Origin of the sequence: Roseovarius sp. CAU 1744 (assembly GCF_039839345.1) — a bacterium.
Classification (GTDB): domain Bacteria; phylum Pseudomonadota; class Alphaproteobacteria; order Rhodobacterales; family Rhodobacteraceae; genus Roseovarius.
In genome coordinates, this window is the sequence record NZ_JBDOQV010000006.1 from 110,823 (window position 1) to 167,363 (window position 56,541).

A 56,541-nucleotide genomic window follows, 5' to 3' on the forward strand; every position below is an offset into this window, starting at 1 on the left:
CCGGATCTGCGTTTGATCTCGACAAGCCGCACCGACCTCGGGGTCTTGGTAACCCAAGGGAAATTCCGCGAGGATCTGTTCTTTCGGCTCGGCATTGCCCAGATCGATATCCCGCCGCTGAATGGCCGGGTCGCCGATATTGCCAGCCTGGCAAAGCATTTCCTGGATGCGTTCAACACCCGATACGGCGCGCAGAAAACCTTTGAGCGGGCAGCCATAAACCGCCTGTCCCGATGGCCGTGGCATGGCAATGTCCGGGAATTGCGCGCGATCGTCGAAAGGTTGGTGGTGACCGAGACCAGCACGCGCCTCAACGCCAGCCATGTCGACTCCGCCCTCAACAGCTCTGTCACCCTGAACGCAGGGCCAGGTCAAATGCCCAAGGGAGCATCGGCAGAGAACATCCGCCAACAGGTCCAGAGCTATGAGGCCGCCTTGCTGAAAGAGGCGGTGGCGAAAGCGGGCAGCATCCAGAAAGCATCGGTAGCAACCGGAATCAGCGTATCCACGATCAAGCGCAAACTGGCGTGGTTGCGGCGACAGGCAAACGCGGCGTGACACCAACCGGGAAAAGCCGGTCTCGATTCAATGAATGCCCTTCTCGGCCGTCGGCCGGTCAGCTGTGCTGGTCCTGCTTTGCCAGGCTGACCCTGCTGCTGGTGAAACCACCGACCGCCGCCGCGACGATATCCTCGAATCTCGCCACAACGGCATCCGTCGCGCCCTTGCCGTACATCCCCAGTATGGCCGACGAGGATATGGCCAGATACTGGATTGCCCCGATCATCTGAAACACCCATGCGCGCACCTCGTCGACAGGCGCGGCCTGCCCGCGGGGCGTGCGCCGCGCCAGTTCCACAAGCTTGTCGAGATAGGGTTTCATCGGCCAGGTCCGCGCGTCTTCGTGGCTGTCCAGAAGCGCCCGGACCACCAGCCGCGCATCATCCGGCTGTGACAGGACGGAAGTCCGGAAGCGTGTGAAATAAGCCAGAAGATGGTCGGCCGGGGCGGGCCTCTCGGCAGCGTCAATCTCGGCGCATTGGCGCATTGCCAGGTCCGTCAGCACCTCGGCATAAAGCCTTTCCTTGGTACCGAAGAAGTGCAGCAAGGCCTGCTTGGTAACCCCCGCCTCTTGCGCAACTGCCGCCAGGCTTGTGCCGTGATACCCCGCTGCCGAGAATTTTTTCGCGGCGATGGCGATATAGGCCGCGCGCGGTTCGTCTTTGCTTGTCATTCGGGCACTCGCTTTTTTGACGTTGCGTAGCATAGTCTTGACGACTTACCAATCGGTAAGTTACTTACCAATCGGTAAGCATATCGGGAGGACAGCATGGACCGGCAAACCGAAATCACGCTCATCAAGGAAATCATCGGATTGGCACAGCAGAAATCCGCGTTTCTCGATGACACGATCGCGCATTCGCCGATCTCGCGCTATTCAAGCCCGGAAAGGTTTGAACGCGAACGCGCAATGCTGTTCCGGCGCAAGCCCGTCATCGCGGCCCAGAGTTCCGAACTGGAGGGTCCGCGATCCTTCGTGACGCGGGATTACCTGGGGTTGCCGCTGCTGCTGACACGGGACGATGAGGGCAAGGTCAGTGCATTCCTGAATGTCTGCCGTCACCGGGGCGCCAGACTGGAGCGCGAGAAAGCGGGCTGCAAACGCGTCTTTACCTGCCCCTACCACGCCTGGAGCTGGACCAATCACGGCGAACTGCGGGCCGTTCCGCAAGAGGCGCAGGGGTTCCCCGACCTGCCCCGCGCCGAGCGTGGATTACGCCGCCTGCCCTGTACCGAGGCGCATGGCTTTGTCTGGATCATCGCCAATCCGGATGCCGCCGAGATACCCGATATTGACGCGTGGCTGGGTGGTCTCGCCGGTGATTTCGACTGGATCGGCCTGGCAGATCACCGTATCGCGGCCATCGAAGAGGTCCATGTCGCCGCGAACTGGAAAGTGCTGGTCGAAGGCGGTCTTGAGGCCTATCACTTCCGTGTCGCGCACAAGAATACCATTGGCCCCTACTTCCCTGACAACCTGTCCACCTACACGATGTTCGGGCCGCATCTGCGCGCGATCCTGCCGCGAAACGCCATGCCGGATCTTCGCGACACGCCCGAGGAGAACTGGCAGATTCGACGGGATGCAAACATTCTCTATGCGCTGACACCGACGACGCAGATGCTGGTTCAGCAGGATCACGTCATGTGGTTCCACTTCGAGCCCCTGTCCGAGGCAGCGACCCATGTCCGCATGGCGACGCTGGTGCCACGCTCCGCGCCCCAAACCGAAGAGATGCAGGCGCATTGGGAAAAGAACCAGAAAATCACCGTGACCGCGCTGATGGAGGATTTCGAACTGGGTGAGGAGATACAGGCGGGCTTTGCCTCGCGCGGCAATCCCAGCCACCTCTTCGGCCGTTTCGAAGGCGCGCTGAACCGGTTCAACATTGCGGTCGAGGAGATAATCGCCAACTAACCGGTACAAGATCCGGCCACGGCCGCCGGGTCAGTACTCTGCCCGCATCACGCCGCTGATGAGATTCTCGGCATAAAGGCGCCGCATGAAATCGGCGCCATCCCCCACAGGTCGCAAGCCTTCGATCAGGGCAGCCAGCCTGGCTTCCTTCTTTCTGTGCAGATCTTCGGCCTCGGCAACGCTCACGGCTTCGAAATTCAGCGTTGTGCCAGCCCTGGCACGGGCCAGGCGTGACAGGTCCGCCGACGCGATGGTGGCGATTTTCGGATAACCGCCGGTGGTTTGCCGGTCTGCCAGCAGAATGATCGGCAAGCCGTGGCCCGGCACCTGGATCGAACCGGTGACGACACCGTCGGACGGGATGTTGAAACCTGACCGGTGTTCGATCGTCGCCCCCTCCAGCCGCATCCCCATCCGGTCATTCTGCGGGCTGACCGTGTAGGTGGCTGAAAGGAATGTCTCGATCCCGGTTGCGGAAAAGTAGTCGGCCTGCGGCCCCAGCACCACACGCACCGGCCCGTCATCGCCATCCATTGCGCCTTGGGCCAGTTCAAGATCGGCGCCCGCCGGCGCGGCATCCCGCGCCAGGGGCAGCATATCCCCGTCGCGCAGCGCCCGGCCCTCGAACCCGCCAAGTGCCGCCGGCGCGTAGGTCGCGCAGCTTCCGAAATGATGCCGTGCCTCGAATCCGCCAGCCACCGCAAGATAGGCCGTGGCGGTATCGCGCAGCGCGCCGATCCCGAAGGTCGCGCCCCGCGGCAGGGTAACGCTGCGGCCTGCCGGGACAGTGCTCAGATCTGCGCCGCTGACGTCCAGCGCATCATCCGTCCCGGTCAGGGCCACCCGGACGCTTTCCGCCTCGACGCGAAAGGACGGGCCGAAGCCGCGAAGCTCGAGCGCGCCTGTGCCGGGCGTGTTGCCCACCAGCGCGTTCGCCAACCTCAGCGAAAACCCGTCCATCGCACCGGATACCGGCACGCCAAGCGCCTGCGCCCCGTAGCGCCCCAGATCCTGCAGCGAGGTATGGATCCCGGCACGTATCACCGTCAGCGCCGCGGTCATGGTGAGCGCCCCGTCTCGGGGGTGAGCCGATAGCGCTCTCGCTGGTCATAGAGCCGCTGGAATTCGTTCTTCGAGATCGGCTCGAACACGACCTCGTCACCCGGTTGCAGAAGGGTTGGAAATTCGTCATCCGGCCGAAAGAGCGGCAGCGGCGTGCAGCCGACGACATACCAGCCCGTGGGATTTTCCACCGGATAGACCACCGTTCTGGCGGTGGCCGTCAGAACAGACCCGGCGCGGACCTTGCCGACCGGGTTCTGCCGCCGGGGGATCGACAGCGCCTCGGGCAGATCCCCCAGGTAAGGTTGGCCCGGGACAAAGCCGAGCATATAGACGCTCTGTACCGTCCCGGTGAGCGCGTCCAGGATTTCCGCCGTCGAAAGACCTGTCTGACGCGCGACCTCCTGGAGGTCGGGCGCAAAACCGTCCTGGTCGAAACATACGGGCAGGCGCCAGCGGTCCGGTTCGCGAAGGCCGCCGCCGTCCAGATCGCCGGACAGCCGCCCGATGCCATCCACAAGTTCTGCCTGCGAGGTCCGGCCCGGATCGTAATGCACGGTCAGGGAGCGAAAGGTGGGCACAGTTTCGATCACGCCGCGAAGGGGTTTTTCGGCCAGCAGCCGATGCAGCTGAAGCGCGCGGGCATTCGTGGCGCGGGGGCTGTCGCCCTCGAATTGCACCGTCAACCCCGTGTCGCCAGCGGGCAGGTAGCTTATGTTCACTTGCGTCATTTGCTCATTGCCTGGGATGCTGGGGTCAGTCGGCCCTGCCCTTTCAGCGCAACGTCTTGTGCATGGGAACAATCCCGATTCCGGCGCCTTCCAGCTGGTCGCGCAGGCTGCGCGCGATATCCACCGCCGCCGGGCTGTCCCCATGAACACAGATCGTATCGATCGGCATCTCGATGCGCTTGCCCGACAGGCTTTCGATTGCGCTCTGCTCGATGAACTTCAGGATGCGCGGACCCGCCACCGCCGGATCGTCGATCATCGCGCCCTCAACCCCGCGCGGCACCAGCATGGCGTTGTCGTCATAGGCACGATCGGCGAAAATCTCGCGCGCCATGCGCAGGCCAAGCCGCTCGCCGGCCTTTTCCAGTTCGCTTTTCGGCAGCACGACAAACAGCAGATCGGGGGCAACCGCCTTGACCGCCCGCGCGGCGGCCATGGCGAGGTCTTGATCGACACAGGCCATGTTTCCCAGGGCGCCGTGGATCTTGTAATGGGTCACCTCGGTGCCGGTCGCCGCCGCCATGCCCTGGATGGCGCCAACCTGATAGATCAGCATCTTTTCGATTTCCGAGGGATCGCCCACCCTGATTTGCCGCCGGCCGAACCCCCAGAGATCGTTGAAACCGGGATGGGCGCCGATGCCAACACCGCCGTCGCGGGCCAGTTCAAGCGTGCGGTGCATCACCAGAGGGTCGCCGCCATGAAACCCGCAGGCCACGTTGGCCGAGGTGATGATCCGCAGCATGTCCGCGTCATTGCCGATCGTGTAGGCGCCAAAGCTTTCGCCCAGGTCCGAGTTGAGATCGATAACCGCCATGTCAATTCCTTTCAGATACGGCCCCGTGTCACCTAGCCCCGAAACTCGACCAGGGACGGCAGGTAGGTGACGATGCCGGGAAAGAGCGTGATGAGGAAAACCAGAGCAACCATTATCAGGAAGAACGGAAATGTCGCCCGGGCGATGCGGCCGATTTTCTCGCCGGTCATTCCCTGGATCACGAACAGGTTGAACCCGACGGGTGGCGTGATCTGCGCCATTTCCACCACCAGCACCAGAAAGACGCCAAACCAGATCTTGTCGAAGCCCGCGGCAATGATCAGCGGCAAGGTGATCGGCAGGGTCATGACGATGGTCGACATCCCCTCAAGCACACAGCCAAGACCGACATAGAAAACCAGCAGCAGCATGATGAGCATGAAGGGAGACAGCTCAAGCGCTGAGATCTCGGCAGCAACGACGCGCGGCACCCCCAAGAAACCCATTGCAGAAGAAAGAAACGATGCGGCCGCGACGATCAATCCGATCATCGAGATCGTGCGGATCGAGCCATAGGCGATCTGAACGATGTTCTCGCGCGTCAACGAGCCTTGCAGGCCGCTGACGATAAGCGCCCCCAGCACGCCGACCGCGGCGGCCTCGGACGGGCTGGCGATGCCGCCATACATCGAGCCGATGACGGCGACGATCAGGAACAGGACCGGGCCCAGATCCTTGAGCGCGATGATCCTCTGGCGCCAGGTCGCCGCCAGTTCTTCGGCCGGTACCTTGCCGGGATCAATGCTGGCCCGCAGCCCGAGATAACCCATGTAGCAGCCCGCCAGCAGCAGGCCGGGTACGATACCCGCGATAAAGAGTTTCAGGATCGAGGCCTCGGCCAGAACGCCGTAGATGATCATGATGATCGAGGGCGGGATCAGAAACCCGAGCGTCCCCGCCCCGGCCAGCGACCCCATTGCCAGGTCCTTGTCATAGCCGCGCTTGAAGAGTTCGGTCATGGTGATCCGGCCCACGGTGGCGGTGGTCGCCGCGGAGGAGCCGGAAACGGCGGCAAACAGGGTGCAGCCCATGACATTCACATGCAGAAGCCGGCCGGGCAGCCGCGTTGTCCAGGGCGTGAGGCCGGAAAACAGCAGTGATGACAGTTTCGAGCGAAACAGGATTTCGGCCATCAGGATGAACAATGGCAGGGCGATCAACTCGGGCGTGGTCGAAGCATTCCAGGTGATTTGTGAAAACAGCTTGTCAACGGGCAACCCCTTGAAGATCGACAGGCTGACCACGCCGACAAGATAGAGCGCAAGGCCGACCCACACACCGGTCCCCAGTGACAGGACCAGCAACAGGACGATGGTAAGAGAAATGAGTACGATCACGGCGGCCTCCCCTAGCGCTATTCCGAGCCAAAGCTTTCGATGGCGGTTTCGTCATCGGGCGGCTCGCCCAGGAACAGGCGCAGCAGCCGTGCGATCATTTGCAGCGCCAGCAGCACGAGACCGAAGGCAATGGCACCTTGGGGGATGGCCAGCGGCGTGGCGTCCACCGTGGGTGAAACGCTGCCATTGGCGTAGGACCGCCAGGCGAAAGCGACCATGGCATTGGCGGCAAACAGCGTCAGCCCAACGCCGATAAGGGTTGCCAGGATCTCCATGCCCCATTGCCCCTTTGGCCCCAGCAGACCACGGAACAGCGCCACCCGGACGTGACCTCCGGTGCGCAGGGTGTAGGGCGCGCCGCAAAAGATGGCGACGGCGAAAAAGTAGGCGCTGAATTCCCAGGCAAAGCTCAGCGAATGGTCAAGGAAGGTCCGCGACACGATTTCGGCGATGATCAGCACCGCTATGCCGAAGATGAGGATCACGGACAGGATGGCCATCACGCGGCTTAACCGGTCAAGCATGTCAAGCAATCGGAGCATGGTCGTAACCTCCCTCGATGGTCCCCGCGCAGTTAGCGCGGGGTCGGTCGGTTTCGGAAAGCACGGACAGGATCAGTTGCCTGACTTCGCCGCGTCGAACGCATCCAGCGTCGCCTTGGCGGCCGGAATCTGTTCCAGGAATGCGGCGCGCTGCGCCTCGGTGGCGGCCTTCATCTCGGCCAGCATTTCCTGACTTACCTCGACGATATTCATTCCGTTATCGGCAAGCACCTTCATCTTCGCGGCGTCCTCGGCCCGGCTGACTTCCCAGAATTCAGGTTCGAGACGTGCAGCCGCCTCTTCGATGGCGGCGCGGTCTTCCTCGCTCAGCCCGTTCCAGGCATCAAGGTTGACGGTGATCGCGTCAGACGACCAGACATGTCCGGTCGGGTAGAAATAGTTCAGGAATTCCCAGAACTTACCATCCACGCCGGAGCTGGCCGAGGTTGTCACGCCGTCGATGGTTCCCGCAGCCAGCGATGGTACGACCTCACCCCAGGGCAGCTGAACCGCGGTCATGCCAATCGCATCAAAGAGTTCGGTCGTTGATTTGCTGTAGGTGCGGATCTTGATGCCGGACAGGTCGTCAAGCGTGCTCGCCTCGTTCTTGGTAAAGATGCCTGGCGCCGGCCACGGCACGATATAAAGCACCTTCTGATTGTGGCGCGCGGCAACCTCCTCGACGACGGGACGGAAATGCTCATGCAGATCGCGCAGCTCGTCATATCCCGACACCAGGTAGGGAATAGATTCGATGCCAAGGATCGGCTCTTCGCCGACTTGCTGGCTTAGGTAGACATCGCCGATCGGCGCCAGGCCGTCGCGGATCACGCCCAGCATTTCCGGCCCCTTGAAGCCCAACGAACCACCCGGGTGGACCGTGATATTCACGCGCCCCTCAGTTACCTTTGCGACTTCCTCGGCAAAGGTCATGGCATTCTTGGTGTGAAAATTGCCATCCGGCCAGGGCAGCGGCATGTCCCAATCTTCGGCCAGCGCAGGCAACACCGTGCCGACAGCAATCGCGAGGGCCCCGAGGGCCGATTTGCAGCAGTTCATCATGTCTTTTCCTCCGTGTTAGGTTGGCAGGCACCGGTGTCTGTCGTCCTCCGACGCGTACTTTTTTTGTTCAGTCACACCACGGGCCCATGTCAGCCCGCGATCTTGCGATAGGCATCACCCAGCCGGCGAATACCTTCGCGGATGGTTTCAGGATCGACGTAGCTATACGAAAAACGCAAGAAGTTTCCGGGGTCTTCGACCGGAAAGCAAAGGCGCCCGCTGCCGATTTCAACACCATGGCTTACCGCCTCAGCAGCCAGTGCATCGCCCGATACCCCCTTGGGAAGCTCGGCCCACAGAAAATACCCGCCCTGCGGCCGGCGCACCTTGGCATCCGGCAGAAACTCGGCCAAGGCGTCAATCATCGCATCGCGGTGGGTGCGCATGGTTTTCGTGACGATCTCGATATGCTCGTGCAGTTTGTTGGAGCGGATCGCCTCGATCACAAGCCGTTGGGTAAACGGGCACGAGCCGCCGTCGGATTTCTGCAGCGCCATGCGGCGGACGATTTCCGGCGCGCCAATCGCCCAGCCGATCCGCAGGCCCGGCGCCAGGATCTTGGAGACCGTGCCGATGGCGACGACCATGCCGTTCTGATCCATGGATTTGATCGGCGCAATCGCCTCGCCCTCGAAACGGATGCGGCGATAGGGATCGTCTTCGAGGATCACGAACCCAAACTGCTCGGAGAGCCGCAGCAAGTGTTTTCTGCGTTCAAGCGACATGGTTATACCGGTGGGATTGTGAAAATCCGGCACGTCAAAAAGCAGCTTCGGCAGCGTTTCGGCATTGGCGCGCATGGTTTCCAGCCGTTGTTCCAACAGATCCGTTCGCAGGCCGTCATCGTCCTGCGGGATCGCGACGATATCCAGGTTATGCGACCGTAGGCATTGCAATGTTGTCATGTAGGTCGGCGCCGTAACGATAATCTTGTCCCCGGCTTCGGTGAAAACCCGGCAGGCCAGATCAGTCGCGTGTTTGGCGCCGTTCGTGATCAGGACGTTTTCCGCGTTACATTCCACACTGTCCTCGCTGACATAGGCGGCAATCGTCTCGCGCAGCTCCGGCAACCCCATCAGGGGCCCGTACTGCATGACCTCGGCAAGGTATCCCTGCGCAGAAGAGGCCGCTTCGCGGGACAGGTCCGGCAGGATCGGCGGATAGGCCGATCCGACGCTCAGCATGATCACGCCCGAGGCGTGGTCATAGACCGATTTTCCCAGAACCTCCGCGCGACGCGAAAACCTGTACCTGTTCATTCCCATGTGCTGACCCCTCTCAACTCTGCGCCAGGTGGCATTGTCGGCATGTGTTGCACATTATATATAATGTATAATCAACGCAAGGAATTCGGCTGAACCTATCCAACTTGCGAAAACCAAAGGGATTTTGGGCAGCAACCGTACTGCGCGGCGCATTCTACCGGACGAATCGGCCGGACCGGACCGCCTTACTACTCGGCCGGTGGTTGCGTACGTTGCAGGTATGAAATCAGCGCCTCAAGGCCGTTGGCCAGATGACGCCTCTGGGCGGCGGCGCTCGCCTCGGCATCGCCACTCTCGATCGCAGAAATCAGTTTCCGATGTTCGGAAACAGAGGTCGCGATACGCCCGGCCTCGCCCCATAGCGCATACATGGGAAAGGATGATTTCACCCGGTCAATCGTCCAGACCAGCGCCGCGTTGTCGCTTGCCTGAAAGATGGCTCTGTGAAACGCCCGGTCCAGCGGATTGATCTCGGCCGGGTCGTCCTCGGCCGACATGATCTCAAGCTGACGGTTCAGTTTCGTCAGTTTCTTTACCAGATCAGGTGTGGCGTTTTTGGTGGCCAGGCGCACGGCCTCTTCTTCGAGCATATGGCGGACGGAAAAGATTTCGCGCAATCGCCGTTCGTCGATCTCGGAGACCTTGATCGAGTGGTGTTTATGCCGTTCGACGATACCGTTCCCGGTCAGCACCAGCACCGCCTCGCGGATGGGCGTGACGCTCAGTCCCAGATCCTCGGAAATCTGACGCTGGCTGACCACCTGACCGGGCCGGTAAAGCCCTGCCTCGATGGCGTTTCGAATGGCGATCTCGGCCACTTCCCGCTTGGTCAACTGCTCCGGCACGGAATTGGAACGCTGCGTGTTCATGCTAACCATTCGTGACTTGTGTTTCTTGTTGTCGGCTCAGGGCAAGCATAATTGAGCGATCCGAGAATTGGAAACCTGTTGACTGGCCAGCAGGAAATTTGACCCGCGCAGCAGCGCTCAGTCTTGTCGGACCAAGCCCAACCTGGTTTTCCCGTCAACGGAAATACGTGTTGTCTGACGGTGACGTGACTCTCCCGCGCCAGTGTGGTTCCTCAGCGGCGCGGGAGAGGTGCCTGTCAAGCGAAGGCTACGCCGTCTTCCACCATTGGCAGGGCAGTGACCAACTCTCCGGACAACGCGGCAATGGCGTTGGCCAGCGCGGGCGGCGCAGGTGGTGTTCCCGGCTCGCCGACGCCGGTCGGCGCCTCTGCAGAGGGCACGATATGCACGTCGATTTGTGCGATATCACCAATGCGCAGCGGCTCGTAATCCGGGAAATTGTACTGATCGACCGCACCATCGGTCAGCGTGATCTGATCGCGCATCGCATGGCCAAGCCCGTATCCGATCCCGCCTTCCATCTGCGCACGGACGACATCCGGGTTCACCGCAATCCCGCAATCCACCGCGCAGGTCACTTTCTCGATCTTGATCCCGTCGTCGGGATTGCCCGAGATTTCGACGACCTCTGCCACGTAGGAGCCAAAGGATTTGTGCACGGCAATGCCTTGCACACGCCCGTCCGCGACAGTGCCCCATCCCGCCTTTTCAGCGGCAAGCCGAAGCACACCTGCCTTGCGGCGTTGATCGGGGTCGGTGCTGTCAGCCAGATAGGCCAGGCGGAACTCGACCGGATCAGCACCGGCTGCCTTTGCGGCAAGATCCATCATGACCTCCATCGCATAGGCCGTGTGGGTATGCCCCACCGAACGCCACCACAGGACCGAGGTTGCCTTTTCCGTATCGGTCAGGCCGATCGCCATGCCGGGGATCTGGTACGGGCTTTCAGCGACCCCTTCGACCGAGGTGAGGTCGACGCCATCATGCACCATGAAGGCCTCAAAAAGGGTGCCTTTGATGATCGGTTGCCCGGCCACCTGATGCTGCCACCCGACTATGTCGCCCGCCGCGTTCAGCCCGACGCGCACCTTGTGGCCGAAGGCCGGGCGGTAATACCCGCTGCGGATGTCATCCTCGCGCGTCCAGACCAGCTTGACCGGGCGCGATCGGTCGGTGAGCACAAAGGCCAGCGCCGCCTCGACCTGGTAATCCGCGTCTGGCGTCGCACGGCGCCCGAAGGATCCGCCTGCCAGCATCGTCTTGATGTGGATTTTCTCGGCCGGCAGGCCAAAAATCTCCTGATAGGCCATATGCGGGCCGGTCGGCATCTGGGCACCGTCATGCAGGATGATCTCGCCCTCGGCGGTCTGTTCGATGGTGCAGTTGAGCGGCTCCATCGGGGCATGGGCCAGAAGCGGGAAGTAGAAGGTCTTTTCGATCACCTTTTCAGCCCCGTCGATCGCCGCGGAAACCGCCGCGACATCCGCCTTGTTGACGTTATACGTCGCCTCGGCATCCAGCGCGGCCATGATCTCGGCCTTGATTTGGTCCGAACTGCGGGTTTCCGCGCCGGACATGTCCCATTCCACTTCCAGCGCATCACGCGCCTGGATGGCGGCCCAGGTGTTCTCGGCATAGACCGCAACGCCCGCGCTGTTGGGCAGGACCGCGGCATTGATATAACCTTTCACCTCTTTCGACGCGCTGTCATCAAAGCCGATGGCCGTGGCGCCACGCGATTCCGGGCGCTTGATCATGGCGACCATTTGGTTGGGCAGATGGACATCCATTGCGTACATCGCCTGTCCGTTGCCCTTGATCGCGGAATCCTTGCGGCGGATCGAATCGTTGCCGATAAGGTGGAACTCCGACGGTTCTTTCAGGCGCGGCTCGGCCGGCGCCTCAAGCTGCGACGCGGCGGCGACGAATTCGGCAATCGGCGCGGATCTGTCACCCGCCTTGACGATGCCTTCCTCGATGGTGATGCCGGTCCGATCCACGCCCCAGCTTTGGGCGGCGGCGGCAATCAGCATTTCGCGCGCGGCGGCGCCTGCCTGACGGTATTGCAGCCACGAGTTTGCCATCGCGGTGGACCCGCCGGTGCCCTGGAAGGCGCCGAACAGCAGGTTGTTATAAATCTGGGGATTGGATGGCGCGAATTCATACTCGATCTGGTCCATGCGCAGACCGATTTCCTCGGCAATCAGCGTTGGCAGGCCCGTGGCCGGCCCCTGCCCCTTTTCGAAATGCTTGACGATCGCGGTCACGGTGCCGTCGGCATCGATCTTGACGAAGGGGTTGAATTGGGCGGTTTCACCGGATGCCGCCGCCAACGCGCCGTCAGTGCGGATACCGACAACCAGGGCAGCGCCAACCGCAGCGACACCTTTCAGAAAGCTTCGGCGTGAAGAAGTCAGTGTCATTGGTCAGCCCTCCAGGATTTCTGCAGCGCGGTGGATACCCGCGCGGATACGTTGATAGGTTGCGCAGCGGCAGGCATTGCCGGACATGTAGTCATCTATCTCTTCGCTGCTGGGTTTTGGGTTCTCCGCCAGCAGCCCAACCGCCGACATGATCTGACCGGACTGGCAATACCCGCACTGGACGACATCCAGTTCAATCCAGGCTTGCTGAACCGCGGCGCCGATTGCGGTTTCGCTCATTGCTTCGATCGTCGTGATTTCAACGCCTTCCACGTCTTCTACATAGGTCTGACAAGAGCGGGCGGGCGCGCCATCAAGATGCACGGTGCAGGCGCCGCAAGAGGCCACGCCACATCCGAATTTCGTCCCTGTCAGTTTCAATTCATCGCGGATCACCCACAGAAGGGGTGTGTCCGGTTCAGCATCGACAGTTCTTGGCTCGCCGTTAAGGTTAAGGGTAAACGCCATGTGGCATTCCTCCGGTTTGGCTAGGGGTGATTTGCTGAGTGTAAACTAGCGAGTTTACCTTATGCCTTGATCGGGCAGATGTAAACTCTAAAGTTTACCCATATATTTGACGACTACAGAAACGCGTGGTTATTAACTGTTCTCATGATCGACCAACACTCTTCAAACGACTGCAAGCATTCCCAGATCATCGACGCCGCCGTGGCGGAGTTTCAGGAGAATGGTTTTGCCAATGCCAGCATGGACCGCATCTCGGCCCGTGCCTCGGTATCGAAGAGGACGCTCTACAAGCACTTCGAAAGCAAGGAGAATTTGTTCCGTTCTATCGTGTTGGAACTTGCGGGCCGCTTCGAAGGCATGCAGGACATGAGGTATGTGAGCGACAGGGATATTCGCGAGCAATTGCTGGAACTGGCCTGGGCCGAAGGTCGTATCCTGCTGCGGCCGGACGTCATTGCGATGTCCCGGATGATCATCAGCGAAACCTTGCGCAACCCGAAACTGGCGGAAGAGGCGCAAGGCAAGCTGGACAAGACGGCGACCTTCGCACGCATGTTGAAAGACGCTGATTCCGACGGGCAGCTGGACGTGGTTGACGCGGAAGCGGCGGGACAGGAATTTATTGGATTGATCAAAGCCAAAGCGTTCTGGCCCATGCTGTTCAACGGGTCCGTCGTGAGTGAGCCCGAGATGGCCAGAATTGTTGAAAGCGCCGTCGACATGATGATGAGCCGATACGGCAAGACCTGACGGCGCAATGCAGACAAGGGCTGGTATCCGCCTCTGAACGGGGTATGGGCTGACGGATACCATGCGCGTTTGACGCCTGCGGCACGGGCGCACCAAGCGAACCGGCCCCTGCGCACCGCGACGACTGCGCCGTTGATCCACTCATTCTCGCTTGCGTACGCAGCGCGATCCTGATGCGGCGCTTTGCGGCGCTCGTCATGATTTCTTGCTCGTTGGGGCTAGCCAGGAAACGGCGATTCAATCATATTGGGAATATAAGGTATAATTTACTACTTTAACGGCAGTCGATCTTTGAAGAATTCTCAGACCCCGGAGAATCCCGCCCGTATTCGGGCACAGCAGGTCCACGCGCTGGCGCGGCTGATGCCGCCACTCATGATCGTGAACCTGGTGAATGCCGGCACGCTGGTTGTGGTGCTGTACGGTACTGATCAGTTGACACCCACGATCGCCGCCTGGTCGGTTGTACTCGGGTTCCTCTCTGTCAGGATCTTGGTGAAAGCCCATGCCGGGCGGCTGGAAAATGCACCTGAAGCGGTCAGCAAACGCGCGGTAAACCGGGTCGTCCGAAGCGCCGCGCTGTTCGGCGCCGTCTGGGCCTTTCCCAGCATGTTCGTACTGCCTTCGGTCAGCGGCTGGTCCCAGGTATTCGCCGCGGCGCTGATGACCGGAATGATCTGTGGTGGCGCAATCGCGCTGTACCCGATCCCCCTGGCCGCGGTGGTCTATTCCGGTCTGGTGACGGCAGGCGCCCTGCTGGGGATGTGGTTCGCGGGCAATGCTGCCACGATCGGCCTGACCATCATCGCCGCCAGTTTCTTTTATATCTTCTACGAGGTGATCCAGCGGCACGCGCAGCTTTTTGTGTCTGAGTTTGTTGCGCGGCTGGATCTGGAAGAAAGTCATAAATCCGTGGCGCGGCTGCTGCTGGAAACAAGGTCGGAGGCGACCGAGGAAAAGAAACGGTCGGAAAGACGGTTGGCAGACGCCCAGAAAATGGAGGCGATTGGCCAGCTGACGGGCGGAATAGCCCATGATTTCAACAACCTGCTCGCGGTAATCCAGGGCAACGCCGAACTTTTGGAGCAGCTGGAGCTAGGCAAGGAATCGCATCCGATAACCTCTGCCATCAGGCATGCGACAGGCCGCGGCGCCGAATTGACGCAGCGGCTGCTGGCGTTTTCCAGAAAGCAGTCGCTGAGGCCCAAAGCGATCAACATGCGTGACCTCATTTCCGACATGTCCGATCCGCTGCAGCGCATGCTTGGCGAAACCATCGTCGTTGCGACCCGTTCGCATAATAGTTCATGGAACGCCCTGGCCGATCCGGGCCAGGTCGAAGCGGCGCTGTTGAACCTGGGGATCAATGCGCGCGACGCAATGCCTGACGGTGGAAAGTTGACGATTGAATGCGCCGACGTAACACTGGACGAAGACAACTCTGTCGATGGTGCCGATATCACCGCCGGCGACTACGTTGTCCTTTCCGTGACGGATCAGGGCGTGGGCATGTCCGAGGAAATTCGGGAGCACGCGTTCGAGCCGTTCTTCACGACCAAAGGCGTCGGAAAAGGCAGCGGGCTTGGCCTGTCAATGGTCTACGGATTCGCGCAACAATCCGGTGGCCAGGCGACAATTTACACCGAGGAGGGTCAGGGCACGACGGTCAAGCTTTACCTTCCGCGTGCTTTTTCCGAGATCAACCGCGAGGCCGTTCCAAAAGAAGAAGCGGTTCCGCGAGGCAACGGCGAAACCATTCTGGTGATCGAAGATGACCCTGATGTCCGGAAACTGGCTGAAATCATGCTTGGGAACCTGGGATACAGGGTGATTGGCGTGGAAGACGCGAAGGCAGCGCAAAGGCATGTCAGCGCCAAGGGTGAAATCGCCCTCGTGTTGTCGGATGTGGTCCTGCCCGGCGGCCAGAGCGGGCCGGAATTTGCCGACGAACTCAAGACCGCCCGCCCTGAGGTGAAGGTCATCTTCATGTCCGGCTATCCGACGGAGGCCGCAAAGCGCAACGGGTTTCTCGGCTCGGATAGCGTGCTGCTCAACAAGCCGTTCCGGGTGGCGCAGCTCGCGCGAGCGGTGAAAGAAGCCCTGGCGTGACCTGATGGCCGAACCGGCCCTGTCCTTCTCTTCGGTCCCGAAGCAGGGCCAGCGTCACCCCGGCACCTGCGACGCGTTTGTCATTGGATGGTCAAACCACGATCCTAAATCGGGCGGCATGAGATGCCAGCAGGCATGCCACCAAGAAGGATCTCCCGATGACCACCGAAACCAAAGACATGTCGCCAACACCGGATCGCGCCGAACATAATGCCTTCTTCCCCTCGCCCTATTCGCTCTCGCAATATATCGCGCCGAATACCCGAACGCTTATTCCGGCGGCAAATGGAAGGTGCTGATGATCGGCGCCGATGAGCGTTACTACCGTATGAAGAACGGCAAACTCTTCTCGAACGGCAACCACCCGCTTGAGACCCTCTTGCCGCTGATGCACCTGACCGCCGCGGGCTTCAAGGTCAATGTGGCGCAATGCGGTTACTGCGAGGTCGGCCAGATCATGCAGGCCTCGTCGCTCTTGAACGAGACGCCAAACCCGACCGATGACGATATCGACGCCGCGATGAGCGGAAATATCTGCAGTTGCGAGACCTACCCGCGCATCTTTCGGTCGAACGGCAATCAGAACACCGACGGATCGCGCAGCGTCCGGCACATGCTGGAGCAGGAAGCCACCACCGTCTGGGACATTCCCGCCGCCGAGCGGAAGGCGCGAAACCACGAAATTCATCACCCGGCCAGCGGCCGGAGTCTGGGTTTCGGCGACGTTGCGCGCGGCGCGGCCGAACGCCCGGCGCCGCCCGCCGAAGCTCTCCGGTTCAAGACACCCGATCAATACCGCTATACCGGCAAGGAGAATGTTACTCTTGCCGACAATCACGGCATCAACACGGGCCGCGCGGTCTTAGGTATCGATGCCGAGGTCGAGGGGATGGTCTACGCGGTCGTGGCGCGTCCGCCGGTCTATGGCGGCAAGGTCAAACGCTACCTCCCAAGCCGCGCGAAGTCACACGGCAAGTTGACGTTACGTACACTTCAAAGTTGATCGATAGATTGTATCCAATTGCGCTACTGGACCTAATTTATTCACCATCTGTTTGCATTTAAGCAACAAAAAGTCAAAATACCTCACCCCTTCCGGTTGTCGTCTGTCAGAAACCTCGATAGCCGGGTCGCAGACCCGGGAAACGGGCGAACCTCAAGACCATCGAAGGGTAAAAGATGAAGAAAATAGCGATTGGCGTATGCCTTGCATGCGCCCTGAGTGGCTGCGGTACGCCGCAAAAACTGGCACCGGTCAAAGATGAGCCGGTGCGCGCCGGCGTAGTCTCGACCGTCGATAAGAAACGTCTGGCGCAAGGCACGACGGATATCACGGTCCGCGCATTCAAACCGGCCGCGTCCGCAGACAAGAAGGCGCTCCCGCAAGAGGTTGTCGGCGTCCCCTGCACCGTCGCCTCTGACGAAGTCCGCGCCAAGGTTATCACACCGCAGATCGTGACTGTCCCGAATTTCAAACAACGCGCAGCCTTTCCGAACCGTGGCCTGCCCAGCGCCCTGATCGTGACCTGCGAAACCGGCACGCTGCGTGGCGTGGCCTCGGCCACATCGAAGGCAAAACAGGTAACGACGGCAACCGGTGGCGGCCTTGCCATTGCGCTGATCACCGCTGCGACCACAGCCGCCGTCGCCAACTCCACACCATGGGTCTATCCCCCGGCCGTGTCGGTGACGATGGACAATAAATGATGGCTGCGCGTAATCTCTGTGTCGCTGCACTTCTGGGTAGCACGCTGGCACTGACCGCCTGCGGCCCACAAAACGCCGAAATCACGCAATCCGATCTGCACGTTCAGGCCGCAGGCCCCGCCAAGGACCGGGTGGTTGGCGCGCTGCCCCTGGTCGTCAGAACCTACGTGAAAGACAGCGACGGCAAGGACAAGGAAGTCTCCGGCGCCACCTGCCGATTCCAGTCGCGTGAAGTCAGCGCCAAGGTCACGTCGCCACGGCGCCTGGTCTTGCCGACCTATGCCCAGGGTGCGCGGTTCAAGGATCGCGGGGCGCCTGCGCCAGTCATCGTGTCCTGTCGCGGTGACGGCAGGAAAGGTGCGACCAGGATCACGCCTGTGCCTATCGGGTCCGGCGCCAACACCACCGACAAATCCACCGCTTATTCCGGCGGCACGTCGCTGAACGTCAACACCACCAGCCTGACCCGGCGCATGGCGTCGGCCAACCCCTGGATGTACGGCGTTGAAGTTAAAGTCGTGCTGAAGTAAATGAACCGTGATCCCCCGGCGCCTTGGGGGATCACGAAACCGCCCGCGGATCACCAGCCTGCGTGCCCGGCCCAACTTTCCCGATATCCGACCGCACTGCGGCGGCGCTCCCTGCACGCCCACCCTTCCCAGGCGTCACCTTTCGTTCTACGAATCGGGTTTTTTCAGTGCCCGCGAAACAATCCGAAAAATACGGGCGGTTTTTGAGTTCAAAAAATTCAAAAACCCGAAGTTATTCATTGAAACAAAAACAAATGTATACTGCCCTTTACACCGCCCGGAAATCGCGACAACCTTTCGGGCATCCGCGGGAGAAGGACCACCTAAAACGTGGCCCCCCGGCAACTCAGGGAGACTTCGATGAAAACACTTCGAACATTAACGGCTGCGACAGCCATCTTTTTGGGCGCGGTCGGCATGGCGCCGGCGCAGACGCTCAATTTCGCCTATGACGCCGACCCGGTGTCGCTTGACCCGCATGAGCAGCTTTCGGGCGGCACGCTGCAGCTCAGCCACATGGTCTTTGACCCGCTGGTACGCTGGAACAAGGATCTGGGCTTTGACGGCCGCCTGGCCGAAAGCTGGGAGCGGATCGACGAAACCACCATGCGTTTCAAGCTGCGCGATGGCGTGACCTTCCATTCCGGCAACCCGATGACCTCGGCCGACGTTGTCTGGACCATCAACCGCCTCAAGGATTCACCTGATTTCAAGGGCATCTTCTCGGGCTGGACCTCGGCCACCGCCGTGGATGACCTGACCGTCGAGATCAAGACCGATGGCCCCAGCCCGCTGGTGCTGCACACCGCCACGTATGTCTTTCCGATGGACAGCAAGTTCTACGAGGAAGGTGGCGCCGAGATTGTCAAGCACGGCGACAGCTTCGCGTCGAAGACCGTGTCGGGCACCGGCCCCTTCACTATCACCGAGCGTGAACAGGGCGTGAAGGTCGTCTTTACCCGCAACCCCGATTACTGGGACAAGGCCAGCCCCGGCAACGTGCAGACCGCGATCCTGACACCGATCAAGGAAGCACCGACCCGCGTGGCCGCCCTGCTGGCCGGTGATGTCGATTTCATCGCCCCCGTACCGCCCACGGACCTGGAGCGTATCGAGGCCGACGAGAACACCCAGCTGGTCACCATGAGCGGGACGCGGATCATCACGCTGCAGCTGAACCAGAAACGGCACGAGGCGCTGGCCAATGAAAAGGTCCGCCTGGCGATGGTTCATGCGATCAACAACGAAGGCATCGTCCAGAAGATCATGAAGGGTTTCGGCACCGCGGCCGAGCAGATGTCGCCCAAGGGCTATATCGGCCACAACCCAGGCCTGACTCCGCGCTTCGATCTTGAGAAGGCGCAGGCGCTGATGGAAGAGGCCGGCTATCCCGATGGTTTCGAAGCCACGATGATGTGCCCCAACAACCGCTACGTCAACGACTTCAAGATCTGCGAAGCTTCGGCGGCGATGCTGGCCAAGATCGGCATCAAGATCGACCTGACCACCATGCCCAAGGCGCAATACTGGCCCAAGTTCGATGAACGCGCCGCGGACATTATGATGATCGGCTGGCACGCGGATACCGAGGACAGCGCCAACTTCTACGAGTTCCTGGCGATGACCCCGAACACGGATACCGGCCGCGGCCAGTACAACTCGGGCAACTACTCGAACGCCAAGGTGGACGAGCTGACCGAGGCCTCGCTGGTGGAAACCAAGGGCGACACCCGCGCCGAGCAGCTGCAGATGGTCGAGAAGATCCTGCATGACGAGGCCGCCTATGTGCCGCTGCACTGGCAGGATCTGGCCTGGGCCGCGCGCAAGGGCGTGAACATCGAGCCCGTGCTCAACGTGATGAACTTCCCCTATCTGGGCGATCTGGTCATCGAATAAACTTTCCTGGACGGGCCGGCAATTTCCGGCCCGTCTCTTTCAGACGCCAGGTTCACATGCATATCCTAGCTTTCCTCATCCGGCGCGCCATCCAGGCTGTGATCGTGATGTTCGTGATTTCGCTCATCGGCTTTTCCATTCAGGACAATCTGGGCGACCCGCTGCGCGAACTTGTGGGCCAATCCGTTTCCGAGGCGGAACGCCAGAATCTGCGGGATGAGCTGGGCCTCAACGATCCGTTCCTGGTGCAATATGGCCGGTTCCTGGGCAACGCATTGCAGGGCGACCTTGGCACATCGTATTTCTTCAAGCGCCCCGCGCTGGACGTGATCCTGGATAAATTCCCCGCCACGTTCGAGCTGGTCCTGGGCGCCACCTTCATCTTCCTCGCGCTATCCATTCCTGGCGGCATCTACTGCGCCATCAACCGCGAGAAATTCATCGCGAAATTCATCATGACCGGTTCGATCATCGGCATTTCGGTCCCGGTTTTCCTGACCGCCATCTTCCTTGTCTGGGCTTTCGGGGTCGAACTGAAATGGCTCCCGGCGTTTGGTCGCGGCGATACTGTCACCCTGCCCTGGGGATGGGATACCGGCCTGCTGACATTCGACGGTATCCTGCACCTGATCCTGCCCTCGATCGCGCTTTCCTCGATCATGCTGCCGCTGTTCATCCGCCTCATACGGGCCGAGATGATGGAGGCGATGGGCACCGATTACGTGCGCTTTGCCAAGGCCAAGGGGCTTTCGACCGCGCGCGTTCGCTATGTGCACGCGTTCCGCAACACGCTGCTGCCGGTGGTTACCGTGGGCGGGCTGATGATCGGGACGCTGATCGCCTACACGATCCTGACCGAGACCGTGTTCCAGTGGCCCGGCATGGGGTTCCTGTTCCTTGAGGCGGTGAACCGCGTCGATACGCCCCTCATTATCGCCTATATCATCGTCGTGGGTCTGATCTTCGTCGTGGTCAACACGCTGGTCGATTTCATCTACACGCTCATCAACCCGATGGTGAAACTACCGGGGGCGAAATCATGATAACCTGGCGCGGTTTCCTCAGACGTTTCCTGGCCGACCCGGTTGCCATTGGCGCGGGCATCGTCCTGCTGGTGCTGGTGCTGATGGCGGTGCTGGCCCCGCTCATCGCCCCGCAGAACCCCTATGACCTGCTGCAGCTGGACATCATGGACAGCGAGATGCCCCCCAGCTGGCGCCCCGGCGGCGATGACCGCTTTCTGCTGGGCACCGATGCGCAGGGGCGCGGGGTGCTTTCCACCATCATGTACGGCACCGGCATCTCGCTTATCATCGGCATCGGCGCGGTGATCGTGCAGGGCATCCTCGGTGTGACGCTTGGCCTGATCGCCGGTTACAAGGGCGGCTGGATCGACAGTTTCCTCATGCGCCTGGCCGATATCCAGATGTCGCTTTCGACGCTGATGATTGCGATCATCGTGCTCGCCCTCTTCCAGGCCGCGTTCGATGCCAATGTCTACGCCGATTACGCAATCTTCATGCTGATCCTCATTATCGGCATCGCCGAATGGCCCAAATTCGCCCGTACCGTGCGGTCCTCGGTACTGGGTGAGAAGAACAAGGAATATGTCGATGCGGCCCGTGTCATCGGCCTGCCTCCGCGCAAGGTGATGTGGGGCCATATCCTGCCGAATACGCTGACACCCGTGCTGGTCATCTCGACCATCCAGGTGGCCGAGGCGATCATGACCGAAGCGGCCCTTTCCTTCCTGGGTCTCGGGATGCCGGTCGACCGCCCCTCGCTTGGCTCGCTCATCCGCTCGGGGTTTGAGTTCGTGTTCTCGGGCCAGTACTGGATCACCTTTTACCCGGCGCTGGTCCTCATTGCACTGATCCTGGCGCTGAACCTGCTGGGTGACTGGCTGCGCGACGTGCTCAATCCCAAGCTCCGGCGGGGAGAAGACTGATGGCAATGCTCGAAGTCAAGGACCTGCATGTCGCCTTTCCGCGCGGCAAGCATGACGAGGTCGAAGCCCTGCGCGGTGTCAACCTGACCCTGGAAAAGGGCGAACGGCTGGGTGTCGTCGGTGAATCCGGCGCCGGCAAGTCCATGCTGGCTTTCGCCATCCTGAACCTCATCGCCGAACCGGGCCGGGTCAGCCACGGCACCGTGAAATTCAACGGCGAAAACCTGCTGGACCTGCCCGAACGCAAGATCCGCGACATCCGTGGCAACCGTATCTCGATGATCTTCCAGGATCCGATGGTCACGCTGAACCCGGTGCTTTCGATCGGCACGCAGATGATGGAAACGCTGCGCGCCCATCGCAAGATTTCCGACAAGGAAGCGCGCGCCCTGTGCATCGCCAAGCTGAAGGAGGTGGCCATTCCGTCGGCCGAATCCCGGCTTGATGCCTACCCGCATGAACTTTCGGGTGGGCTGCGGCAACGCGTAGTCATTGCCATCGCGCTGCTGACCGACCCCGAGATCATCATCGCGGATGAGCCCACAACCGCGCTCGACGTGACAATCCAGGCCGAGATCATGGCGCTGATCCTCAAGCTCTGCCGCGAGAATGACGTGGCGCTCATACTCATCACCCATGATCTGGGCGTCGTGGCAGAGGTGACCGAGAAGCTGATGATCATGTATGCGGGCAAATGCGTCGAAACCGGCCCCACCCGGCAGATCATCGACAGCCCGCGGCACCCTTATGCCAGCGGCTTGCTCAAGGCCCTGCCCCAGCACGCGGGACGCGGCACCAGGCTTTATCAGATCCCCGGCTCGATGCCGCCGATCACCAACCTGCCCAAGGGCTGCACCTATCATCCGCGTTGCGATTTCGCGACGGGGCGCTGCCACGGTGGTGAACCCGATCTGGTCAACGGCGTCGCCTGCTACAATCCGTTGTCCGACAAAGCCGAGGCCAAGACATGAGCACCCCAATTGAAGAAAAAGGGCCGATTGTCGAAACCAAGGGGGTCGAGGTCCGCTTTCCCCTGCCGACGCATTTCCTCAGCCGCGAAAAACCCGTCCTGCACGCGCTGAACACGGTCAGCGTGTCGATCATGCCGGGCGAAAGTTTCTGCGTCGTGGGTGAATCCGGCTGCGGCAAGACCACCCTTGGCCGCGCCATCCTGGGCTTGAACAGCCCGACCGCGGGCGAGATTTTCTTTCGGGGCCAGCGTATCGACCAGATGGACGAGGCCGAGCGCAAGCCCGTGCGCCGCGACATGCAGATGGTGTTCCAGAACCCCTATGCCTCGCTCAACCCGCGCCGCAACGTGTTCGACACCCTGGCCGAGCCGGTGCGCCACCTGATGCCCGAAATGTCATCGGCCGAGGTACGCACCCGCGTCGAAGAGGTTCTGTCCGCCACCGGATGCGACCCGAGCTGGCAGCGCCGCCTGCCGCATGAATTCTCCGGCGGCCAGCGCCAGCGTATCGCCATTGCCCGTGCGCTGGTGACCAACCCAGCCTTCGTCGTGGCGGACGAACCGATTTCGGCGCTGGACGTGTCGATCCAGGCGCAGATCCTCAACCTTCTGACCGAGTTGCAGAAGGATCGCGGCCTGACCTACCTGTTCATCACGCATGATCTCAGCGTGGTCGAGCATTTCGGCACCCGTGTCGCGGTGATGTATCTGGGCCAGGTGATGGAGCTCGCCCCGGCCGAAACCATTTTCGACACGCCGAAACATCCCTACACGCAGCTCCTGCTCGATGCGATCCCCAAGCTTGAAGGCGGCTCTTTCGACAAACCGCGCCAACCCGGAGAGTTGCCGGACCCCGTCAACCTGCCCAAGGGCTGCCCGTTTGCCGCCCGCTGCAACATGGTTCAGGATCGCTGCCGCCAGGAACGCCCGCAACTGCGCGGGCTGCCCAACGGCACCGAAGTCGCCTGCCACTTCGCGGAATAACCGCCATGGCCCGCGCGATTGCCGCGCCGCCATCCCGAATTCCGCGTGAAATCGCACGGTAGGTTCGAAAATCAACAGAAATGGGGGGCTTTCTGTAGATAACCTGCAGAGCTTGAAACGAGATCCGCTAGTGACCGATGCTGCCCTTCGGCACCGCCGTTGCCTTCAGGATGGCATAACAGCGCAGCCCGGGCGTCAGATGCAGTTCACGCGCCGCCTGCGCAGTGATCCGCGCCAGCAAGTGATCGTCTCCGGCCCGCAGCGACACTGCCGCGCCGGGTCCGTCCCCCAACCGGATGCTTTCTACGACAACCGGCAGGATGTTGCGCGAGGACAGGCCCTCGGGGTGATGAAGTGAAAGAAGAATATCCTGCGCCAGAACTCTGATTCTTATATCGGAATTCGGTTTTGCCGTGACACCCGGCAGGGTCAGTTCTCCGCCGCTGATCGCCAACCGGCAAAGCCCGTCCGACCCATGTTTCAGCACCCTGGCGCGCAGGATCGAGCCTGCTTCGCGCACGCCGACAAAAGGCATCGCCGCCGGATCGCTCAGCACCTTCTCCGTCGGCCCCTCTTGTACCACCTTGCCGTCCTGAAGGATCACGAGGTTATCCGCCAGGCGCGCCACCTCGGCAACCGAATGGCTGACATAAAGGATCGGGATATCGGTCTGGTCCCTCAGACGTTCCAGATAGGGCAATATCTCTTCCTTGCGCGGCTCGTCCAATGCCGCAAGAGGTTCATCCATAAGCAGGATTTCCGGGTCAGACATCAATGCGCGGGCCAGGGCCACCCGTTGCTTCTCGCCCCCTGAAAGCAGCCTGGGACGACGCTGCATCAGCCCCGCCAACCCCAGCAGTTCAACAATCCGGGCCGGGTCGCCTGGCGATCTGGCAAAGCGCATGGCGAAGCGGATATTGCCCTCTACCGTCATGTGGGGAAAGAGGCGCCCGTCCTGAAACACGTAACCGACCCGCCGCTTGTGCGGTGGCACAAAAACCCGCGACGGCGCATCGTACAACAGCTTGTCATGCAGCGCTATGCGTCCGAAATCTGGTTGAATAAGTCCGGCTACCGCATTGGAAATACTCGACTTACCAGAGCCTGACGGGCCAAACAGCGCGGTCACGCCCGGCCCTGCCTCAAATCCCGCATCCAGCGTAAAATCGCCAAGCTGGTGCGTTATGTGCAGCGACAGGCTCATCCCTGACCGATCCGTGCCGCCACCCGGCGCGCCAGCCATTCCGACACCAGCACTGCCCCCAAGGCCACGCAGAGCGAAAGCCCCACCAGCCGGAGCGCGCTGACCTCGCCCCCCGGTACCTGCAAGAAGGCGTAGATCGCCGATGGCAAGGTCTGGGTCTCGCCGGGGATATTGGCGACGAAGGTAATCGTGGCGCCAAATTCACCCATCGCCTTGGCAAAGCCCAAGACGGCTCCGGCCAGGATGCCGGGGGCAATAAGTGGCAGTGTTACAAGGAAAAATGCGGCCGCGCGACCGGCGCCGAGGGTCGACGCCGCCTGTTCAAGACGCGGATCGACCGCCTCGATCGCCAGGCGCAGCGCGCGCACCACCAGCGGAAAGCCCATGACCGCCGCGGCCAGTGCGGCCCCGGTCCAGCGGAACGCGAAGACGATACCATATTGCTCTAGAAACCCGCCAACCGCGCCATTGCGCCCGAAGGTCAGCAACAGCAGGTAACCTGTCACCACCGGCGGCAGCACAAGCGGCAGATGAACCAGCGCGCTCAGCAGCGATTTACCGCGAAAATCACGGCGCGCCAGCAACCAGGCGACGGCAAGCGCCAGCGGCAGGCTGAGCAGCGTGGCCCAGAACGACACTTTCAGCGACAGCATCAGCGCCGCCCATTCCTCGGGCCGCAACCCGATCATTGCGCCTGATCCACCGGCAGGAACCCATGTCCGGCGAAGATCATGGACGCGTCATTAGATCTGATAAACTCTATAAATTCAGATGCTTGTGCGTCATTCCTGCGCTTTGTCTCCGCGACGGTATAGTAGATTGGATCGTGCATTTTGCCAGGAACTTCATACAATGTGACGACGCCCGGATCCGCCCGTGCATCTGTGGCGTAAACCACGCCCAGGGGCGTTTCGCCGCGCGCGATCAGCGCCAAGGCCGCACGAACGTTTTCAGTCTCGGCCAGATGCGGGGCCAGGGCCGGCCAAAGCCCCGCGTTTTCAAGCCATTGCCGCCCGTAGATCCCGGCGGGAACGCTCTGGGTCTGGCCAATCGCAAGGCGGCCACCCGACAGACGGTCCAGCAGACCCTGGGCGCTGACAGTTTCCAAGCGTGCCGCCCCCTCCGGCCCGGCCAGAACCAGGCGGTTTTCAAGCAGGTTCGAACGACTGTCCGCCTCGATCAATCCCTGATCTTCAAGCCAGTCCATCCAGGCCACATTGGCCAGCAGAACGATATCCGCCGGCGCCCCCTGCGCCACCTGCCGCGCGATCTGCCCGCTGCCGCCATAGGACACCACCAGATTGCCCGGGTATGCCTGGGCCATGTCATCCAGCGCATCACGCAGGGAAGCGGCGGCGAAGACCGTAACGGTCTGCCCCGACACCCCGGCGGCGGGCACCAGGATCAGGGCGCAAATCATTGCAATCTGGCGGAAAAGAGCATACATCGCGGCGATTATTCCAGCGCCCCGCGAGCAGCGCAAGCCAAACAATGTGTTCCAGATGTGGTGTTTATGTCCCAGTTTGTCACCATATTTCGTTCAAAAGCCCGTTTCACGCGGACAAAAAATGACTTTTTTAAATGAATTCTCCACATTTTTGGGTATGATGGACCGAGAATTTAACGTCGGCAGCAGATGATGAAGCTCTACAAGGTAAAACAGGAACCGATTGACCTTCAGTCCGCGTCAAAATCGGACGTGCGCACCCAGTTTGCTGCGCTGTGCTATCGCGTTGTCAAGGACAAGACGCAGGTCCTGTTGATCACCTCCCGCGGGACCGGACGCTGGATCATCCCGCGCGGCTGGCCGATGGACAACAAGACCCCCAGCGAAGCGGCGCTGACAGAAGCCTGGGAAGAGGCCGGAGTGAAGGGCAAGGCTTATCAGGTTGCGCTTGGCCTTTATTCCTATACCCGCGATATCGGCACCGAGGAACAGGTGCCCTGCGTGGCGATGGTCTATCCGGTCGAGGTCAAATCGGTCGAAGACGACTATCCCGAGGCAGGGCAGCGCAAGCGCAAATGGCTGAGCCCGCGAAAGGCGGCGAAACGCGTGGCAGAACCCGAGTTGGCCAATATCCTCAAGGGTTTCTATCCCGGCAAGCTCTGACACTTGCGTTGCAGACTGCTTGCAATTCGCGAATTTGGCTATAGCTCTACGCAAGAAGGAGCCGGAATAGCGAAACATGATACAATTTGCGCTCAGATGTGATGACGATCACCGGTTTGAAAGCTGGTTCAAATCGTCGGAGGCTTTTGACAAGCTGCACAAGGCGGGTCTGGTCACGTGCATCATCTGCGGTTCATCCAAGGTCGAAAAGGCGCTGATGGCGCCCAAGGTCCGCGACAGCAGGTCACAACGGCCGGCTGAAACGCCCAGCATTCAGGAACAGGCCCTGGCCGCCCTGAGAAAGCAGATCGAACAGAATTCGGAATATGTCGGCATGAATTTCGCCCGAGAGGCCCGGGATATCAAGGACGGCATCGCGCCCGAACGCTCGATCTACGGCGAAGCGCGCCCGGATGAGGCCAAAAAACTGATCGAGGACGGCGTGCCGGTGACCCCGCTGCCGTTTGTCCCGGGGCGGAAATCCAACTGAAATCAGGGAGTATGGCGAATGCATGTGGTTATCACCGGCGCCAACCGGGGTATCGGCCGGGCGCTGGCGGCGCATTACCACGCCGCGGGCGATCACGTCACCGGCACGGCGCGGCGTGATGCAACTCTTGCCCGCCTGGATGTCACCGACCCGGATCAGCAGGCCGCATTTGCGCAATCGCTGGCAAACCGGCCGGTTGATTTGCTGATCTGCAATGCCGGCGTCTACCTGGACAAGAACGAAACGTTTGAGCGGGGCTTTCCCGCCCCGATGTGGCAACAGACATTCGCGGCAAATGTTACCGGCGTCTTTTTGACCGTGCAGGCGCTGCTGCCCTGTCTCAAACGTGCCGACGCGCCAAAGATAGCAATCATTTCCAGCATCATGGCCAGTCAGACCAACGCGCCGGGCGGCAGCTATATCTACCGCGCCTCGAAGGCGGCCGCGCTCAACCTCGGGCGCAACCTGGCGGTTGACCTCGCACCAGATGGCATTGCTGTGGGCATTTATCACCCCGGATGGGTGCGCACTGACATGGGCGGCAATGCGGCCGATATTACGGTCGAGGACGCGGTAGCGGGCCTGACCCGCCGGTTCGATGATCTGTCACCGGAAATATCCGGCTGTTTCCAGACATGGGACGGGCGCGACCTTCCTTTCTAGGGCCACCGGCAACACCCTGCCCTCTTGCCCTGACCGGCAGTTCGGCATAAACCCCCGGCGACCCACCCGCCAAGGACGCCTCAATGCCCGTTCTCGTGATGAAATTCGGTGGCACTTCGGTTGCCACGCTTGATCGTATTCGCCGCGCTGCCAAGCGTGTGGGCGTCGAGGTATCCAAGGGCTATGACGTGATTGTCATCGTCAGCGCGATGTCGGGTGAAACCAATAAACTGGTTGGCTATGTCGATGAGACATCGCCGCTATACGACGCGCGCGAATATGATGCGGTGGTCAGCTCGGGCGAGAATGTGACCGCCGGGCTGATGGCGCTCACCCTGCAGGAAATGGACGTGCCCGCGCGCAGCTGGCAGGGCTGGCAGGTGCCGCTGAAGACCACCAGCGCCCATTCCGCCGCGCGGATCGAGGAGATCCCGACCGAGAATATCAATACCAAGTTCGCCGAGGGGATGCGCGTGGCCGTCGTTGCCGGTTTCCAGGGCATCTCGCCCGAGGGGCGTATCACCACGCTTGGACGCGGCGGGTCCGACACCACGGCCGTCGCTTTTGCCGCCGCGTTCGATGCCGAACGCTGCGACATCTACACCGATGTCGACGGTGTCTATACCACTGACCCGCGCATCGCGTCCAAGGCGCGCAAGCTTGACCGGATCGCCTTTGAGGAAATGCTGGAACTCGCCTCGCTGGGGGCGAAGGTTCTGCAAACCCGCTCGGTCGAACTGGCGATGCGGTACAATGTCAAGCTGCGGGTTCTCAGCAGCTTCGAGGAGCAATCGGACGAGGCGGGCACACTTGTCTGCGCCGAGGAGGAAATCATGGAATCAAACGTAGTCTCCGGCATCGCCTATTCACGGGACGAGGCGAAAATGACCCTGGTGTCCGTGGCCGACCGCCCCGGCATCGCCGCCGCCATCTTCGGGCCCCTGTCCGATGCGGGCATCAACGTGGACATGATCATTCAGAACATCGCCGAAGAGGGCCGTACCGACATGACCTTTTCCTGCCCGACCGATCAGGTGACGCGGGCGGAAAAAGCGCTGCAGGATGCCAAGGCGCGCGGTGAGATCAACTATCACGACCTGATCGCCGACACGGATGTGGCCAAGGTGTCCGCGGTGGGCATCGGGATGCGCAGCCAGTCGGGCGTTGCGGCCACAATGTTCAGGACGCTGCGCGACGAAGGCGTGAACATCAAGGTCATTGCCACGTCAGAGATCAAGATCTCGGTGCTGATAGACCGGAAATACATGGAACTTGCCGTTCAGGCGCTGCATGACGCGTTCGGCCTCGACAAGGCCGCCTGACCGCAGCGCATGGCCATTTCGGCAGGATTTGGCGCGCCCCGCGCGTTAACCATTTTCCGGTGCAGATCGCACCAGAATACCGTTTCACCCGGCGTAAGACTGTGATCTAACTTGGGCCGGGGTTATGCTGCCGTGCACCTGAGGGGAGGCATCGCCAGAATGGACGATCATGCGGGAACAGACAGCCGCAAATTGCTTCGCCGCCTGCGCGACGTCATGGCCGACGACGCCGCCGGCCAGCAGCGGCTTGACCAGATCACGCAGCTGATCGCAGACGAGATGCACACCGAGGTGTGCTCGGTCTATCTGTTCCGCGACGAAGACACGCTTGAACTCTGCGCCACACAGGGCCTGAACCCCGAAGCGGTGCACCAGACGCGCATGCGCCTGGGCGAAGGTCTGGTCGGCCTGGTGGCGCGCACCGGTGATGTCATCAACACCGACGATGCCCCAAGCACCAAGGGGTTCCGCTATATGCCGGAGACCGGCGAAGAGGCCTATTCTTCGTTCATGGGCGTGCCGATTCAGCGACTTGGCGAAAAACTCGGCGTCCTGGTGGTGCAATCCCGCAGCGCGCGGCGATATTCCGAAGAAGAGGTCTATGCCGTCGAGGTCGTCGCGATGGTGCTGGCCGAAATGACCGAACTGGGTGCATTTGTCGGCGAAGGCGCCGCCATGTCCGCCCGCCACCAGCAGCAGGTTCTGTTTCGCGGCGGGACCGGCCAGGAAGGCGCGGCGCAGGGCCATGTCTGGCTGCATGAGCCCCGCGTGGTGGTCACGAACCCGATCGCCGACGACCCCGACCGCGAGATCGCGCGTCTGCACGAGGCGGTCGAAGACCTGCGCGTGGGTGTCGACCAGATGCTGAGCCGCGCGGCGAGCGGCGACAAGGAACAGCTTGAAGTACTCGAAGCCTACCGCATGTTCGCCAATTCCAAGGGCTGGATGCGGCGGATGGAGGAAGACATCGCGCGCGGTCTGTCGGCCGAGGCCGCGGTGGAAAAGGAACAGTCCGCGGCGCGGGCGCGCATGGGCCAGGTGAACGACCAGTATCTGCGCGAGCGGCTGCATGATCTCGATGATCTCAGCAACCGGCTATTGCGGATCCTGACCGGCCAGGGCGGTGAGACCGGGGCGGAAATGCCCGCCGATCCCATCCTTGTCGCGCGCAATATCGGCCCGGCGGAACTTCTGGATTATGGCCGCAAGCTGAAGGGCATCGTGCTCGAAGAGGGCTCGGTCGGGTCGCACGCCGCCATCGTCGCACGCGCGCTGGCCATCCCGCTGGTCATTCACGCCGACCGGATCACGACCGAAGCGCTGAATGGCGATCTGGTGCTGGTCGACGGCGATCAGGGGATCGTGCACCTGCGGCCGGACGAAACCGTCGTGTCGGCCTTTCGTGACAAGATGGCGATGCAGGCCCAGGCGCAGGAACGCTATGCCTCGATCCGCGACAAGCCGGCCGAAACGCTGTGCGGCACAAGGATCGCCATGCACATGAATGCGGGCCTGATGGCCGACCTGCCCAGTCTGGAAAGCTCGGGCGCCGAAGGGGTCGGGCTTTTCCGGACCGAGCTGCAGTTCCTGGTGCGCAACCACATGCCCAAACGGGCGGAACTGTCCGAGCTTTATGCACGCGTGATGGATGCCGCGGGCGACAAGACTGTCATTTTCCGCACGCTCGACATCGGTTCGGACAAGGTGCTGCCCTACATGACCGCCACGGACGAGCCCAACCCCGCGATGGGGTGGCGCGCAATCCGCGTCGGGCTGGACAAGCCCGGCGTCATGCGGATGCAGCTGCAGGCGCTGATCCGGGCAGCCGCCGGGCGGCCGCTCAGCATCATGTTTCCCTTCGTGGCGCAGCGCGAGGAATTCCGCGCCGGGCGCGCGGAAATGGAAAAGGCGCTGGAGCGCGAGCGCATTCTGGGCCACCCGGTACCCGAAACCATCAAACTCGGCGCGATGCTGGAAACGCCATCGCTGGCCTTTGCACCGCATCGTTTCTACCAGGAGGTGGACTTCCTGTCGATCGGCGGCAATGACCTGAAGCAATTCTTCTTTGCCGCCGACCGTGAAAACGAGCGTGTCCGGCGGCGCTATGACACGCTGAACGTCAGTTTCCTGAGCTTTCTGGAAAATATCGTGGCGCGCTGCGATGCCACCCGCACGCCGCTTTCCTTCTGTGGTGAGGACGCGGGCCGCCCGGTCGAGGCGGCGTGTTTCGCGGCCATCGGCCTGCGGAGCCTGTCGATGCGCCCGGCCTCGATCGGGCCGGTGAAATCCATCCTGCGGCGGATTGATCTGGTGGATCTGCGCGCGGTCATCCACGAGGCCAGCGAAGAGGGCCACCAGTCTGTCCGGCCCTTCGTGATGAAATACCTCAAGGGCAAGCTCTGAACGTCAGGCGCGCTTGATCGGGTCACGAGACACCCGTTTGCGAAATTCCTCGACCAGTTCGCCATGATCGCGGTTGGCGTCGATGGCCAGCCGTCTGAGGCCAAAATGCACATGCGCCATCTGCTGGTAATAGCTGGTATAGGCATAGTTCGTCGCCGCCCCCGCCGCCGCGCCCAGTACCGGCACGGTCTGGGCCGCCAGTTTCTGCCCCAGGACAGTCGCCAGGCGCGGCGCCACCCGCGCGATCAGCGTGTTCAGCGTGGCCCCGGTTACCGCCAGCCGGGTGCTCAGAAAGGCGATGTCGGATCCGTCATCGTGATCCAGCGGCCCGGCGGCAGCCAGAACCTGGATACAGTCGAACATCACCCCCTGTTCGGCGGGATCAAACCCGTGTTCAATCGCCACGTCCTGAATCGCCCGCAACAGGATCGTCGTGGTCACCGGCAATTCCGCCATCGCACTGGGCAAACCGCCAAATCCGCCGGCAGCCCCCATCGCGGTGGTCGCCAGCCGTGTCAGCCATCCCGGCTGTTCACCCACCACGCCGCGCGAACGCTGTGCCGCGCCCATCGCCAGTTTCAGGGCCTGTTCGGTCCCGTCCCCCATGCGGGCGCGCAGCCCTTCGGGCAGCCGGTCCAGCAACCCCTCGGCCTGTCCGCCGATGACGTTCAGCACCTGGACGCCGATATTGCCCGCCCGCGCGTGGCGCCGCGCCAGCGCGTCCAGCCGTTGATCGGTGTCCGATTGACCAAGGGTCGTGTCGAGAATTTCCATGCTGTCAAGATCGGTGTTCGCAACCGCGCTTTCAAGCGTATCTGGTGACTTTGCCAGAAACACCGGCCCAGGCGCCCGGCACCAGCGCATGGCCCAGAACCCGCTCGGGGTTGGTGGGGGGCGGCATTTCCACACCGTCAAGGCGCCCGAATCCGAACCGCCCGTAATAGGGTGCGTCGCCCACCAGCATCACCCGTTCCCAGCCGCTCTGCGCCGCCCGGTAAAGGCTGTCGCGGATCAGCGAACCGCCCAGCCCCTCGCCCTGGCGGGTCGGGTGCACCGCCACCGGGCCCAGCAACAAGACCCGCGCGCCCCCCACCAGCACCGGCCAGAACCGGATCGCGCCGCCCAGGATGCCATCACTGTCGCGCGCCACCAGGCTCAGCCCGCTGACCGGCTCGATCCCGTCGCGCAGCCGGTAAGAGGACAAGGCTTCGCGCCCGGGCGCAAAGCAGAGGTCATAGAGCGCCTCTACCTCCCACCAATCGTCCTTTTCCTCGGGCCGCAATTCGAGCACGCGATTTTCCTTGCAAATTCAGGTGGCATAGCGCGTAGCACGGCGTTAGGTCTGGTTCAAACAGCTAAGAGTTACCAATGTTCTACAAACCCGAAGACGGTCACGGATTGCCGCATAATCCTTTCAACGCCATCGTAACGCCGCGTCCAATCGGCTGGATTTCCACCCGCGGAGCGGAGGGGCGCGACAACCTGGCGCCTTACTCGTTCTTCAACGCCGTGGCCTATCACCCGCCGCAGGTGATGTTCTCCTCGACCAATGCCAAACCGGATCGCGGCGACACCAAGGACAGCATCGCCAATATTCGCGAGACCGGCGTCTTCTGCGTCAACATCGTCGAATACGCGATGCGCGACGTGATGAACCAAAGCTCGGGCCCGTGGGGGAAAGAGGTGGATGAATTCGACCATGCCGGTATCGACAAGGCGGAATGCACGACAATCTCCTGCCCGCGCGTTGCCGCCGCCCCGGCATCGCTGGAATGCAAGCTGACCCAGATCGTGCAGCTGCCCGGTGCGGCGAATTTCGTGGCCTTCGGCGAGGTCACCGGCGTGCATATGCGGGACGATTGCCTGGTGGACGGGGCCTTTGACGTGACCCGGTTCAACCCGCTGACACGGCTTGGCTACAAGGATTACTCGGTGATCCGCGAAGTCTTCAGCCTGACCCGGCCGGGCGAATAGGGCCGCGGGCCCTAGTGGCCCGCCCCCAGGATACCGGTGCGCACCCCGTAATCCACCGCAATCTCGTAATCGGGGTCATCGTCGCTGTCGACCATGAGATGGCCTGCCTTGGTCAGCAGCCGGTGGCAATCGCGGCTCAGATGGCGCAGCTTGATCTGCTTGCCCGCCGCCTCGTATTTCAACGCGATCGCCTCGATCGCCTGCAGCGCCGATTGGTCCACAACCCGGCTGGCGGCGAAATCGACGATCACCGTGTTGGGATCCGCGTCTACCTTGAACAATTCCGCGAACCCATCGGTCGAACCAAAGAACAGCGGGCCCTGGATTTCATAGACCTTGGCGCCGGTTTCGGTGACCGAGTCGCGCTCGATCGCGTGGATGCGGGTGGCGTTGTTCCAGGCATAGGTCAGCGCCGAGACGATCACGCCCACGACCACCGCGATGGCCAGGTCGTATTTCACCGTCACGAGGGTCACCAGCACGATCACCGCCGCGTCGGATAGCGGCACCTTGCGCAGGATGGTCAGCGAGTTCCAGGCAAAGGTGCCGATCACCACCATGAACATCACGCCGACCAGCGCCGCCAGCGGGATCTGCTCGATCAGCGGCGCGGCAAAGAGAATGAAGATCAGCAGAAAGAGCGCCGCGGCGATCCCGGCGATCCGGGTGCGCCCGCCGGATTTCACGTTGATCATCGACTGCCCGATCATCGCGCACCCGCCCATGCCACCGAAAAAACCGGTGACGGTGTTGGCCAGCCCCTGGGCGATGCATTCCTGGCTGGCGCCGCCGCGCTTGCCGGTGATTTCGCCCACCAGGTTCAGGGTCAGCAGGCTTTCGATCAGGCCGATGGCGGCCAGGATCACCGCGTAGGGCAGGATGATCTCGAATGTCTCGAACGTCAGTGGCACGATCGGCACATGAAACGCGGGCAGCCCGCCCTGGATCGAGGCCAGGTCGCCTACGCGCGGCACGTCGAGTCCCAGCGCGATCACAAGCCCCGCCACGACGCCGATACCGGCCAGCGGCGCGGGGATGATGCGGGTGATCCGCGGCATCACCCAGATGATCGCCATGGTCAGCGCCACCAGCCCCAGCATCGAATATAGAGCGGTCCCCGACAGCCACTCGCCCCCGCCCATGCCGTGGCCGGTGTTTTCCATCGTGCCGGGCACCTTGAATTGACCCAATTGCGCCAGGAAGATCACGATTGCCAGCCCGTTGACAAAGCCCAGCATGACCGGATGCGGCACCAGCCGGATGAACTTGCCCCATCTGAGCGCCCCGGCGATCACCTGCAGCAGGCCCATCAGCACCACCGTAGCAAAGAGGTATTCGACCCCGTGCTGCGCCACCAGCGCCACCATCACGACGGCCAGCGCCCCGGTCGCGCCCGAAATCATGCCCGGCCGCCCGCCAATGAGCGCCGTGATCAGGCCGACCAGAAACGCCGCGTAAAGCCCCACCAGCGGATGCACCCCGGCGACAAACGCAAAGGCCACCGCCTCGGGCACCAGCGCCAGGGCCACCGTCAGGCCCGACAACAGCTCGATCCTCAGCCGTCCGACACTCAGCGTCTCGTCTTCCATGATCCGCAGGTCGGGCATGGAAATGTTATTGGCGAAGGCCGCCAGAATTGCGTGTTTCAAGGGATTGTCCTGTCGGTCGGAAGGTGGGCGGACGGCTCCTGTACAGCGATGGGCGCAGATTGACCAGCCTCAATATCGGGATGCCGCCATGTGCTGCGGCCATGGCAATATCAAACCTCTGAGAGTTGCCGATTTGCGCCATTTCCTTTCTTGGGCTGCTGACATATCAATCAGGCCGGCACAGCGGACGGAGGCAGAATGAGCGACACAGTGATCGGTATCATCGGCGGTTCGGGCGTCTATGACATCAACGGGCTTGAGGGGGCCGAATGGACCACGGTCGAAAGCCCCTGGGGCACGCCGTCGGACGCGATCCTGACCGGCACGCTGGACGGCGTGCGCATGGCCTTCCTGCCGCGGCACGGGCGGGGGCATGTGCATTCGCCCACCACCGTCCCCTACCGCGCCAATATCGACGCGCTTAAACGCCTGGGCGTGACGGACGTGGTGAGCGTTTCGGCCTGCGGATCGTTCCGCGAGGAAATGGCGCCGGGCGATTTTGTCGTTGTAGATCAGTTCATTGACCGCACCTTCGCGCGTGAGAAATCGTTTTTCGGAACCGGCTGCGTGGGGCATGTCAGCGTGGCCCACCCGACCTGCCCGCGGCTGCGTGACGCTTGCGAAACCGCGGCACGGGCTGCCGGGGTGACGGTGCATCGCGGCGGGACTTACCTGGCGATGGAAGGGCCGCAATTTTCGACCCTGGCGGAATCGCGGATGTATCGCGATGTCTGGGGCTGCGACGTGATCGGCATGACCAACATGCCCGAGGCCAAGCTCGCCCGCGAGGCCGAGCTTTGCTATGCCTCGGTGGCGATGATCACCGATTATGACAGCTGGCACCCCGATCATGGCGAGGTGGACGTGACCCGGATCATCGCCACGCTGATGGGCAATGCCGACAAGGCGCGCGACATGGTATCGCGCCTGCCCGCCCTGCTGGGCCCCGATCGCGCCCCCTGCCCGCATGGCTGTGACCGCGCGCTGGACCACGCCATCCTGACCGCACCCGACGCCCGTGATCCGGCACTGGTGGCCAAACTCGACGCGGTCGCCGGCCGTGTTCTGACGTAGGGGGAAAACGCCCCCTACGTCACGCGGTATCCAATCATCCGTTATTCGAGCTTGACGATTTTCTTGTCGACCTTGAACTGGGTCGAGCCGCTCGCCTTGATAATGTCGCGAACCGTTCTTGGTTGTGGGCAGTTTTCACACGAGTCCGGGTCTATGATCAGCGGCTTGACAAAACCCACCCATTTCTCCTGACCCGTTGCCTCTTTCACGGCAAGGATGGAATCGACCATGAATGGCGTCAGGCCGGGATCACGCGTCACGACAAGAACACCCTGCAGACAGACCGGGTCCATCGGCGCGTTCACTGCGGTGCGAAACCTCTCGGCATATGCCCAGATCTTGACCGGCCGTTTCACCTTGAAAATATCGGGAATGCCAACCGGAAGGCGTTCGCTCATGGCGGTGAGCGTGTCATTCAGGGTGACACCCCAGATATTCAGCGCGGTCAGCTTGCGATTGGCCCAAGCATCGGCGGAAAATTTCTGCAGCGAGCAGAACTTGCTGCGGACAAATTTCTCGTCCTCGTGACTGTAGACAAAGACATCACCCGGTTCGGCATCCGCGATCTTGTTTGCGGGCAAAATCAGCCTTGCATAGCTGATGTCATCGTCATCCGCGTCCAGCAGGATATTCTCGGCGAACTTGAAGCCCAGAACCAGCACGGCCAGCATGATGAACAGCCAGGACTTGTAGCCGACATGTTCTGAAAGTTTGAATTTTCTCTCGGGTTTCATGGCGATCACTGCGGGCAGCAAAGGTCTTCACCGCAATTGTAGTAGCCTTCCGGACAGGCCGCGAAAGCTGAAGCGGTGGATATGAAAAAAGTGGCGATAGCCAGGACAAACATGGCGCGCATAATCAATCTCCTTCCAATAGATTTTGACAAAAAATTCCGGGTTGTGCGGACATGGTCTCATACACGCCAGGGTTTGTCAGTGAACGGCTTCACACCTGCGGGGGCTTGCGGTCAGGCGGCGAAACTGGAATTCATGGCCGGGCCGACCGGGAGGATTTGAAACATGCCCTTTGATCTTTGGATAACCTTTGTTGCCGCCTCAACCGCCCTGCTGTTGATTCCCGGCCCCACCGTCCTGTTGGTGCTCAGCTACGCGCTCAGCCAGGGGCGTCGCGTTGCACTGGCCAGCGCGGCGGGCGTGGCCCTGGGTGACCTGATCGCGATGACGGCATCCTTGCTGGGCCTTGGTGCGCTGGTGCTGGCCTCGGCCACGTTGTTCACGCTGCTGAAATGGGCCGGGGCGATCTATCTGGTGTGGATGGGCGTGAAACTGCTGCGCGCGCCGCGCTCCGAGGGGCTGGATACGGTTGCAACCGCCGGCACGACCCCGCGCCGGGTGTTCACCCACGCGGCGGCGGTGACCGCGCTCAACCCCAAATCCATTGCCTTCTTCATCGCCTTCGTCCCGCAATTCGTCAGCGTCGGAACCGCCCTCGTGCCGCAATTCGCCATCCTGATCGCCACGTTCGTCGGGCTGGCAGCGCTCAACGCCCTGGCCTACGCCTTGCTGGCGGATCGCCTGCGCATGACCATCAAGCGCCCGTCGGTCATCACCTGGCTGACACGTGGCGGGGGTGCGGCGCTGGTGGGCATGGGCCTGATGACCGCAACATTGCGGCGCGCCCCTTGAGCGGCAGCCCCGGCACCGTTCTGATCCTGGGTGCCGATGGCTTCATCGGGCGGCACCTGGCCTTTGGCCTTCGCAACAAGGGATGGCAGGTGATCGCCTCGGCCCGCCGCACCCGGCGCTTGGAGCGCATGGGGTTCAAAACCCTAAAGGCCGACCTGGCGGCGCCCCGCACGGCGAGACCGTCCTTCTGGCGCCCGCATCTGTCGGAGGTCACGCATCTGGTCAACGCCGCAGGGGTTCTGAGCGCGCCCGAGGCGATCTGCGAGGCGGTGCATGTCACCGCGCCCGAGGCGCTTTACAAGGCGCTGCCAGATGGCGCGACGGGGATCCTGATTTCGGCCGTGGGCATTGACCGGGCGGACACAGGCTTCGCGATTTTCAGACGCGCGGGTGAAGACTGCGCAGCCCGGCACGGCATCTCGATCCTGCGTCCGGGCCTGGTTCTGGGTGACACCTCCTATGGCGGCTCTTCGCTGATGCGCGCCCTTGCGGCCCTGCCGCTGGTCACGCCTGTGATTGGCAAGGGCCGTCAGATCTTCAACCCGATCCATGCCAGCGACCTGAGCGATATTGTCGCCCATTTGCTGCAGAACCCGCCCCCGCCCGGCCCGCATGAGGTAGGCGGCCCGGAACAGGTCACCCTTGCGGAGATGTTGCGCGCCATGCGCCGCTGGCTTGGGCTGCGCAGAGCACCGGTGCTGAGGCTGCCGCTGCCCCTGGCGCGGCTGATGGGGCGGATCGGGGATGCCATGCGCCTTGGCCCGATTTCGGCAACGGCGGTCACGCAGCTGGAAACCGGCGTTCTGGCCCGCCCGGGCCCGGCGATCAGCGAGCTGCCCGTCCAGCCGCGCGGTTATTCAGATTTTCTGGCGGCGCGGCCGGCGGGCACGCAGGATCTCTGGCACGCCCGGCTTTACCTGATGCGCCCCTTGCTGCGGCTGGTGCTGGCCCTGCTGTGGCTGGCCTCGGGGCTCATCGGCCTGATGCTTCCGGCGGGCCAGTTCCTGCCCTTGGTGCCGGACAGTGGGCTGAGTGACGGCACGCTTGTCCTTCTGGCGCGGCTTGGCGGCGTGGCCGACATCGCCATCGCGCTGGCCCTCTTGCGCGGATGGCGCCCGCGGCTGATGGCCGGCCTGCAAGGGGCGGCGATCGCGGGCTATACGCTCGTATTCGCTTGGCTTGCGCCTGCGCTGTGGCTGTTGCCGCTTGGCGGGCTGTTGAAGAACATTCCCCTTCTCGCCCTGATTGCCGTGCAGGCAATACTTGAGGATGAGCGTTAGGCATGGACCCGTCCCTGATCGCGAAATGGCTGCATATCCTCAGCGCAACCGTGCTGTTCGGCACCGGATTGGGCACGGCGTTTCAGATGGTCTGGGCCATGCGCACCGGCAGGGTCGAAACCATCCGTTCCGTGGCCTCGGGCGTGGTCGTGGCGGATTGGCTTTTCACCACGCCCGCCGGGCTGATCCAGCCGCTTACCGGGATCTGGCTGGTGCATCTGGCCGGCTATTCGTTTTTTGAACCGTGGTTGGTGGTCACCTACGCGCTATATGTACTGGCCTTTCTGTGCTGGGCGCCGGTGGTCCATCTGCAGATCCGGATCCGCGATCTGGCCGGTGTGGCCCTGTCGAACGGCACCGCCCTACCCGAAGAGGCCCGGCGCGCCTATCGGCTGTGGTTCGCGCTTGGCTGGCCCGCCTTTGCCGCGATGATCGCGGTTTACTGGCTGATGGTCGCGAAACCGGTCCTTTGGTAAACGGCCGCCGCCCCTTGCACGAATGCGCGCTTTCGGCGACACCGGGTATGTGGGAGCGGGATCAGAAGGGCGCAGAATGGCACAGACAAAATCAGTCAAGGACTACATCCGCACGATCGTGGACTTCCCGCATGAAGGGATCATGTTCCGCGATGTCACCACGCTTTTTGCCGATCCGCGCGGGTTTCGCATGGCGATCGACCAGATGCTGCACCCCTATGCCGGGATGCAGATCGACAAGGTCGTCGGGCTCGAGGCGCGCGGCTTCATCCTGGGCGGGGCCATCGCGCACCAGCTGAGCAAGGGATTCGTACCCATCCGCAAGAAGGGCAAACTGCCCGGCAAGGTCATCAGCCAGGGCTATCAGCTGGAATATGGCGAAGCTGTTGTCGAGGTGCATGACGACGCGATCGCGGCCGGTGAGAAAATCCTGCTGGTCGATGACCTGCTGGCCACCGGCGGAACAGCCGAGGCGGGGATCAAGCTGATCGAACGCCTGGGCGGCGAGATCATCGGCTGCGCCTTCATCATCGACCTGCCCGACCTGGGCGGGCGCACCAAGATCGAGGCGCTTGGCATGGACGTCCACACGCTCTGCGCTTTCGACGGTGAATGAGCGCCGCCGGGCCGGTGGACGCTGGTTAAGGTTCTGATAACCACGCTGCGCTAGACTGACGAGGCCGATATTTCTGCGGCACTGCTTGCTACGATCACACGGGATCGGTTTCCGCACCCTGCTGTCCCTCCTGGGCGGGGTGCGGTTTCACCCTGCTACTTCCGGTAATAGTCCCTGAACCAGCGCACGAACTGCGCTATTCCATCGCGAATATCAGTCCGGGGCGCATAGCCTGTCAGTTCCCGCAGCAACCGTGCATCGGCCCAGGTGGCCGGCACGTCACCCTTTTGCATGTCCATGTAATTGCGCTTGGCGCTCACGCCCAGCTCGGCCTCGATGGCATCCACGAAATCGGCCAGGCGCACCTTGTCGGAATTGCCGATATTGACGATACGGTAGGGCGCCACCGGCGACAGGCTGTCCCACTCGGGAATATCGTCCGGCGCATCGGGCCGCATTGGCGGCACATCCATCAACAGCCGGATGCCGTGCACAAGATCATCGACATAGGTAAAATCGCGATACATCTCCCCGTGATTGTAGATGTCGATCGGCCGCCCCTCGAGTATCGCATCCACGAATTTGAAAAGCGCCATGTCGGGCCGTCCCCAGGGGCCATAGACGGTGAAAAACCGGAACATCGTCGTGGGCAGGTGCCACAGATGGGCATAGGAATGGCCCATTGCCTCGGTCGCCTTTTTCGTGGCGGCGTAGATCGTCATCGGGCTGTCGGCCTTGTCGGTCTCGGCATAGGGCATCTGCGTGTTGGCGCCGTAGACCGAGGATGTCGAGGCCATCAGCAGGTGCGATACCTCAAGGCGGCGGGCGGCCTCCATGACATTAAACGTCCCGGTTATGTTGGCGTCGATATACGCACGGGGTGCTTCCAGCGAATACCGAACACCCGCCTGAGCGGCCAGGTGAACGATGATGTCGGGCGCGAACCCGTCAACGGCGCGGCTGAGCGCGTCATTATCCTCCAGCATCGCCTCGGTTCTGGAAAACCCGGGCTTTTGCAGCAATATCTGATGCCTGCGTTTCTTCAGCGATACGTCGTAGTAGTCGGTGATCCCGTCATAGCCATGCACCGTGATGCCTTCGTCCAGAAGTAGCCGGGCAAGATGAAAACCGATGAAGCCGGCAGTGCCGGTAATGAATACGCGTGTCATCGGTACCTTTTCGTTGCTGCTTGGATCAGCGTTAGCCGCTAGACGCCAGCGAAACAAGCCACCCTGCGGCCAGCCCACCCTGGCCCTGATTGACAGGCCTGCAACCTTTGTTAAGTTACGCTTTCTTTTTGCCTGCCAACTAAAGGAAATCTGAAATTGGCGATCAAGATCGAAATGCTCCGCTGTTTTTGTGCCGCCGCCGACCACGGCAGCCTGGCCGACGCTGCGCAGCAACTCGGGCGCACGGCGTCGGCGGTATCGATGATGCTGCGCCAGTTCGAGGACCACATCGGCGCGCCGCTGTTTGAAAGCGCCCGCAAATCGCGCCTGACCCCGCTGGGCGAGATGATCCTGATCGAGGCCCGGCGCGAGCTGGAGCATTTCGACCGCACGATCAAGTCGATCGAGGGCATGTCGCGGGCCGAACAGGGGCAGGTGCGCCTTGCGGTCACCCCGTCGGTCGCGCAGACGATACTGCCGAAAATCCTCCGGGGCTTCATGCTGAAACACCCCGGCGTCCGGATCGACATCCGGGACACCGACAGCGCCTCGGTCCAGCGTGAGTTGACCGCCGAGCGGGCCGACATTGGCATCGCCACCCTGCGTCAATTGCCCGGGTTCGAGCGCGAACTGATCTTCTCGGACAGGTTTGGCGTGGTCTGCCGGGTGGACAGCCCTCTGGCACGTCACGGGTCAGAGCTGACGTGGAAGCAGATCGAGGATGAGAGTTTCATCGCCAATGGATTGTGTTTCGGCATCGACGACGAAAGCTTTGCCCCGATCCTGAACGCCTCGAACCTGATGGTGCCCAACACGGCCTCCATCCTCAGCCTTGTGCGCGCGGGGGTCGGCATCACCATCCTGCCGGAACTGGCTGTCTTACCGGATTTTCTGGATCTGAAATTCCTGCCGCTGGCGGATTGTTCGGCCCGGCGCGAGGTCTGGATGGCCACACCGCCGGAGCATATGCTGACACCCGCGGCACAGGCGCTGGCCACGTCGATCCGAAACGCGGAAATTCCGATCGCGCACCGCTAGAATTCAGTTTTACTGAAATTTACTTAACTAATTCGCGTTTGCCTGAATCTTTCACCTGTGTTGTAATTGCCTCCGGACCGACGCCGTTTGGGTATTCGGGGAAAGAGGGTATTGCATGGGCCAGACACAGCAAAATTTCATCGCCGGCCAATGGGTCGCCGGCATCGGCGAGGTGGAAAACCGCAACCCGTCGGACCTGAGCGATCTGATCGGCACCTACGCCCAGGCCAGCAGCGACCAGCTGGAACAGGCGCTGGATGCCGCTGCCGTCGCACAGAAGGAATGGGCCGGTTACGGGATGGAGCGCAAACAGGCGGTTCTGAACGCCATCGGGAACGAGCTGATGGCCCGCGCCGAGGAGCTGGGAACGCTCCTGAGCCGCGAGGAAGGCAAGCCGCTGGCCGAGGGCAAGGGCGAGGTGTTCCGCGCCGGTCAGTTCTTTACCTACTACGCTGCTGAATGTCTGCGGCAACTGGGCGAGAACGCCGACAGTGTGCGCCCGGGGATCGAGGTCGACGTGCGGCGCGAACCCATCGGCACCGTCGCGATCATCAGCCCCTGGAACTTTCCCACCGCCACCGCCAGCTGGAAGATCGCGCCGGCACTGGCCTATGGCAACGCGGTGATCTGGAAACCCGCCAATGTCACCCCGGCCTCGGCCGTGGCCCTGACCGAGATCATCAGCCGGCAGGACATTCCCGCGGGCCTTTTCAACCTGGTGATGGGTGCGGGCCGTGACGTGGGGCAGCGCCTGGTCGAAAGCCCCCGGATCAACGCGATATCCTTCACCGGCTCGGTTCCGGTGGGCAAGGGCATCGCCGCTGCCGCGGTGCAGAACCTGACCAAGATACAGCTGGAAATGGGCAGCAAGAACGCCCTGGCGGTGATGGATGATGCCGATCTTGACCTCGCCGTGAGCCTGGCGCTTGGCGGCGCCTTTGGCGGCTCGGGCCAGAAATGCACCGCCTCGTCCCGCCTGATCGTGCATGCGGGCGTGCATGACGCATTCGTTGAAAAGCTGGTCAAGGGCGCCGAGGCGATGAAGGTTGACCATGCGCTGGCCGAGGGCACGCAGATCGGACCCGTGGTCAGCGACCTGCAGTTGAATGAAAACCTGGCCTATGTCGATCTGGGCAAATCCGAAGGGGCCGAACTGGCCTGCGGCGGCGTGCGGGTCGAACGCGCGACCGAGGGCTATTACATGACCCCCGGCGTGTTCCTGAACACAACGAACGGCATGCGGATCAACCGAGAAGAGATGTTTGCCCCGCTGGCCGCCGTCATCAAGGTGGACAGCTATGACGAGGCGCTGGCCATCGTCAACGACACCAATTTCGGCCTGACCGCCGGGATCGTCACGCAAAACCTCGCCCGTGCCACCCATTTCCGCCGCAATGCCCGCACCGGCGTGGTCACCGTCAACCTGCCCACTGCCGGCACCGATTACCACGTGCCCTTCGGCGGGCGCGGCGACAGCTCTTATGGCCCGCGCGAACAGGGCACCTATGCCAGGGAATTCTATACCACGGTCAAGACCGCCTATATCGCGGCCGGAACGCCCGAATGACCTACCTGATCGACAACCTGCAATATGCCAACTGGTCAGAGAAGATCTTTCGCCAGATGCGCGAGGGCCGTGTCGATGCGGTGCATGTCACGATTTCCTACCACGAGAATTTCCGGGAAACGGTGCTGAATATCGAAAGGTGGAACCGCTGGTTCGAAGAGTATCCCGACCTGATCTTTCACGGCGAATGGGGCGATGACGTGCGCCGCGCCCGCGAAACGGGCCGCACCGCGATCTTCTTCGGCTTCCAGAACCCCGCGCCGATCGAAGACGATATCGGCCTGGTCGGGATCGTGCACAAGCTGGGCGCGCGGTTCATGCAGCTGACCTATAACAACCAGTCCCTGCTGGCGACCGGGTGTTACGAGGCCGAAGATGCCGGCATCACCCGGATGGGCAAACAGGTCATCAAGGAGATGAACCGGGTGGGGCTGGTGGTGGATATGAGCCATTCCGCCGATCGGTCGACCATCGAGGCCGCGGATTTTTCGGAACGTCCGATCGCGATCACCCATGCCAACCTTCATTCCTGGCAGCCCGCGCTGCGCAACAAACGCGACGACGTGGTGCGAGCGGTGGTCGAAAACGGCGGCATGATGGGGTTTTCGATGTATCCCCATCACCTCCGGGACAAATCCGACTGCACGCTCGACAGTTTCTGCGAGATGATCGCCCGCGCCGCCGAGACCTTCGGGCCCGAGCATTTCGGCATCGGCAGCGATCTCTGCCAGGACCAGCCGGACAGCATCGTCGAATGGATGCGTGTGGGCCGCTGGTCGAAGGAAATCGACTATGGCGAGGGATCGGCCAGCGCGCCGGGCTTTCCGCCGCAGCCGGGCTGGTTCCGCGACAACCGCGATTTCGGCAATATCCGCGAAGGGCTGCGCAATACCGGCTTTGACGACGCCGAGGTCGATGGGCTGATGGGCGACAACTGGTTGCGCTTCTACGACGAAAATTTTCAACCCGCCGGAAGCAACTGACGCCGGGCGCCCTATACTCAGTCTCAGCCAAGGAGGAGGACGATGCACCAACCCGACCCACGCCGCACCATCGCCCCCCGCGACCCCAAACTGGTCATGCGGCTGGAACGCATGGGGTCGTTCCACCAGTCGCGCCTGTCCTTCATGCGGATCTTGCTGCGTCGCCTGAAGGCCCAGAACTGGACGTTCGAGCAGGTGAAATTCGACATCAACCAACGTGGCGTGGGCACCGCGATATACGCGGCCCACGGGCCGGAACGCAGTTATTCTCTGGTGGCCTTCGCCAATGACCTGCCGCCGGAAAAACGCTCGGACCGGGTGATCGCCACCGAATGGGACGCGACATTCACGCTGTTTGACGGCATCCCGGATGAGGAGGACATCGACCGCCTGTCGCGCAACGTGCCCAGGCAGGAAGCGGGCCGTGTAAGCGAAAGGGAATTGTCACTCAGCCGCGCCAACCGGTCCGTCCGGCTGTGGGATCACGTGGTCGAAGCGCTCAGCCAGGGCCGCCAGCCCGATCGCGAAAAGGTCGAGGAGGTGGGATACCTGATGCGCACCACCGCGGTTTACGGATCGGGCAAGTTCGGCGCGGCGGATCGCGAGCAGTCGGCGCACCGGCCCGAATGCCAGGGGCCGTTCCAGATTGAGATGCTTTCGGTCTATCTGACCCGCGCCTTCGTCATGGACCTGGTCGAACACATGGCCCGCCAGCGCGCACCGCAGACGGCAGTGCCGCTGGATCCGGCCCTGCGCCGCCGGTTCGGCATCGGCAATTCCACCGGTCTGGGCATGGCGCCCTTCCTGCTCAACCACCCGGCGCTGATCAGCAACTGGATTTCCGCGCGCGAGGAAGCGCTGGCGCGCATCCGGTCCCTGCCTGCCGCCAGCAAGGACGACGCGCAGGCGTTCCGCGATTTCGCCGCCCGGGCCGAGCTGCATTCCGATTACTGGTCATCCGAACACCCCGTGCAGGTGGCAAAGCTATCCCGACTGCGCGCCGACATGAAAGCCCTGCGCACCCATCTGGAAACCGCCGATCTGACCGGCGATCACCCCTGGAACCGGCTCTGGCTCTGGGCCGAGGGCGCGCTGTCGGTCGAGGGGCAGGAACAGCTGACCTCGCTGCTGATGGAGCCCTACGGCGATCTGGTCGACGGGCTGAGCGATTGTATGTCGGCGGACGAGGCGCGTTTCTTTCGGATCGACGGGTCGATGCCGATCTCGCGGCTGAAGGCGCTGATCGCGCAGATCTATGACTGGGCGCTTGCAATCGACTGGGACGACCCGGCGGCACAGGCGCGTGTCTGGTACGTCTCCGAGGAAAAGCTGGAGCCGCGCATGGGAGAGCGGTTCGAGGAACCGATTGAACCCTATGAACAACCGCTTTGCCCCGGACGGGACGCGGCGCGCCTCTATGCCGACCTGGAGCAGTCAGAGGATGGGCCCGTCGCCGCCTTCCTGCTGCGGCACCCCGACCATCGCCACATGGTGCGCCGTGCCCAGATCGCCGCCAGCCACCCCTATGCGGAAATACGCGACAACACGATCAGCGCCACGGTGATGCCGATCGACCTGCTGCGTGCCAAGCTGTCGTTCTTCGGTGCCTGCCACTTCGATCCGCGCTCGGACCGGTGGGTACGCATCAACATGTTCCAGCACGCCCCGTTTCCGCACGAACTGGCCAGCGGCAACGCCGATGACTGGACCTATCCCTATCTCGCAGGTGCGCCGGGATGAGCTGGTCACTGAACGAGGTCGAGGGGCTGGCCCGCAAGGCCGCGCGCGGGGCCGGTTTCAGCTGGGGCCTGGCGGAAGAGGCCGGGATTGCCACGCGCTGGCTGATGGCGATGGGCCTTCCGGGGGCGACAGCGCTGGCCGGGCTTCTGACCCGGAATGACGGCGTGACCTATACCTCAATCTGCCCGGTCGATACGGATGGCAGATGGCGGGCACGGGGCGGCACGCTATGCCCGCTGATCTGCGGCGCCGCGATCTGTGATCACGCGGCCCGGCTTGCCGAGGATAAGCGTATTGAACTGGGCGAAACCGCCTTCCCCCTGCTGGTATTGCCATTTGCCGCCGGGGCCGCCCAGCTGACCGGCAAGCAGATCGAAATCACCTGGCCCGGATGCGCCGCCACGATTGGCCCCGACGGCAAACCAGGGCTGAGCGAAACCACGTCCGTGGAAACCGCCCTGACGGCATGGGCAAGCATCCGCGTGACAACCGGCGGGAACGCCGGCCCGCGCCGCGCCGCATCGCGCTGCGAAATCCCTGCCGCCGCCGCGAAAACACTGGCCGGTTTCGCCCATCGCACCTATGCGCCCGATACCCCCGAAAGCCGCCTGAGCGGCGCGGGAGCCGGGCTGTCGGACAATGACTGAACCGCCGAAAATATTCTCATAAACACAATATTATCAGCGTTTTAAACGCCACTCCTCATGTAGTCATCAAAATCGTGACCCACAGGCGGGCACAAATCTGTTAGAATATTTCCCAGACGCGCCGGATTTGACCCTCGGCCACCGTCTACCAGACATCAGCCCGGGATGGGCGGCATCTGTCCTCCCGGGCGAAGGATCGGGAGAGCATCATGGTAAAAACAATCGGAAATCCGCTGACCTGGGCCGCCGATGCGGTATTCGGCACCAGCCGCTCGGTCGGCGCCGCGACCGAGGCGCTGGCCAGTCACGACACAACTCCGCCGGCGACACGGCCCATCGGTGACGCCGATATCCGGGCGGCCCTGAGCAAGGGGTACGACGACTTCAAGGCGTTTCGCAGCGACGTGATGTTTCTGGTGGCGATATATCCCATCATCGGCATCTGCCTTGTGGTGGTATCGTCCAATCTGGCCCTGTTGCCGCTGCTCTTTCCGCTTGCCGCGGGTTTCGCATTGTTGGGCCCGGTCGCGGCCATCGGTCTGTACGAGATGAGCCGCAGGCGCGAGGCCGGTGAGCCCGCTGGCTGGGGCGCCGCACTTCAGGCACTCAGGGCGCATGTGGTGGGACCTGTCATGGCGCTGGCGGTCTATCTTTTTGCAATGTTCGTGCTGTGGATCCTTGCCGCAATGCTGATTTATAGCGTCACCCTAGGGCCCGAGCCGCCGGTGACATTCTGGCGTTTCGCGCTGGACGTGCTGACAACGGGCGCTGGCTGGACGATGATCATCCTCGGGATGGGCGTCGGCTTTGTCTTTGCGGCGATTGTGCTGGTGATCAGCATGGTTTCCTTCCCGATGCTGATCGACCGGCGCGCGGGCGTTCCGGTCGCGGTGGCGACCTCGCTGCAGGTGGCGCGGCAAAGCCCGGTCACGGTGGCGAAATGGGGGCTGATCGTGGCGGTGCTGATGGCGCTCGGCTCGATCCCGTTCTTCCTCGGGCTCATCATCGTGCTGCCCATCCTGGGCCACGCGACCTGGCACCTCTATCGCGCCGCCGTACCGCGCAGCACCGACGCCTGACAAGGCACATGAACCAAGCAACGCTCCCCGGCCAGGGTGACCTGACCGGGGGGTCTACCGTTGCGCGCATCATGGAGGATCACGGGCGGTCGAGACCCGTGCCCGGGCAGTACCCGGCCGTGCCATCAACGGCGGCGTTCCCGATCGGGGACTACTGGGGCTGAGCCGCGTCAGACCTCGGCCAGGCGCGCCACGTAGCGGGCCAGCGTGTCGATCTCCAGGTTGACCGGGTCGCCCACCGCCGCATCGCCCCAGGTCGTCACCTGTTTCGTATGCGGGATGAAGTTGATGCCGAAATCGCACCCCTCGACATCGTTAACCGTCAGCGATGTGCCGTTCAGCGCCACCGACCCCTTGGGGGCGATGAACCGGGCCAGTTCCCGGGGTGCGCGCAAGGTCACGCGGGTGCTGTCGCCCTCATCCGCGACAGCCACGATCTCTGCCAGACCGTCGACATGGCCCGACACGATATGGCCGCCCAGTTCGTCCCCAACTTTCAGCGCCCGCTCAAGGTTGACCCGACTGCCCTCGACCCATGAACCCAGGTTGGTCTTGGACAATGTCTCGGCCGAAATATCCACGTCGAACCAGTCATCGCCAAGCGCCACCACCGTCAGACAGACACCATTGCAGGCGATCGACGCGCCGATATCGATCCCGGCCGTCCGGTAGGCGGTCTCAATCCGTGCCCGCAGATCGCCAAGCTGCGTCAGTTTCCGGATGGTGCCGATATCAGTGATGATGCCCGTGAACATGGCCGCCTCCGCTTGTATTTCCGCAACAGCTGTGGCCGGTCATGCGCAGCAGGTGATGCAAGATTGACCCCTTCGGCTTTAGACTTGCCGTGGCATGGTGGCAAGATGCGCGACCGGCCACGCCACAATTTCGCGCAAATTTGGCGCTATGGCGGGGAAAATCGAGTGCGCGGCGGTAAGGGAAATGACTGTTCTGAGCGAAAAAGGCCGGGTTTTCCTGTTCCTGCAAGGTCCGCATGGCCCGTTTTTCAGCAGGCTCGGACAGATGTTGCGCACGTCTGGCGCCGAAGTCTGGCGCGTGGGCTTCAATGCCGGTGATCGCGCCTTCTGGCGCGACAAGGCCAGCTATATCCCCTATCTCGACGATGCGGCTGACTGGCCCGCGACATTTGCGGCGCTGGTCGCCGAAAAGAACATCACCGATATCGTGCTCTACGGCGATACCCGCCCGGTCCACGCCCGCGCGATCGACCATGCCCGCAATGCCGGGCTGCGCATCCATGTCTTTGAGGAAGGCTATATGCGGCCCTATTGGGTGACCTATGAACGCGGCGGCAGCAACGGCCATTCACGCCTGATGGAGATGAGCATCGCGGAGATGCGCGCGGCGCTTCAGAACTCGAACATGGACGCGCCGATGCCGCCGGCCAGTTGGGGCGACATGCGCGAACATATCTTTTACGGCGCGCTCTATCATGGCCATGTGCTGTTGAGGAATCACCGCTATCGCAACTTCCGCCCGCACCGGGCGTTGGGCGTCAGGCAGGAATTCCGGCTGTACCTGAAACGCCTGTTGCTGATGCCCCTGCAATCGCTGGACCGCCGGATCGCCACGTCCCGCGTCAAGCATGGCGGCTTTCCGTATCATCTGGCGTTGTTGCAGCTGGAACATGACGCGTCCTTTCAGGCGCATTCGCCGTTTTCGACCATGACGGAATTCCTGGAAACCGCCATCGAAGGGTTTGCCAAGGGCGCCCCGCCGCATCACCACCTGGTCGTCAAGGCGCACCCGCTGGAAGATGGCCGCGCCCCGATCCGTCAAGATCTCAGGCGTCTTACCCGCGCGCATGGGCTGGAAAAGCGGGTACATTACGTGCGCGGCGGCAAGCTGGCCGGGTTGCTGGACGAGGCGCGCAGCGCAATCACCGTCAATTCAACCGCCGCCCAACAGGTGCTCTGGCGCGGTATTCCGCTCAAGACCTTCGGGCGGGCGGTGTACGACAAGCCCGAATTCGTTTCGACGAAATCCCCGGCGGAATTCTTTGCCGGCGCGGAACGCCCCGATCACCGTGCCTACCGGGATTATCGCCGGTTTCTGCTGGAAACCAGCCAGATTGCAGGCGGTTTCTACTCTGCCCGTGGGCGGCGACAGCTGCTGCGCCAGGTCGTTGACATGATGCTTTCGGACCAGGATCCTTATGACGCGCTGAAATCCGGCACCGCGGCGCCGCGGCAACAGTTGCGTGTCGTGCGCTAAGGCAACCTGCGACAAACGCTGGATTTTGCTAACAGATTCCATTAACTTTGGCCAAAAAAGACCGAGGCAGCATAAACAGGTCGAGGAGACCGAGCAGTGAACTCCCAATCCAAACGGTGGGCGAAACCCGTCGCCCTGCTGGTCGTTGTGGCCATGGTCGCGTCCTGCGGGTCGCTTCCCCGCGTCGGACCGAACAAGCGGGAAATCTACGAAGGGTCGGTGCAGCGCTCGGGCGATGCCTTTGTCATTTCGGTCAATGACCGGGTGACGCGTGCGACCGCCGTGCAACCCGCGCTTGGCTTCAGCCAGGGTTTCCTCAGCGCGGCACCCCTCGGATCGGACACGATCCGCCCCGGCGATACGCTGGGCCTGACGATCTGGGAAAATGTCGATGACGGCCTTCTGGCCGGCGAGGCCCAAAGCCAGACCGTGCTGGAAGAGGTACAGGTTGACGGTGCCGGGTTCATCTTTGTGCCCTATGCGGGCCGTATCCGCGCCGCGGGCAACACGCCCGAGGCGATCCGCCGGATCATCACCGCCAAGCTGGACGAACAGACCCCGGACCCGCAGGTCGAGGTCCGCAGGCTGGCGGGCAATGGTTCGACCGTGTCGATCATCGGCGCGGTCAACGGCCAGGGCGTCTATCCGATCGAGGCGCCGACCCGTACCCTGTCGACGATGCTGGCCGCCGCCGGTGGCGTCGCCATCCCGCCCGAAGTGGCGCAGGTCAGCGTGATCCGTGGTCAGCACCGGTCCAAGGTCTGGTTCCAGGATCTGTTCAAGCACCCGGAATTCGACATCGCCCTGCGAGGCGGCGACCGCATCCTTGTCGAACAGGACACACGCGCCTTTACGGCGCTTGGCGCCACCGGCTCGCAGGCGCGCGTGACCTTTGAAACCCAGACCCTCAGCGCGATCGAGGCGATTGCCACCGTGGGCGGCCTGACATCGACCACCGCCGACCCGACCGGTGTGTTCATCATGCGCAACGAGCCCGCAGAGATCGCCAATCAGGTGTTGGGCCGCGATGACCTGGTCGGCGCGCAACGGCTGGTCTATGTGCTGGACCTGACCCAGCCCAACGGCGTGTTCATGGCCCGAGATTTCGCGATCCGCGACGACGACACGCTGTACGTGACCGAGGCCCCCTTCTCGCAATGGAGCAAGGTCATCGCCGCGCTCACCGGATCGCTGTCGGCGATCGGGTCGGTCTCAACCTCGAGCGACACACTCGGGCTGTGATGCCCGGCCCACCCGCCTCCGACCCCGCCGAGGCCAGCCCGCCCCGGCGGGTTTTCTATTTCAACGCCGGTTTCCTGCGCCAGCGCCGCATCCGCCGCATAATGGAACTGGCCGGTTATCCGCTGCAACTGGGCAAGCCGGGGCCGGATGACCTGATCGCGGTCTGGGGCCATTCGCCCTATGCCAAACGCGGCGAGGCGGCGGCGGACAGCACCGGCGCCGGGTTGATCCGGGTCGAGGATGCGTTCCTGCGCTCGCTCCATCCCGGCCGCGAAGGTGAGCCGCCCCTGGGTCTGGCGATCGACAGGCGCGGCGTGCATTTCGACAGCAGCCGGCCCTCCGACCTGGAACATCTCCTGGCGACGCATCCCCTCGACGACACGGCGCTGATGAACCGAGCGCGCGGCGCCATCGCCGCCCTGCAAGAGGCACATCTGAGCAAATACAGTGCCTTTGACCCCGCCGCCCCCTGCCCCGATCCCGGTTACGTGCTGGTGATCGACCAGACCCGCGGCGACGCCAGCATCACCCACGGACAGGCCGACGCAAACACCTTCCGCGAGATGCTCTATTACGCGCAAGAGGACAATCCCGGCGCGCCCATCATCATCAAATCCCACCCCGAAACGGTGCGGGGGCACAGGCCCGGTTATTTCGGGCCGGATGACGAATCGGGCCGCGTGAGCCTGTGGACAGAAGCGGTCAGTCCCTGGGCATTGTTCGACGGGGCCATCGCGGTCTATACGGTCAGCTCCCAGATGGGGTTCGAGGCAATCTATGCCGGCCACCGACCGGTCGTGTTCGGCCAGCCATTCTATGCCGGCTGGGGGCTGACTGATGACCGTCATCCGGTGCCGGTTGCGCGGCGAGGCCGCACGCTCAGCCGTGCCCAGCTGTTCGCCGCCTCGATGATCCTGTACCCCACCTGGTACGATCCATATCGCGACCGGCTATGCGAACTTGAGGAAGCCATCGACATGCTCGCCGCCACGGTGCGGTGCTGGCGCGAGGACCGCCATGGCTGGGACGCACAGGGAATGCGGCTGTGGAAACGCGGACACCTGCAACGCTTCTTCGGCCGGCACAAGCCGCTGCGGTTCCGTGCCCCCACGGCACCCAATACCGACCGCCGTGCAATGATCTGGGCAGGCCATGCCCCCGACGCAACGAGCGCCGTGCGGGTCGAAGACGGTTTTCTGCGGTCACGCGGCCTTGGGGCCGAACTGGTGCCGCCCCTGTCGCTGGTCTGTGACGACCTGGGCATCTATTACGATCCGGCCCGGCCCAGCCGGCTTGAGGATTGGATCGGCAGACGCGCCACGCTGCGCCCCGATCAGGAACGGCGCGCCGAACGCCTGATTGCCAGTCTGGTCAAGCTGGGCCTGTCGAAATACAACCTGGCGGGGACGGTGCCGGAACTGCCGCCGGGGCACCGCATCTTGGTGCCCGGTCAGGTCGAAGACGACGCCTCGGTCCGTCTTGGCGCGGGCGAGATCCGCACCAACCTGGCGCTGCTGCAACATGCACGGGCGGAAAACCCGCAGGCGATCATCCTCTACAAGCCGCACCCGGATGTCGAAGCCGGGTTGCGCGCCGGCAGGGTCGCGCGCGCGGATCTGGACGGGCTGGCCGACGCCGTGTTGGACGATGCCGATCCGGCGGCCGTGCTGCAGCAGGTTGACGAGGTCTGGACCATGACATCGCTGATCGGGTTCGAGGCACTGATCCGTGGTGTCCGCGTCACCACCACCGGCGCGCCGTTCTATGCCGGCTGGGGGCTGACGCAGGATCGGGGTGCAACGCCGGACAGGCGCAGGGCCCGGCCCGCGCTGACCGGTCTGGTACACGCCGCGCTGATCGACTATCCGCGCTATGTCGATCCGGTGACGGGCGCGCCTTGCCCGGTCGAGGTGATCGTTGACCGGCTGGCGACCGGCAAGATGCCCTCTCCAAGCGCGGCGAACCGCCTGCTGTCAAAGCTGCAGGGGTTCTTTGCCTCATATGCGGGGTTCTGGCGCTAGGCGCGTATCCAGCGGTGCAGGATGTCCGGCCCCAGCTGCCTGCACTCCGCCAGTTCGAACCGCGGGGCGTCGGACAGGCGGCTGAGCCCCAGGGCCCCGATCGCGGGCAGCCCTTCGGCGCCGATCGTCAACCCGGCGGAATACCCTACCAGCTCATCCACCAGATCAGCGGCCAGCAGCGACGCGGCAAGCCCGCTGCCGCCTTCGCAGAACACCCGCGTCAGCCCCTTGGCACCCAGTTCCTGCAAGACAGACCGCAGATCCAGCTGCCGGCCCGTCAGAGCGCAGGAAATCAGCGTGGCGCCGATCCCCTTCCAGGCCTCGGACAGGGCCGGATCGGCATCGGGACCGTGGCACAGCCAGACGGGAACATCCCTTGCGGTCCGGGCCAGCCTGGACATCATCGGCAGGTCAAGGCGGCGCGACACGACGATCCGAGCCGGCTGCCGGATGATGCCCAGATCGCGTACGGTCAGCGTCGGATCATCGGCCCGCGCCGTGCCCGCACCCACCATCACCGCATCATGGCGCGCGCGCAGGGCATGGGCGTGGCGGCGCGCCTCGGGGCCGGTGATCCACTGGCTTTCACCCGTCGCGGTCGCGATCCGGCCATCAAAGGAACTGGCCAGTTTCAACGTCAGATGCGGGCGGCCGTGTTCCGTGCGCAGCAGGAACCCGTCAAGGTCGCGCGCGGCCTCATCCGCCAAGACGCCGGTTGTCACCTTGATCCCCGCCTTTTGCAGGATTGCAAAACCCTCGCCCGCGACCCGCGGATCGCTATCGGCCATCGGGGCCACGACGCGGGCCACGCCGGCAGCCACCAGCGCCTCGGCGCAGGGCGGGGTCTGACCATGATGCGCGCAGGGCTCAAGCGTGACATAGGCCGTCGCGCCACGCGCCGCATCCCCGGCCTGCGCCAGCGCCTGGGTTTCGGCGTGCGGCCGGCCACCATCGGCGGTCCAGCCACGTCCGACAATCCGGTTCTTCCTGACGATGACACAGCCAACCGCCGGGTTGGGCCATGTGCGTCCCTGCCCGCGCCGGCCCAGCATCAGGGCCAGCGACATAAACCTTTCGTCCCGGGCGCTCACCCGTCCGAAGCGTCTTCTGCTGCCGAGGTGTCAGGCCGTAACTCGCTGACAAACTTGTCAAAATCATCCGCCGCCTGGAAATTCTTGTAAACGCTGGCAAAACGCACATAGGCCACGGTGTCGATCCGCGCCAGGCTTTCCATCACGATCTCGCCCACTGTCTTCGAGGGGATATCCGTCTCGCCCATGCTTTCCAGGCGCCGGACGATGCCGGAAATCATCTGCTCGATCCGGTCGGGCTCGATCGGGCGCTTCTGCAACGCGATGCGGATTGACCGTTCCAGCTTGTCGCGGTCGAAATCTTCGCGCCGGCCGTTGGTCTTGACGACCACCAGATCGCGCAGCTGGACACGTTCATAAGTGGTGAAACGCCCGCCACAGGCCGGGCAGAAACGGCGTCGGCGGATGGATACGTGATCCTCGGCGGGGCGCGAGTCCTTGACCTGGGTATCTATATTTCCGCAAAATGGACAACGCATTGCCGTTTCCCTCTCGTTCCATGCCCGTTAGCATTTTGGGCCCCTTGCCCAGGAACCCACAGCCACTATAGGCGAGCCTCAAGGTTTTGGGTAGAGGGGAATTTAGACCGCTAAATGAGCAGCGACCTGGCGAATATGCGGCGCGTTCCGGTGTTCAAAAACATAGATCCCCTGCCATGTTCCCAAGGCCAGCCGCCCGTCGGATACGGGGATCGACAGACTGACCGGCAACATTGCCGCCTTGATATGGGCGGGCATGTCATCAGGGCCCTCGTAGGTATGGGTCAGGTAGGCCATCGACGAATCCGACGAGGGCGGTACAAGCCGCTGAAAGTAATGCAGCAGATCGCCCTGCACTCCCGGGTCGGCGTTTTCCTGGATCAGCAGGCTGGCAGAG

Annotated in this window: 55 protein-coding genes and 1 pseudogene (2 of these 56 running past the window's edge); 33 read left to right on the plus strand and 23 right to left on the minus strand. The window is 62.6% G+C overall.

All coding sequences use genetic code 11. From position 1 onward, the window contains the following. Positions 1–558: the end of a sigma 54-interacting transcriptional regulator gene (locus AAFO92_RS13380; RefSeq protein WP_347535921.1), read on the plus strand. It extends 1,134 nt beyond the left edge of the window; 558 of the gene's 1,692 nt are visible here — the last part of the coding sequence; its start codon lies off the left edge, out of view; the stop codon is at positions 556–558. A 58-nt stretch (positions 559–616) separates the two neighbouring features. On the opposite strand, the gene AAFO92_RS13385 is transcribed toward AAFO92_RS13380, so the two are convergent. Further along, complete coding sequence (locus AAFO92_RS13385) at positions 617–1,234, minus strand: TetR/AcrR family transcriptional regulator (RefSeq protein ID WP_347535923.1); 618 nt, start codon at positions 1,232–1,234, stop codon at positions 617–619. Between the two features lie 96 nt (positions 1,235–1,330). Here AAFO92_RS13385 and AAFO92_RS13390 point away from each other — a divergent pair, with 96 nt between their 5' ends. Then, positions 1,331–2,479, plus strand: a complete 1,149-nt coding sequence (locus tag AAFO92_RS13390; RefSeq protein ID WP_347535925.1) for an SRPBCC family protein — start codon at positions 1,331–1,333, stop codon at positions 2,477–2,479. Positions 2,480–2,509: 30 nt separating this feature from the next. Here the strand turns inward: AAFO92_RS13390 and AAFO92_RS13395 are convergent, their stop codons facing one another. The 10 genes from AAFO92_RS13395 to AAFO92_RS13440 all read right to left on the minus strand — a co-directional run bounded on the left by AAFO92_RS13395 (position 2,510) and on the right by AAFO92_RS13440 (position 13,055). After that, complete coding sequence (locus tag AAFO92_RS13395) at positions 2,510–3,541, minus strand: biotin-dependent carboxyltransferase family protein (RefSeq protein WP_347535927.1); 1,032 nt, start codon at positions 3,539–3,541, stop codon at positions 2,510–2,512. After that, positions 3,538–4,272, minus strand: coding sequence for an allophanate hydrolase subunit 1 (locus AAFO92_RS13400; RefSeq protein WP_347535929.1), 735 nt, complete (start codon positions 4,270–4,272; stop codon positions 3,538–3,540). The genes AAFO92_RS13395 and AAFO92_RS13400 overlap by 4 nt, the downstream gene beginning before the upstream one ends. A gap of 43 nt (positions 4,273–4,315) precedes the next feature. After that, positions 4,316–5,089 (minus strand): 5-oxoprolinase subunit PxpA, encoded by a 774-nt coding sequence (locus AAFO92_RS13405; protein WP_347535931.1) that lies wholly within the window; start codon positions 5,087–5,089, stop codon positions 4,316–4,318. A 32-nt stretch (positions 5,090–5,121) separates the two neighbouring features. Next, entirely contained in the window at positions 5,122–6,423 is a 1,302-nt protein-coding gene (locus AAFO92_RS13410) for a TRAP transporter large permease subunit (RefSeq protein WP_347536379.1), read from the minus strand. Between the two features lie 20 nt (positions 6,424–6,443). Continuing rightward, the gene (locus tag AAFO92_RS13415; RefSeq protein WP_347535933.1) at positions 6,444–6,968 is read right to left on the minus strand and encodes a TRAP transporter small permease; all 525 of its coding nucleotides are present in this window, start codon (positions 6,966–6,968) and stop codon (positions 6,444–6,446) included. Positions 6,969–7,040: 72 nt separating this feature from the next. Beyond that, the gene (locus AAFO92_RS13420) at positions 7,041–8,030 is read right to left on the minus strand and encodes a TRAP transporter substrate-binding protein (protein WP_347535935.1); all 990 of its coding nucleotides are present in this window, start codon (positions 8,028–8,030) and stop codon (positions 7,041–7,043) included. A gap of 89 nt (positions 8,031–8,119) precedes the next feature. Next, the gene (locus AAFO92_RS13425; protein ID WP_347535937.1) at positions 8,120–9,295 is read right to left on the minus strand and encodes a PLP-dependent aminotransferase family protein; all 1,176 of its coding nucleotides are present in this window, start codon (positions 9,293–9,295) and stop codon (positions 8,120–8,122) included. Positions 9,296–9,483: 188 nt separating this feature from the next. After that, positions 9,484–10,164 (minus strand): GntR family transcriptional regulator, encoded by a 681-nt coding sequence (locus tag AAFO92_RS13430; protein ID WP_347535939.1) that lies wholly within the window; start codon positions 10,162–10,164, stop codon positions 9,484–9,486. Positions 10,165–10,400: 236 nt separating this feature from the next. Then, positions 10,401–12,587 (minus strand): molybdopterin cofactor-binding domain-containing protein, encoded by a 2,187-nt coding sequence (locus AAFO92_RS13435; RefSeq protein WP_347535941.1) that lies wholly within the window; start codon positions 12,585–12,587, stop codon positions 10,401–10,403. Positions 12,588–12,590: 3 nt separating this feature from the next. Continuing rightward, positions 12,591–13,055: a (2Fe-2S)-binding protein gene (locus tag AAFO92_RS13440; protein ID WP_347535943.1), complete on the minus strand. Its 465-nt coding sequence runs from the start codon at positions 13,053–13,055 to the stop codon at positions 12,591–12,593. Positions 13,056–13,199: 144 nt separating this feature from the next. On the opposite strand from AAFO92_RS13440, the gene AAFO92_RS13445 reads away from it, so the two are divergent. From AAFO92_RS13445 to AAFO92_RS13495, 11 genes and pseudogenes are all read left to right on the plus strand, one after another. Next, on the plus strand, positions 13,200–13,805 hold the full coding sequence (locus AAFO92_RS13445) for a TetR/AcrR family transcriptional regulator (protein ID WP_347535945.1): 606 nt from the start codon (positions 13,200–13,202) through the stop codon (positions 13,803–13,805). A 291-nt stretch (positions 13,806–14,096) separates the two neighbouring features. After that, complete coding sequence (locus tag AAFO92_RS13450; protein ID WP_347535947.1) at positions 14,097–15,914, plus strand: ATP-binding protein; 1,818 nt, start codon at positions 14,097–14,099, stop codon at positions 15,912–15,914. Between the two features lie 158 nt (positions 15,915–16,072). Next, the gene (locus AAFO92_RS13455; RefSeq protein ID WP_347535949.1) at positions 16,073–16,213 is read left to right on the plus strand and encodes a hypothetical protein; all 141 of its coding nucleotides are present in this window, start codon (positions 16,073–16,075) and stop codon (positions 16,211–16,213) included. Positions 16,214–16,302: 89 nt separating this feature from the next. Then, positions 16,303–16,476: pseudogene (locus AAFO92_RS13460) on the plus strand (2Fe-2S iron-sulfur cluster-binding protein); the annotation flags it as partial. A 617-nt stretch (positions 16,477–17,093) separates the two neighbouring features. Beyond that, a complete protein-coding gene (locus AAFO92_RS13465) occupies positions 17,094–17,621 on the plus strand; it encodes a hypothetical protein (protein WP_347535951.1) in 528 nt (175 codons plus the stop codon). Further along, on the plus strand, positions 17,618–18,151 hold the full coding sequence (locus AAFO92_RS13470; protein ID WP_347535953.1) for a hypothetical protein: 534 nt from the start codon (positions 17,618–17,620) through the stop codon (positions 18,149–18,151). Before AAFO92_RS13465 ends, AAFO92_RS13470 begins: the two co-directional genes overlap by 4 nt. Positions 18,152–18,511: 360 nt before the next feature. Continuing rightward, positions 18,512–20,047 carry an ABC transporter substrate-binding protein gene (locus AAFO92_RS13475; protein ID WP_347535955.1) on the plus strand — a complete coding sequence of 512 codons (1,536 nt, stop codon included), beginning with the start codon at positions 18,512–18,514 and terminating at the stop codon, positions 20,045–20,047. A 56-nt stretch (positions 20,048–20,103) separates the two neighbouring features. Beyond that, positions 20,104–21,090, plus strand: a complete 987-nt coding sequence (locus AAFO92_RS13480) for an ABC transporter permease (protein WP_347535957.1) — start codon at positions 20,104–20,106, stop codon at positions 21,088–21,090. Continuing rightward, positions 21,087–21,995, plus strand: a complete 909-nt coding sequence (locus AAFO92_RS13485; RefSeq protein WP_347535959.1) for an ABC transporter permease — start codon at positions 21,087–21,089, stop codon at positions 21,993–21,995. Before AAFO92_RS13480 ends, AAFO92_RS13485 begins: the two co-directional genes overlap by 4 nt. Then, a complete protein-coding gene (locus AAFO92_RS13490) occupies positions 21,995–22,966 on the plus strand; it encodes an ABC transporter ATP-binding protein (RefSeq protein WP_347535960.1) in 972 nt (323 codons plus the stop codon). The genes AAFO92_RS13485 and AAFO92_RS13490 overlap by 1 nt, the downstream gene beginning before the upstream one ends. Then, positions 22,963–23,949 (plus strand): oligopeptide/dipeptide ABC transporter ATP-binding protein, encoded by a 987-nt coding sequence (locus AAFO92_RS13495; RefSeq protein ID WP_347535962.1) that lies wholly within the window; start codon positions 22,963–22,965, stop codon positions 23,947–23,949. The genes AAFO92_RS13490 and AAFO92_RS13495 overlap by 4 nt, the downstream gene beginning before the upstream one ends. A 127-nt stretch (positions 23,950–24,076) precedes the next feature. Here AAFO92_RS13495 and modC read toward each other — a convergent pair whose 3' ends face one another. The 3 genes from modC to modA are packed head-to-tail and all read right to left on the minus strand — an operon-like array spanning position 24,077 to position 26,600. Then, entirely contained in the window at positions 24,077–25,153 is a 1,077-nt protein-coding gene (modC, locus tag AAFO92_RS13500) for a molybdenum ABC transporter ATP-binding protein (protein WP_347535964.1), read from the minus strand. Continuing rightward, the gene (gene modB / locus AAFO92_RS13505; protein ID WP_347535966.1) at positions 25,150–25,842 is read right to left on the minus strand and encodes a molybdate ABC transporter permease subunit; all 693 of its coding nucleotides are present in this window, start codon (positions 25,840–25,842) and stop codon (positions 25,150–25,152) included. Before modB ends, modC begins: the two co-directional genes overlap by 4 nt. Continuing rightward, entirely contained in the window at positions 25,839–26,600 is a 762-nt protein-coding gene (modA, locus tag AAFO92_RS13510) for a molybdate ABC transporter substrate-binding protein (protein ID WP_347535968.1), read from the minus strand. The genes modB and modA overlap by 4 nt, the downstream gene beginning before the upstream one ends. Before the next feature lie 189 nt (positions 26,601–26,789). Here modA and AAFO92_RS13515 point away from each other — a divergent pair, with 189 nt between their 5' ends. From AAFO92_RS13515 to ptsP, 5 genes are all read left to right on the plus strand, one after another. Then, complete coding sequence (locus AAFO92_RS13515; RefSeq protein ID WP_347535970.1) at positions 26,790–27,263, plus strand: NUDIX hydrolase; 474 nt, start codon at positions 26,790–26,792, stop codon at positions 27,261–27,263. Positions 27,264–27,339: 76 nt separating this feature from the next. Beyond that, complete coding sequence (locus AAFO92_RS13520; protein WP_347535972.1) at positions 27,340–27,753, plus strand: DUF1178 family protein; 414 nt, start codon at positions 27,340–27,342, stop codon at positions 27,751–27,753. 18 nt (positions 27,754–27,771) lie between these two features. Beyond that, a complete protein-coding gene (locus AAFO92_RS13525; RefSeq protein WP_347535974.1) occupies positions 27,772–28,416 on the plus strand; it encodes an SDR family oxidoreductase in 645 nt (214 codons plus the stop codon). Positions 28,417–28,499: 83 nt separating this feature from the next. Continuing rightward, a complete protein-coding gene (locus AAFO92_RS13530; protein ID WP_347535976.1) occupies positions 28,500–29,738 on the plus strand; it encodes an aspartate kinase in 1,239 nt (412 codons plus the stop codon). 159 nt (positions 29,739–29,897) lie between these two features. Next, positions 29,898–32,141 (plus strand): phosphoenolpyruvate--protein phosphotransferase, encoded by a 2,244-nt coding sequence (gene ptsP, locus AAFO92_RS13535; protein WP_347535978.1) that lies wholly within the window; start codon positions 29,898–29,900, stop codon positions 32,139–32,141. A gap of 3 nt (positions 32,142–32,144) precedes the next feature. Here the strand turns inward: ptsP and AAFO92_RS13540 are convergent, their stop codons facing one another. Then, a complete protein-coding gene (locus tag AAFO92_RS13540; protein WP_347536381.1) occupies positions 32,145–32,915 on the minus strand; it encodes an EcsC family protein in 771 nt (256 codons plus the stop codon). Between the two features lie 31 nt (positions 32,916–32,946). Beyond that, positions 32,947–33,432, minus strand: coding sequence for an N-acetyltransferase (locus AAFO92_RS13545; RefSeq protein ID WP_347535980.1), 486 nt, complete (start codon positions 33,430–33,432; stop codon positions 32,947–32,949). 77 nt (positions 33,433–33,509) lie between these two features. On the opposite strand from AAFO92_RS13545, the gene AAFO92_RS13550 reads away from it, so the two are divergent. Beyond that, a complete protein-coding gene (locus tag AAFO92_RS13550; RefSeq protein WP_347535982.1) occupies positions 33,510–34,115 on the plus strand; it encodes a flavin reductase family protein in 606 nt (201 codons plus the stop codon). Between the two features lie 11 nt (positions 34,116–34,126). Here AAFO92_RS13550 and AAFO92_RS13555 read toward each other — a convergent pair whose 3' ends face one another. Further along, complete coding sequence (locus tag AAFO92_RS13555) at positions 34,127–35,764, minus strand: SulP family inorganic anion transporter (RefSeq protein WP_347535984.1); 1,638 nt, start codon at positions 35,762–35,764, stop codon at positions 34,127–34,129. A 198-nt stretch (positions 35,765–35,962) separates the two neighbouring features. On the opposite strand from AAFO92_RS13555, the gene AAFO92_RS13560 reads away from it, so the two are divergent. Then, entirely contained in the window at positions 35,963–36,838 is an 876-nt protein-coding gene (locus AAFO92_RS13560) for an S-methyl-5'-thioadenosine phosphorylase (protein ID WP_347535986.1), read from the plus strand. Positions 36,839–36,879: 41 nt separating this feature from the next. Here the strand turns inward: AAFO92_RS13560 and AAFO92_RS13565 are convergent, their stop codons facing one another. After that, on the minus strand, positions 36,880–37,572 hold the full coding sequence (locus AAFO92_RS13565; protein WP_347535988.1) for a hypothetical protein: 693 nt from the start codon (positions 37,570–37,572) through the stop codon (positions 36,880–36,882). A 285-nt stretch (positions 37,573–37,857) separates the two neighbouring features. Here AAFO92_RS13565 and AAFO92_RS13570 point away from each other — a divergent pair, with 285 nt between their 5' ends. The 4 genes from AAFO92_RS13570 to AAFO92_RS13585 all read left to right on the plus strand — a co-directional run bounded on the left by AAFO92_RS13570 (position 37,858) and on the right by AAFO92_RS13585 (position 40,856). Next, on the plus strand, positions 37,858–38,484 hold the full coding sequence (locus AAFO92_RS13570; RefSeq protein ID WP_347535990.1) for a LysE family translocator: 627 nt from the start codon (positions 37,858–37,860) through the stop codon (positions 38,482–38,484). After that, positions 38,481–39,764, plus strand: coding sequence for a DoxX-like family protein (locus AAFO92_RS13575; protein WP_347535992.1), 1,284 nt, complete (start codon positions 38,481–38,483; stop codon positions 39,762–39,764). Before AAFO92_RS13570 ends, AAFO92_RS13575 begins: the two co-directional genes overlap by 4 nt. A gap of 2 nt (positions 39,765–39,766) precedes the next feature. Then, positions 39,767–40,240, plus strand: a complete 474-nt coding sequence (locus tag AAFO92_RS13580) for a DUF2269 domain-containing protein (RefSeq protein ID WP_347535993.1) — start codon at positions 39,767–39,769, stop codon at positions 40,238–40,240. A gap of 76 nt (positions 40,241–40,316) precedes the next feature. Beyond that, on the plus strand, positions 40,317–40,856 hold the full coding sequence (locus AAFO92_RS13585; protein ID WP_347535995.1) for an adenine phosphoribosyltransferase: 540 nt from the start codon (positions 40,317–40,319) through the stop codon (positions 40,854–40,856). Between the two features lie 155 nt (positions 40,857–41,011). Here the strand turns inward: AAFO92_RS13585 and AAFO92_RS13590 are convergent, their stop codons facing one another. After that, the gene (locus AAFO92_RS13590; RefSeq protein WP_347535997.1) at positions 41,012–42,025 is read right to left on the minus strand and encodes an NAD-dependent epimerase/dehydratase family protein; all 1,014 of its coding nucleotides are present in this window, start codon (positions 42,023–42,025) and stop codon (positions 41,012–41,014) included. A gap of 156 nt (positions 42,026–42,181) precedes the next feature. On the opposite strand from AAFO92_RS13590, the gene AAFO92_RS13595 reads away from it, so the two are divergent. The 6 genes from AAFO92_RS13595 to AAFO92_RS13620 all read left to right on the plus strand — a co-directional run bounded on the left by AAFO92_RS13595 (position 42,182) and on the right by AAFO92_RS13620 (position 49,079). Further along, entirely contained in the window at positions 42,182–43,063 is an 882-nt protein-coding gene (locus AAFO92_RS13595) for a LysR family transcriptional regulator (protein ID WP_347535999.1), read from the plus strand. A 115-nt stretch (positions 43,064–43,178) separates the two neighbouring features. After that, a complete protein-coding gene (locus tag AAFO92_RS13600) occupies positions 43,179–44,630 on the plus strand; it encodes an aldehyde dehydrogenase family protein (protein ID WP_347536001.1) in 1,452 nt (483 codons plus the stop codon). Then, positions 44,627–45,613: a membrane dipeptidase gene (locus AAFO92_RS13605; RefSeq protein ID WP_347536003.1), complete on the plus strand. Its 987-nt coding sequence runs from the start codon at positions 44,627–44,629 to the stop codon at positions 45,611–45,613. The genes AAFO92_RS13600 and AAFO92_RS13605 overlap by 4 nt, the downstream gene beginning before the upstream one ends. A gap of 42 nt (positions 45,614–45,655) precedes the next feature. Next, the gene (locus tag AAFO92_RS13610) at positions 45,656–47,353 is read left to right on the plus strand and encodes a hypothetical protein (protein WP_347536005.1); all 1,698 of its coding nucleotides are present in this window, start codon (positions 45,656–45,658) and stop codon (positions 47,351–47,353) included. Next, positions 47,350–48,000: a DUF3726 domain-containing protein gene (locus AAFO92_RS13615; RefSeq protein ID WP_347536006.1), complete on the plus strand. Its 651-nt coding sequence runs from the start codon at positions 47,350–47,352 to the stop codon at positions 47,998–48,000. Before AAFO92_RS13610 ends, AAFO92_RS13615 begins: the two co-directional genes overlap by 4 nt. Positions 48,001–48,209: 209 nt before the next feature. Continuing rightward, positions 48,210–49,079: a DUF2189 domain-containing protein gene (locus AAFO92_RS13620; RefSeq protein WP_347536008.1), complete on the plus strand. Its 870-nt coding sequence runs from the start codon at positions 48,210–48,212 to the stop codon at positions 49,077–49,079. Positions 49,080–49,249: 170 nt separating this feature from the next. Here the strand turns inward: AAFO92_RS13620 and AAFO92_RS13625 are convergent, their stop codons facing one another. Then, a complete protein-coding gene (locus AAFO92_RS13625; RefSeq protein ID WP_347536010.1) occupies positions 49,250–49,834 on the minus strand; it encodes a riboflavin synthase in 585 nt (194 codons plus the stop codon). A 184-nt stretch (positions 49,835–50,018) separates the two neighbouring features. Between AAFO92_RS13625 and AAFO92_RS13630 the strand changes: the two genes are divergently transcribed. The 3 genes from AAFO92_RS13630 to AAFO92_RS13640 all read left to right on the plus strand — a co-directional run bounded on the left by AAFO92_RS13630 (position 50,019) and on the right by AAFO92_RS13640 (position 54,574). Further along, positions 50,019–51,311 (plus strand): capsule biosynthesis protein CapA, encoded by a 1,293-nt coding sequence (locus tag AAFO92_RS13630; RefSeq protein ID WP_347536012.1) that lies wholly within the window; start codon positions 50,019–50,021, stop codon positions 51,309–51,311. 96 nt (positions 51,312–51,407) lie between these two features. Then, entirely contained in the window at positions 51,408–52,553 is a 1,146-nt protein-coding gene (locus tag AAFO92_RS13635; protein ID WP_347536014.1) for a polysaccharide biosynthesis/export family protein, read from the plus strand. Beyond that, positions 52,553–54,574 carry a capsular polysaccharide biosynthesis protein gene (locus tag AAFO92_RS13640; protein ID WP_347536016.1) on the plus strand — a complete coding sequence of 674 codons (2,022 nt, stop codon included), beginning with the start codon at positions 52,553–52,555 and terminating at the stop codon, positions 54,572–54,574. Before AAFO92_RS13635 ends, AAFO92_RS13640 begins: the two co-directional genes overlap by 1 nt. Here the strand turns inward: AAFO92_RS13640 and ribD are convergent. From ribD to AAFO92_RS13655, 3 genes are all read right to left on the minus strand, one after another. Beyond that, positions 54,571–55,665 (minus strand): bifunctional diaminohydroxyphosphoribosylaminopyrimidine deaminase/5-amino-6-(5-phosphoribosylamino)uracil reductase RibD, encoded by a 1,095-nt coding sequence (gene ribD, locus AAFO92_RS13645; protein WP_347536018.1) that lies wholly within the window; start codon positions 55,663–55,665, stop codon positions 54,571–54,573. The two genes, AAFO92_RS13640 and ribD, sit on opposite strands and share 4 nt — an antisense overlap. Beyond that, on the minus strand, positions 55,662–56,144 hold the full coding sequence (gene nrdR, locus AAFO92_RS13650) for a transcriptional regulator NrdR (protein ID WP_347536019.1): 483 nt from the start codon (positions 56,142–56,144) through the stop codon (positions 55,662–55,664). Before nrdR ends, ribD begins: the two co-directional genes overlap by 4 nt. A 102-nt stretch (positions 56,145–56,246) precedes the next feature. Next, positions 56,247–56,541, minus strand: the 3' portion of a protein-coding gene (locus AAFO92_RS13655; protein WP_347536021.1) for a secondary thiamine-phosphate synthase enzyme YjbQ. Its footprint extends 119 nt past the window's final position; only the last 295 of its 414 coding nucleotides appear in the window; its start codon lies off the right edge, out of view — the gene reads right to left on this strand; the stop codon is at positions 56,247–56,249.

Bases quoted from the DNA above. Each gene is read 5' to 3' on its own strand.
- AAFO92_RS13385 (WP_347535923.1), bottom strand. From the start codon at position 1,234: ATGACAAGCAAAGACGAACCGCGCGCGGCCTATATCGCCATCGCCGCG.
- AAFO92_RS13390 (WP_347535925.1), top strand. From the start codon at position 1,331: ATGGACCGGCAAACCGAAATCACGCTCATCAAGGAAATCATCGGATTG.
- AAFO92_RS13395 (WP_347535927.1), bottom strand. From the start codon at position 3,541: ATGACCGCGGCGCTGACGGTGATACGTGCCGGGATCCATACCTCGCTG.
- AAFO92_RS13400 (WP_347535929.1), bottom strand. From the start codon at position 4,272: ATGACGCAAGTGAACATAAGCTACCTGCCCGCTGGCGACACGGGGTTG.
- AAFO92_RS13405 (WP_347535931.1), bottom strand. From the start codon at position 5,089: ATGGCGGTTATCGATCTCAACTCGGACCTGGGCGAAAGCTTTGGCGCC.
- AAFO92_RS13415 (WP_347535933.1), bottom strand. From the start codon at position 6,968: ATGCTCCGATTGCTTGACATGCTTGACCGGTTAAGCCGCGTGATGGCC.
- AAFO92_RS13420 (WP_347535935.1), bottom strand. From the start codon at position 8,030: ATGATGAACTGCTGCAAATCGGCCCTCGGGGCCCTCGCGATTGCTGTC.
- AAFO92_RS13425 (WP_347535937.1), bottom strand. From the start codon at position 9,295: ATGGGAATGAACAGGTACAGGTTTTCGCGTCGCGCGGAGGTTCTGGGA.
- AAFO92_RS13430 (WP_347535939.1), bottom strand. From the start codon at position 10,164: ATGAACACGCAGCGTTCCAATTCCGTGCCGGAGCAGTTGACCAAGCGG.
- AAFO92_RS13435 (WP_347535941.1), bottom strand. From the start codon at position 12,587: ATGACACTGACTTCTTCACGCCGAAGCTTTCTGAAAGGTGTCGCTGCG.
- AAFO92_RS13440 (WP_347535943.1), bottom strand. From the start codon at position 13,055: ATGGCGTTTACCCTTAACCTTAACGGCGAGCCAAGAACTGTCGATGCT.
- AAFO92_RS13445 (WP_347535945.1), top strand. From the start codon at position 13,200: ATGATCGACCAACACTCTTCAAACGACTGCAAGCATTCCCAGATCATC.
- AAFO92_RS13455 (WP_347535949.1), top strand. From the start codon at position 16,073: ATGACCACCGAAACCAAAGACATGTCGCCAACACCGGATCGCGCCGAA.
- AAFO92_RS13465 (WP_347535951.1), top strand. From the start codon at position 17,094: ATGAAGAAAATAGCGATTGGCGTATGCCTTGCATGCGCCCTGAGTGGC.
- AAFO92_RS13470 (WP_347535953.1), top strand. From the start codon at position 17,618: ATGATGGCTGCGCGTAATCTCTGTGTCGCTGCACTTCTGGGTAGCACG.
- AAFO92_RS13475 (WP_347535955.1), top strand. From the start codon at position 18,512: ATGAAAACACTTCGAACATTAACGGCTGCGACAGCCATCTTTTTGGGC.
- AAFO92_RS13480 (WP_347535957.1), top strand. From the start codon at position 20,104: ATGCATATCCTAGCTTTCCTCATCCGGCGCGCCATCCAGGCTGTGATC.
- AAFO92_RS13485 (WP_347535959.1), top strand. From the start codon at position 21,087: ATGATAACCTGGCGCGGTTTCCTCAGACGTTTCCTGGCCGACCCGGTT.
- AAFO92_RS13490 (WP_347535960.1), top strand. From the start codon at position 21,995: ATGGCAATGCTCGAAGTCAAGGACCTGCATGTCGCCTTTCCGCGCGGC.
- AAFO92_RS13495 (WP_347535962.1), top strand. From the start codon at position 22,963: ATGAGCACCCCAATTGAAGAAAAAGGGCCGATTGTCGAAACCAAGGGG.
- modC (WP_347535964.1), bottom strand. From the start codon at position 25,153: ATGAGCCTGTCGCTGCACATAACGCACCAGCTTGGCGATTTTACGCTG.
- modB (WP_347535966.1), bottom strand. From the start codon at position 25,842: ATGATCGGGTTGCGGCCCGAGGAATGGGCGGCGCTGATGCTGTCGCTG.
- modA (WP_347535968.1), bottom strand. From the start codon at position 26,600: ATGTATGCTCTTTTCCGCCAGATTGCAATGATTTGCGCCCTGATCCTG.
- AAFO92_RS13515 (WP_347535970.1), top strand. From the start codon at position 26,790: ATGATGAAGCTCTACAAGGTAAAACAGGAACCGATTGACCTTCAGTCC.
- AAFO92_RS13520 (WP_347535972.1), top strand. From the start codon at position 27,340: ATGATACAATTTGCGCTCAGATGTGATGACGATCACCGGTTTGAAAGC.
- AAFO92_RS13525 (WP_347535974.1), top strand. From the start codon at position 27,772: ATGCATGTGGTTATCACCGGCGCCAACCGGGGTATCGGCCGGGCGCTG.
- AAFO92_RS13530 (WP_347535976.1), top strand. From the start codon at position 28,500: ATGCCCGTTCTCGTGATGAAATTCGGTGGCACTTCGGTTGCCACGCTT.
- ptsP (WP_347535978.1), top strand. From the start codon at position 29,898: ATGGACGATCATGCGGGAACAGACAGCCGCAAATTGCTTCGCCGCCTG.
- AAFO92_RS13540 (WP_347536381.1), bottom strand. From the start codon at position 32,915: ATGGAAATTCTCGACACGACCCTTGGTCAATCGGACACCGATCAACGG.
- AAFO92_RS13550 (WP_347535982.1), top strand. From the start codon at position 33,510: ATGTTCTACAAACCCGAAGACGGTCACGGATTGCCGCATAATCCTTTC.
- AAFO92_RS13560 (WP_347535986.1), top strand. From the start codon at position 35,963: ATGAGCGACACAGTGATCGGTATCATCGGCGGTTCGGGCGTCTATGAC.
- AAFO92_RS13565 (WP_347535988.1), bottom strand. From the start codon at position 37,572: ATGAAACCCGAGAGAAAATTCAAACTTTCAGAACATGTCGGCTACAAG.
- AAFO92_RS13570 (WP_347535990.1), top strand. From the start codon at position 37,858: ATGCCCTTTGATCTTTGGATAACCTTTGTTGCCGCCTCAACCGCCCTG.
- AAFO92_RS13580 (WP_347535993.1), top strand. From the start codon at position 39,767: ATGGACCCGTCCCTGATCGCGAAATGGCTGCATATCCTCAGCGCAACC.
- AAFO92_RS13585 (WP_347535995.1), top strand. From the start codon at position 40,317: ATGGCACAGACAAAATCAGTCAAGGACTACATCCGCACGATCGTGGAC.
- AAFO92_RS13590 (WP_347535997.1), bottom strand. From the start codon at position 42,025: ATGACACGCGTATTCATTACCGGCACTGCCGGCTTCATCGGTTTTCAT.
- AAFO92_RS13600 (WP_347536001.1), top strand. From the start codon at position 43,179: ATGGGCCAGACACAGCAAAATTTCATCGCCGGCCAATGGGTCGCCGGC.
- AAFO92_RS13605 (WP_347536003.1), top strand. From the start codon at position 44,627: ATGACCTACCTGATCGACAACCTGCAATATGCCAACTGGTCAGAGAAG.
- AAFO92_RS13610 (WP_347536005.1), top strand. From the start codon at position 45,656: ATGCACCAACCCGACCCACGCCGCACCATCGCCCCCCGCGACCCCAAA.
- AAFO92_RS13615 (WP_347536006.1), top strand. From the start codon at position 47,350: ATGAGCTGGTCACTGAACGAGGTCGAGGGGCTGGCCCGCAAGGCCGCG.
- AAFO92_RS13620 (WP_347536008.1), top strand. From the start codon at position 48,210: ATGGTAAAAACAATCGGAAATCCGCTGACCTGGGCCGCCGATGCGGTA.
- AAFO92_RS13625 (WP_347536010.1), bottom strand. From the start codon at position 49,834: ATGTTCACGGGCATCATCACTGATATCGGCACCATCCGGAAACTGACG.
- AAFO92_RS13630 (WP_347536012.1), top strand. From the start codon at position 50,019: ATGACTGTTCTGAGCGAAAAAGGCCGGGTTTTCCTGTTCCTGCAAGGT.
- AAFO92_RS13640 (WP_347536016.1), top strand. From the start codon at position 52,553: ATGCCCGGCCCACCCGCCTCCGACCCCGCCGAGGCCAGCCCGCCCCGG.
- nrdR (WP_347536019.1), bottom strand. From the start codon at position 56,144: ATGCGTTGTCCATTTTGCGGAAATATAGATACCCAGGTCAAGGACTCG.